Annotated in this window: 51 protein-coding genes (1 of these 51 running past the window's edge); 33 read left to right on the top strand and 18 right to left on the bottom strand. The window is 68.8% G+C overall.

The features are described from left to right. Together ABD255_RS04205 and ABD255_RS04200 are read left to right on the top strand one after the other, a co-directional pair. Positions 1-362, top strand: the final stretch of a protein-coding gene (locus ABD255_RS04205) for a DUF4253 domain-containing protein (RefSeq protein ID WP_344209922.1). 403 nt of this gene lie to the left of the window's left edge; the window shows 362 of its 765 coding nt (coding positions 404-765); its start codon lies off the left edge, out of view; it ends in the stop codon at positions 360-362. 79 nt (positions 363-441) lie between these two features. Next, positions 442-2022 carry an acyl-CoA mutase large subunit family protein gene (locus ABD255_RS04200; RefSeq protein WP_344209920.1) on the top strand — a complete coding sequence of 527 codons (1581 nt, stop codon included), beginning with the start codon at positions 442-444 and terminating at the stop codon, positions 2020-2022. On the opposite strand, the gene ABD255_RS04195 is transcribed toward ABD255_RS04200, so the two are convergent. Next, positions 2019-3206, bottom strand: coding sequence for an amidohydrolase (locus ABD255_RS04195; protein ID WP_344209918.1), 1188 nt, complete (start codon positions 3204-3206; stop codon positions 2019-2021). The genes ABD255_RS04200 and ABD255_RS04195 overlap by 4 nt on opposite strands. A 237-nt stretch (positions 3207-3443) precedes the next feature. Here ABD255_RS04195 and ABD255_RS04190 point away from each other — a divergent pair, with 237 nt between their 5' ends. The 6 genes from ABD255_RS04190 (at position 3444) to ABD255_RS04165 (ending at position 10360) form a co-directional block, all read left to right on the top strand. Then, positions 3444-4520 (top strand): BMP family lipoprotein, encoded by a 1077-nt coding sequence (locus ABD255_RS04190; RefSeq protein WP_344209915.1) that lies wholly within the window; start codon positions 3444-3446, stop codon positions 4518-4520. A 96-nt stretch (positions 4521-4616) separates the two neighbouring features. After that, positions 4617-6167, top strand: coding sequence for an ABC transporter ATP-binding protein (locus ABD255_RS04185; protein WP_344209913.1), 1551 nt, complete (start codon positions 4617-4619; stop codon positions 6165-6167). After that, positions 6168-7391 (top strand): ABC transporter permease, encoded by a 1224-nt coding sequence (locus ABD255_RS04180; protein WP_344209911.1) that lies wholly within the window; start codon positions 6168-6170, stop codon positions 7389-7391. Next, positions 7388-8695 (top strand): ABC transporter permease, encoded by a 1308-nt coding sequence (locus ABD255_RS04175; RefSeq protein WP_344209909.1) that lies wholly within the window; start codon positions 7388-7390, stop codon positions 8693-8695. The genes ABD255_RS04180 and ABD255_RS04175 overlap by 4 nt, the downstream gene beginning before the upstream one ends. Further along, positions 8673-9083 (top strand): cytidine deaminase, encoded by a 411-nt coding sequence (locus ABD255_RS04170; RefSeq protein ID WP_425554378.1) that lies wholly within the window; start codon positions 8673-8675, stop codon positions 9081-9083. Before ABD255_RS04175 ends, ABD255_RS04170 begins: the two co-directional genes overlap by 23 nt. Further along, the gene (locus tag ABD255_RS04165) at positions 9083-10360 is read left to right on the top strand and encodes a thymidine phosphorylase (protein WP_344209904.1); all 1278 of its coding nucleotides are present in this window, start codon (positions 9083-9085) and stop codon (positions 10358-10360) included. Before ABD255_RS04170 ends, ABD255_RS04165 begins: the two co-directional genes overlap by 1 nt. A 180-nt stretch (positions 10361-10540) precedes the next feature. On the opposite strand, the gene ABD255_RS04160 is transcribed toward ABD255_RS04165, so the two are convergent. The 3 genes from ABD255_RS04160 to ABD255_RS04150 are packed head-to-tail and all read right to left on the bottom strand — an operon-like array spanning position 10541 to position 12922. Next, on the bottom strand, positions 10541-11140 hold the full coding sequence (locus ABD255_RS04160; RefSeq protein WP_344209900.1) for a uridine kinase family protein: 600 nt from the start codon (positions 11138-11140) through the stop codon (positions 10541-10543). A 15-nt stretch (positions 11141-11155) separates the two neighbouring features. Then, on the bottom strand, positions 11156-11956 hold the full coding sequence (locus ABD255_RS04155; protein WP_344209898.1) for a phosphotransferase: 801 nt from the start codon (positions 11954-11956) through the stop codon (positions 11156-11158). A gap of 6 nt (positions 11957-11962) precedes the next feature. Beyond that, positions 11963-12922: a sugar-binding transcriptional regulator gene (locus ABD255_RS04150; protein ID WP_344209896.1), complete on the bottom strand. Its 960-nt coding sequence runs from the start codon at positions 12920-12922 to the stop codon at positions 11963-11965. 152 nt (positions 12923-13074) lie between these two features. Between ABD255_RS04150 and ABD255_RS04145 the strand changes: the two genes are divergently transcribed. The 6 genes from ABD255_RS04145 to ABD255_RS04120 all read left to right on the top strand — a co-directional run bounded on the left by ABD255_RS04145 (position 13075) and on the right by ABD255_RS04120 (position 19538). Next, on the top strand, positions 13075-14442 hold the full coding sequence (locus ABD255_RS04145) for an ABC transporter substrate-binding protein (protein WP_344209893.1): 1368 nt from the start codon (positions 13075-13077) through the stop codon (positions 14440-14442). 10 nt (positions 14443-14452) lie between these two features. Then, positions 14453-15409: a carbohydrate ABC transporter permease gene (locus ABD255_RS04140; protein WP_344209891.1), complete on the top strand. Its 957-nt coding sequence runs from the start codon at positions 14453-14455 to the stop codon at positions 15407-15409. Next, a complete protein-coding gene (locus tag ABD255_RS04135; RefSeq protein ID WP_344209889.1) occupies positions 15406-16254 on the top strand; it encodes a carbohydrate ABC transporter permease in 849 nt (282 codons plus the stop codon). The genes ABD255_RS04140 and ABD255_RS04135 overlap by 4 nt, the downstream gene beginning before the upstream one ends. 14 nt (positions 16255-16268) lie before the next feature. Further along, the gene (locus ABD255_RS04130) at positions 16269-17741 is read left to right on the top strand and encodes a mannitol dehydrogenase family protein (RefSeq protein ID WP_344209887.1); all 1473 of its coding nucleotides are present in this window, start codon (positions 16269-16271) and stop codon (positions 17739-17741) included. A 77-nt stretch (positions 17742-17818) separates the two neighbouring features. Further along, on the top strand, positions 17819-19246 hold the full coding sequence (xylB, locus tag ABD255_RS04125; protein ID WP_344209884.1) for a xylulokinase: 1428 nt from the start codon (positions 17819-17821) through the stop codon (positions 19244-19246). A 16-nt stretch (positions 19247-19262) separates the two neighbouring features. Next, complete coding sequence (locus tag ABD255_RS04120) at positions 19263-19538, top strand: DUF3592 domain-containing protein (protein WP_344209881.1); 276 nt, start codon at positions 19263-19265, stop codon at positions 19536-19538. 159 nt (positions 19539-19697) lie between these two features. Here ABD255_RS04120 and ABD255_RS04115 read toward each other — a convergent pair whose 3' ends face one another. The 3 genes from ABD255_RS04115 to ABD255_RS04105 all read right to left on the bottom strand — a co-directional run bounded on the left by ABD255_RS04115 (position 19698) and on the right by ABD255_RS04105 (position 22568). Continuing rightward, a complete protein-coding gene (locus ABD255_RS04115) occupies positions 19698-20459 on the bottom strand; it encodes a class I SAM-dependent methyltransferase (protein ID WP_344209879.1) in 762 nt (253 codons plus the stop codon). Positions 20460-20625: 166 nt separating this feature from the next. Next, complete coding sequence (locus ABD255_RS04110; protein ID WP_344209877.1) at positions 20626-21879, bottom strand: sensor histidine kinase; 1254 nt, start codon at positions 21877-21879, stop codon at positions 20626-20628. After that, positions 21876-22568 (bottom strand): response regulator transcription factor, encoded by a 693-nt coding sequence (locus ABD255_RS04105; protein WP_344209876.1) that lies wholly within the window; start codon positions 22566-22568, stop codon positions 21876-21878. The genes ABD255_RS04110 and ABD255_RS04105 overlap by 4 nt, the downstream gene beginning before the upstream one ends. 143 nt (positions 22569-22711) lie before the next feature. Here ABD255_RS04105 and ABD255_RS04100 point away from each other — a divergent pair, with 143 nt between their 5' ends. The 5 genes from ABD255_RS04100 to ABD255_RS04080 all read left to right on the top strand — a co-directional run bounded on the left by ABD255_RS04100 (position 22712) and on the right by ABD255_RS04080 (position 26962). Further along, a complete protein-coding gene (locus tag ABD255_RS04100; RefSeq protein ID WP_344209873.1) occupies positions 22712-23023 on the top strand; it encodes a hypothetical protein in 312 nt (103 codons plus the stop codon). 115 nt (positions 23024-23138) lie between these two features. Further along, positions 23139-24119 carry an AAA family ATPase gene (locus tag ABD255_RS04095; RefSeq protein ID WP_344209871.1) on the top strand — a complete coding sequence of 327 codons (981 nt, stop codon included), beginning with the start codon at positions 23139-23141 and terminating at the stop codon, positions 24117-24119. Continuing rightward, positions 24116-25063 carry a DUF58 domain-containing protein gene (locus ABD255_RS04090; protein ID WP_344209869.1) on the top strand — a complete coding sequence of 316 codons (948 nt, stop codon included), beginning with the start codon at positions 24116-24118 and terminating at the stop codon, positions 25061-25063. Before ABD255_RS04095 ends, ABD255_RS04090 begins: the two co-directional genes overlap by 4 nt. Continuing rightward, complete coding sequence (locus ABD255_RS04085) at positions 25060-26007, top strand: VWA domain-containing protein (protein ID WP_344209867.1); 948 nt, start codon at positions 25060-25062, stop codon at positions 26005-26007. Before ABD255_RS04090 ends, ABD255_RS04085 begins: the two co-directional genes overlap by 4 nt. A gap of 16 nt (positions 26008-26023) precedes the next feature. Then, a complete protein-coding gene (locus ABD255_RS04080) occupies positions 26024-26962 on the top strand; it encodes a S1C family serine protease (protein ID WP_344209864.1) in 939 nt (312 codons plus the stop codon). Between the two features lie 65 nt (positions 26963-27027). Here the strand turns inward: ABD255_RS04080 and ABD255_RS04075 are convergent, their stop codons facing one another. The 4 genes from ABD255_RS04075 to ABD255_RS04060 all read right to left on the bottom strand — a co-directional run bounded on the left by ABD255_RS04075 (position 27028) and on the right by ABD255_RS04060 (position 30154). Further along, the gene (locus tag ABD255_RS04075; RefSeq protein WP_344209862.1) at positions 27028-27702 is read right to left on the bottom strand and encodes a hypothetical protein; all 675 of its coding nucleotides are present in this window, start codon (positions 27700-27702) and stop codon (positions 27028-27030) included. Positions 27703-27719: 17 nt separating this feature from the next. Continuing rightward, positions 27720-28970 carry a hypothetical protein gene (locus ABD255_RS04070; RefSeq protein WP_344209860.1) on the bottom strand — a complete coding sequence of 417 codons (1251 nt, stop codon included), beginning with the start codon at positions 28968-28970 and terminating at the stop codon, positions 27720-27722. A gap of 114 nt (positions 28971-29084) precedes the next feature. Next, positions 29085-29420, bottom strand: a complete 336-nt coding sequence (locus ABD255_RS04065; RefSeq protein ID WP_344209858.1) for a hypothetical protein — start codon at positions 29418-29420, stop codon at positions 29085-29087. Next, positions 29417-30154: a sulfite exporter TauE/SafE family protein gene (locus ABD255_RS04060; RefSeq protein WP_344209856.1), complete on the bottom strand. Its 738-nt coding sequence runs from the start codon at positions 30152-30154 to the stop codon at positions 29417-29419. Before ABD255_RS04060 ends, ABD255_RS04065 begins: the two co-directional genes overlap by 4 nt. 83 nt (positions 30155-30237) lie before the next feature. Between ABD255_RS04060 and ABD255_RS04055 the strand changes: the two genes are divergently transcribed. From ABD255_RS04055 to ABD255_RS04020, 8 genes are all read left to right on the top strand, one after another. Next, entirely contained in the window at positions 30238-31119 is an 882-nt protein-coding gene (locus ABD255_RS04055) for a LysR family transcriptional regulator (protein ID WP_344209854.1), read from the top strand. A gap of 31 nt (positions 31120-31150) precedes the next feature. Beyond that, positions 31151-31621 carry a YkvA family protein gene (locus ABD255_RS04050; RefSeq protein ID WP_344209852.1) on the top strand — a complete coding sequence of 157 codons (471 nt, stop codon included), beginning with the start codon at positions 31151-31153 and terminating at the stop codon, positions 31619-31621. Between the two features lie 204 nt (positions 31622-31825). After that, positions 31826-38443: an RHS repeat-associated core domain-containing protein gene (locus ABD255_RS04045; protein ID WP_344209850.1), complete on the top strand. Its 6618-nt coding sequence runs from the start codon at positions 31826-31828 to the stop codon at positions 38441-38443. Positions 38444-38446: 3 nt separating this feature from the next. Beyond that, positions 38447-38725 (top strand): hypothetical protein, encoded by a 279-nt coding sequence (locus ABD255_RS04040; RefSeq protein ID WP_344209848.1) that lies wholly within the window; start codon positions 38447-38449, stop codon positions 38723-38725. Positions 38726-38921: 196 nt separating this feature from the next. Beyond that, a complete protein-coding gene (locus ABD255_RS04035; RefSeq protein WP_344209846.1) occupies positions 38922-39164 on the top strand; it encodes a hypothetical protein in 243 nt (80 codons plus the stop codon). A 624-nt stretch (positions 39165-39788) separates the two neighbouring features. Continuing rightward, positions 39789-40751 carry a glycosyltransferase family 2 protein gene (locus tag ABD255_RS04030; protein WP_344209844.1) on the top strand — a complete coding sequence of 321 codons (963 nt, stop codon included), beginning with the start codon at positions 39789-39791 and terminating at the stop codon, positions 40749-40751. Continuing rightward, entirely contained in the window at positions 40748-43216 is a 2469-nt protein-coding gene (locus ABD255_RS04025) for a YfhO family protein (RefSeq protein WP_344209842.1), read from the top strand. The genes ABD255_RS04030 and ABD255_RS04025 overlap by 4 nt, the downstream gene beginning before the upstream one ends. A gap of 135 nt (positions 43217-43351) precedes the next feature. Beyond that, the gene (locus ABD255_RS04020) at positions 43352-44770 is read left to right on the top strand and encodes a S28 family serine protease (protein WP_344209839.1); all 1419 of its coding nucleotides are present in this window, start codon (positions 43352-43354) and stop codon (positions 44768-44770) included. 58 nt (positions 44771-44828) lie between these two features. On the opposite strand, the gene ABD255_RS04015 is transcribed toward ABD255_RS04020, so the two are convergent. Continuing rightward, entirely contained in the window at positions 44829-45368 is a 540-nt protein-coding gene (locus ABD255_RS04015) for an RNA polymerase sigma factor (protein WP_344209837.1), read from the bottom strand. Between the two features lie 80 nt (positions 45369-45448). Between ABD255_RS04015 and ABD255_RS04010 the strand changes: the two genes are divergently transcribed. Both ABD255_RS04010 and ABD255_RS04005 read left to right on the top strand, forming a co-directional pair. Next, positions 45449-46462, top strand: a complete 1014-nt coding sequence (locus ABD255_RS04010; RefSeq protein WP_344209835.1) for a serine/threonine-protein kinase — start codon at positions 45449-45451, stop codon at positions 46460-46462. 55 nt (positions 46463-46517) lie between these two features. After that, a complete protein-coding gene (locus ABD255_RS04005) occupies positions 46518-47174 on the top strand; it encodes a hypothetical protein (protein ID WP_344209833.1) in 657 nt (218 codons plus the stop codon). Between the two features lie 2 nt (positions 47175-47176). Here ABD255_RS04005 and ABD255_RS04000 read toward each other — a convergent pair whose 3' ends face one another. Genes ABD255_RS04000 through deoC form a run of 4 tightly spaced genes read right to left on the bottom strand, consistent with a single transcriptional unit; the run spans position 47177 to position 51530 of the window. Then, complete coding sequence (locus tag ABD255_RS04000) at positions 47177-48205, bottom strand: S66 family peptidase (RefSeq protein WP_344209831.1); 1029 nt, start codon at positions 48203-48205, stop codon at positions 47177-47179. Between the two features lie 48 nt (positions 48206-48253). Further along, positions 48254-49132 (bottom strand): aldehyde dehydrogenase family protein, encoded by an 879-nt coding sequence (locus tag ABD255_RS03995; protein WP_344209829.1) that lies wholly within the window; start codon positions 49130-49132, stop codon positions 48254-48256. Then, positions 49122-50558 (bottom strand): aldehyde dehydrogenase family protein, encoded by a 1437-nt coding sequence (locus ABD255_RS03990; protein WP_344209827.1) that lies wholly within the window; start codon positions 50556-50558, stop codon positions 49122-49124. Before ABD255_RS03990 ends, ABD255_RS03995 begins: the two co-directional genes overlap by 11 nt. 3 nt (positions 50559-50561) lie before the next feature. After that, a complete protein-coding gene (deoC, locus tag ABD255_RS03985; RefSeq protein WP_425554377.1) occupies positions 50562-51530 on the bottom strand; it encodes a deoxyribose-phosphate aldolase in 969 nt (322 codons plus the stop codon). Positions 51531-51658: 128 nt separating this feature from the next. Here deoC and ABD255_RS03980 point away from each other — a divergent pair, with 128 nt between their 5' ends. The 3 genes from ABD255_RS03980 (at position 51659) to ABD255_RS03970 (ending at position 53953) form a co-directional block, all read left to right on the top strand. Further along, on the top strand, positions 51659-52225 hold the full coding sequence (locus tag ABD255_RS03980; RefSeq protein ID WP_344209825.1) for a PH domain-containing protein: 567 nt from the start codon (positions 51659-51661) through the stop codon (positions 52223-52225). Positions 52226-52402: 177 nt separating this feature from the next. After that, entirely contained in the window at positions 52403-53335 is a 933-nt protein-coding gene (locus tag ABD255_RS03975) for a neutral zinc metallopeptidase (protein WP_344209823.1), read from the top strand. 165 nt (positions 53336-53500) lie between these two features. Further along, positions 53501-53953 (top strand): hypothetical protein, encoded by a 453-nt coding sequence (locus ABD255_RS03970; protein ID WP_344209821.1) that lies wholly within the window; start codon positions 53501-53503, stop codon positions 53951-53953. A 66-nt stretch (positions 53954-54019) separates the two neighbouring features. Here the strand turns inward: ABD255_RS03970 and ABD255_RS03965 are convergent, their stop codons facing one another. Continuing rightward, positions 54020-55672 carry a phospho-sugar mutase gene (locus ABD255_RS03965; protein ID WP_344209819.1) on the bottom strand — a complete coding sequence of 551 codons (1653 nt, stop codon included), beginning with the start codon at positions 55670-55672 and terminating at the stop codon, positions 54020-54022. 37 nt (positions 55673-55709) lie between these two features. Next, positions 55710-56171: a gamma-glutamylcyclotransferase family protein gene (locus ABD255_RS03960; RefSeq protein WP_344209817.1), complete on the bottom strand. Its 462-nt coding sequence runs from the start codon at positions 56169-56171 to the stop codon at positions 55710-55712. 31 nt (positions 56172-56202) lie between these two features. On the opposite strand from ABD255_RS03960, the gene ABD255_RS03955 reads away from it, so the two are divergent. Continuing rightward, the gene (locus ABD255_RS03955) at positions 56203-57582 is read left to right on the top strand and encodes an NAD(P)H-quinone dehydrogenase (protein WP_344210532.1); all 1380 of its coding nucleotides are present in this window, start codon (positions 56203-56205) and stop codon (positions 57580-57582) included. The last annotated feature ends 89 nt before the right edge of the window (positions 57583-57671 follow it).

Raw genomic sequence — 57671 nt, 5'->3', positions numbered from 1 at the left:
TCGCCGGTGAGCTCGACCTCGGCCCGGACTCGCGCCTGCTGCTCGCGCCGGCCGACCGTACTGCGGACCTCCCGGCCGTGGTCGGCTGGAGCGGCCAGATGAACCTGTCCAACCAGGTGGCTCCGCTGCTCGCGGTCCTGCGCAGTTGGGAGGAGCGGTTCGGCGTACGGCTGGTGCGGCTCGGGTTCGACACGATGGACCTGAGCGTGGCGGCACCGGCGGTGACGCCGGAGCATGCGCTGCGGGTCGCCGCCGAGCACGCCGCCTTCTGCCCCGACAACGTGGAGCAGGGCGCCGGCACCCTGCAGGCGTACGCCGAGTCTGTCCAAGCAGCGAACACGTGGTCCTTCTGGTGGGACTGAGATCGCGGTCACGTCGCCGTGCGCGATGTCACCCGGTCGGTGCATACCAGTGGAGGCGTGGTCCCTCTACCGTGGAGGGATGAGCCATCAAACCGAGTCCGGCTGGGATTTCGAGCCCGTGTATGGGCCCGAACGGCTCGACGGGTTCGACCCGGCCGAGAAGCTGGGCGTTCCCGGGGAGTACCCGTTCACCCGGGGTGTGTACCCGACGATGTACACCCAGCGGCCCTGGACGATGCGCCAGTACGCCGGGTTCGGCACCGCCGCGGAGTCCAACCAGCGCTACCACCAGCTGATCGACGCCGGCACGATGGGCCTGTCCGTGGCCTTCGACCTGCCGACCCAGATGGGCTACGACTCCGACGCCGAGATCGCCCACGGCGAGGTCGGCAAGGTCGGCGTGGCGATCGACTCGATCGACGACATGCGGCTGCTGTTCGACCGGATCCCGCTGGACCAGGTGTCCACCTCGATGACCATCAACGCGCCCGGCTCGGTGCTGTTGCTGCTCTACCAACTGGTCGCCGAGGAGCAGGGCGTCTCCGGTGACAAGCTCACCGGCACGATCCAGAACGACGTACTCAAGGAGTACATCGCCCGCGGCACCTACATCTATCCGCCGAAGGAGTCGCTGCGGCTGATCAGCGACATCTTCGCGTATTGCCAGACCGAACTGCCGCGCTGGAACACCATCTCGATCTCCGGCTACCACATGGCCGAGGCGGGAGCCACGCCCGCGCAGGAGATCGCCTTCACCCTTGCCGACGGCATCGAATACGTCCGTACGGCGGTCGCGGCCGGCCTGGACGTGGACACCTTCGCGCCGCGGCTCTCGTTCTTCTTCGTCTCCCGGACCACCTTGCTCGAAGAGGTCGCGAAGTTCCGTGCGGCCCGGCGGATCTGGGCGCAGGTGATGCGCGACGAGTTCGGCGCCAAGAACCCGAAGTCGCTGATGCTGCGGTTCCACACCCAGACCGCTGGAGTGCAGTTGACCGCCCAGCAGCCCGAGGTGAACCTCGTCCGGGTCGCGATCCAGGGCCTCGCCGCCGTGCTCGGCGGCACCCAGTCGCTGCACACCAACTCCTACGACGAGGCGATCGCGCTGCCGACCGAGAAGGCGGCCCGGCTGGCGCTGCGGACCCAGCAGGTGCTCGCCTACGAGACCGACATCACCGCGACCGTTGACCCGTTCGCCGGCTCGTACGTGGTCGAGTCGCTCACCGACGAGGTGGAAGCCGCCGCGCGCGAGTTGATGGACCGGGTGGAGGAGTTCGGTGGTGCCGTCGCGGCCATCGAGAAGGGCTTCCAGAAGCAGGAGATCGAGCGGTCGGCGTACCGGATCGCGCAGGAGATCGACTCGGCCGAGCGGGTCGTCGTCGGGCTGAACAAGTACAAGGTCGCCGAGGAGGAGCCGTACGAGCCGCTCCGGGTGGACCCGGCGATCGAGGCGCAGCAGGTCGAGCGCCTCGCCAAGCTCCGCGCCGAGCGCGACCAGGCGGCCGTCGACAAGGCACTCGCCGACCTGCAGAACGCTGCCCGAGGCAACAACAACTGCCTCTACCCGATGAAGGAAGCCCTCAAGGCCCGAGCCACCGTCGGCGAGGTCTGCAACGCCCTCCGCGCGGTCTGGGGCGTCTACGTTCCTGCCGACACCTTCTAGTCCAGCAGGGCGGTAGTAGCCAGGACCGTGATGCCGAGGGCGATGGCGTCCTCGGAGGGTTCGAATTCGGGGGTGTGCAGGTCTGCTGCCTTCTCCTGCCCGACAGGCCGTACTCCGAGGCGTGCCATCGCGCCCGGCACGTGCTCCAGGTACCAGGCGAAGTCTTCGCCGCCCAGGCTCTGGTCCGTCGCTGCGACGGCGTCCCGGCCCAGCGACTGGTCCACGGCCGAGCGGAAGACCTCGATCGCCTTCGCGTCGTTCATCACCGGCGGCACCCCGTGGGTGACCTCGGTGTCCACCTCGACCCCGTACGGCGAGGCGAGTTGTTCCGCGAGCGTCGGGATCAACCCGGCCACCAGCCGCCAGGCGCTCACGTCCAGGCAGCGCAGCGTGCCCTCGGCCTCGCCGCGGGCCGGGATCGCGTTCGCCGCGGATCCTGAGGTGATCCGTCCCCAGACGAGCGACATGCCTGACCGCGGGTCGACCCGGCGGGACAGCGCGGCCGGAAGTTCCGTGACCAGGGTGGCCAGGGCGTAGACCAGGTCTCCGGTCAGGTGCGGCCTCGAGGTGTGTCCACCCGGCCCGGTCAGCCGCACCAGGATCCGGTCGGCCGCGGCCGTGAGCGCGCCGACCCGGAGGCCGACCTGCCCGACCTGCAGCCTGGGATCGCAGTGCAGCCCGTAGATCCGGTGCACGCCTTCGAGCCCGCCGGCGGCGATGACCCCGAGCGCACCACCCGGCATCACCTCCTCGGCCGGCTGGAAGATCAGCCGCACCCGCCGGTCGAGCAACCGGTCGCGCGCCATCCCCGCGAGTACAAGGCCCGCTCCGAGCAGCGCGGCGGTGTGGACGTCGTGGCCGCATGCGTGCGCGACCCCGTCGATCGTGGAGCGCCAGGTGGAGTCCACCGCGTCCGGGACCGGCAGCGCGTCGATGTCCGCGCGCAACGCCACACAGGTGTCACCCGAGCCGATGTCGCAGATCAGACCGGTCCCCGTGGGGAGCACCCGCGGCGACAGCCCGGCAGCGGTCAACCTGCGCTCGAGGAACTCCGTCGTACGGACCTCGTGCCAGCCGAGTTCGGGGTGGGCGTGCAGATCGCGGCGAATCGCGATCGCCTCCTGCCGTAGTTCGTCGACGCGGGCTTTCACGTCGGCGAACAGGAGGCTGTGCGAAGTCGTCATCCCGCGATTCTCTCTTACCGTGCTGATCGAGCCGCGCAGCCCCCGCCGAATGTCACTGTGCGTGATCGGACTGGGGCCGTCAGCAGAGTTTTCGTTGCAATGCTTCTCACGCCGGTCACTTTCCGGTATCGAGGCCCTTGCACCGTTCAAAGAAGGCCGAGTGGCCCCTATAGTCTGCGGATGCGGCGCTGGCAAGGCGTGCCGCGAACAGAACTGGTTCGACAAAGGAGACGTCCGGTGAAGAAGTACGTGCGGGGACTGGCGATCGTGGGCGCACTGACGCTCGCCGTCGCCGCTTGTGGCAGCAAGCCGGCTGACGATGCCGCTGCCGGGGGCGCCAACAAGGACTTCAAGGCCTGTATGGTCTCCGACTCGGGTGGCTTCGACGACAAGTCGTTCAACCAGACGTCGTACGCCGGTCTCCAGGCCGCGGTGAAGGCCAAGGGCCTGCAGGAGGTCAAGGCGGAGTCGAAGTCGGACAACGACTACCCGACCAACATGACCGCCATGGTGACGGCCAAGTGCAACGTGATCATCTCGGTCGGCTTCAAGCTCGAGGACGCCACCGACAAGGCCGCCGCGGCGAACCCGGACATCAAGTTCGCGATCGTCGACTCGGCCCCGGCCAAGCCGATCGCCAACGTCAAGCCGCTCGGCTTCAACACCGCGCAGTCCAGCTTCCAGGCCGGCTACCTCGCCGCCGGGATGTCCACCACGGGCAAGGTCGGCACCTACGGCGGCATCAAGATCCCGCCGGTGACCATCTTCATGGACGGCTTCGCCGAGGGCGTGCGGCACTACAACAAGCAGAAGAGCAAGAACGTCCAGGTGCTCGGCTGGGACGACGCGAAGCAGGCCGGCCTGTTCACCGGTGACTTCGAGGACAAGGCGAAGGGCCAGAACACCGCCCAGAACCTGATCACCCAGGGCGCCGACATCATCTTCCCGGTGGCCGGTCCGGCCGGACTGGGCGGTCTGCAGGCGGCCAAGGCCAGCGCGGGCAAGGTCAACGCGATCTGGGTCGACACCGACGGCTGCGAGAGCGCCGCGGAGTACTGCTCGGTGCTGATCAGCAGCGTGAAGAAGGGCATGGACGTCGCCGTCCAGGACGCGATCGTCTCGGTGGTCGACAACAAGTTCGACAACTCGCAGTTCATCGGCACGCTGGAGAACGGCGGCACCTCGCTGGCGCCGTTCCACGAGTTCGACAGCAAGGTCCCGGCCGAGCTGAAGACCGAACTGGACCAGCTGAAGGCCGACATCATCGCGGGCAAGATCACGATCGCGTCGAAGGCGCAGCCGAAGGCTTCCTGAGCCACGACACAACCGCGTAGTACGGTGCGAGCCAGGAAGGCGCAGACCCCACCGGGTCCGCCTTCCTGGCTCGCCGTCTGAGGGAAGGCTGCCCGCATGCACCTAGAGCTTTCGGGGCTGACCAAGAGCTTCGGCTCGCTGGTCGCCAACGACCACATCGACCTGGTGATCGAGCCGGGGGAGATCCACTGCCTGCTCGGCGAGAACGGCGCCGGCAAGAGCACCCTGATGAACATGCTCTACGGGCTGCTGCAGCCCGACTCCGGCGAGATCGTGATCGACGGCGAGAAGGTCGCGATCACCTCGCCCAGCGACGCGATCAAGCACGGTATCGGCATGGTGCACCAGCACTTCATGCTGGTCCCGGTGTTCACCGTCGCGGAGAACATCATGCTCGGCCGGGAGAACACCCACCCCGGTGGCGTGCTGGACCGCAAGAAGGCGAACGCGCTGGTCACCGAGCTGTCCCAGCGGTACGGCTTCGAGGTCGACCCCGAGGCGCTGGTCGAGGACATCGCCGTCGGCGTGCAGCAGCGGGTGGAGATCATCAAGGCGCTCACCAACGACGCCCGGGTGCTGATCCTGGACGAGCCGACCGCGGTGCTGACCCCGGCCGAGATCGACGAGTTGATCGCGGTGATGCGCCAGCTCAAGGAGAACGGCACCTCGATCGTCTTCATCACCCACAAGCTCAAAGAGGTCAAGGCGATCGCGGACAAGATCACCGTGATCCGCCGCGGCAAGGTGGTCGGCAGCGCCGAGCCGTCCGCGTCCGAGGAGGAGCTCGCCGAGCTGATGGTCGGCCGCGCGGTCGACCTCGTCGTCGACAAGGAACCCGCCCAGCCCGGCGAAGCCGTACTGCGGATCGAAGGCCTCACCGTGATCGACGAGCGCGGGTTCACCGCCGTCGACGGGGTGGACCTGGAGGTCCGTGCGGGCGAGATCCTCGCCGTGGCCGGGGTCCAGGGCAACGGTCAGACCGAGCTCGCCGAAGCCCTGCTCGGGTTGACCCCGATCGCGGCCGGCAAGGTCTCGCTGGACGGCCGGGACCTGACCGGGGTGTCCACCCGGCAGCGGCTGGACGCCGGCATCGGCTACGTGCCGGAGGACCGCGGCCACGACGGCTTCGTCGGCGCGTTCAGCGTCGCCGAGAACCTGGTGCTGGACCTGTTCCGCCGCGAGCCGTTCGGCAACGGCCTGGCGCTGCGGACCGAGGAGATCGAGAAGAACGCCGAGGCCCGGGTGGAGGAGTTCGACATCCGCACCCAGGGCATCGATCTGCCCGTCTCGTCGCTGTCCGGCGGCAACCAGCAGAAGGTCGTGCTGGCCCGCGAGCTGTCCCGGCCGCTGAAGCTGCTGGTCGCCTCGCAGCCGACCCGCGGCGTCGACGTCGGCTCGATCGAGTTCCTGCACACCCGGATCGTCAAGGAGCGCGACAACGGCACCGCGGTGCTGATCGTGTCGACCGAACTCGACGAGATCGCCGCGCTGTCCGACCGGGTCGCGGTGATGTACCGCGGCAAGGTGGTCGGCGTCGTACCGTCCGACACGCCTCGCGACGAGCTCGGCCTGATGATGGCCGGCGCCTCCCGGACCGAGGCGCACGAAGTCGCGATCGAGAACCCGACCACGTTGGGAACCATCTAGATGAGCAACGACACCACCACCGGGCCGGCCGACGGCTCGACCGCACCGGCCGGGCCGGCCGCGCCGGCGAAACAGCCGCGGGGTTCGAGCCTGCCGAACTGGGCGGTCCAGGGTCTGGTCTCGCTGAGCGCGATCGTGCTGGCGCTGGTCGTCGGCGCCGTGCTGATCATCGTCGGCGACGACCAGGTGAAGGCAGCGGTCGGCTATTTCGGGGCCGCGCCGATGGACACCTTCTCGGCGGCGTTCTCCGCGGTCGGCGAGGCCTACAAGGCGCTGGCCGTCGGCGCACTGGGCGGGCTCAGCCCGATCAGCGAGTCCCTGACCCAGGCGACTCCGCTGATCTGTGGCGGTCTGGCCGTCTCGCTGGCGTTCCGGACCGGCCTGTTCAACATCGGCGCCCAGGGCCAACTGATCATCGGCGCGATCCTGGCCGCGTGGGTCGGGTTCGCCTGGCACCTGCCGCCGGGGATCCATCTGATCGTCGCGATCCTGGCCGGCCTGATCGGCGGCGCGATCTGGGGTGGCGTGGTCGGCCTGCTGAAGGCCCGCACCGGCGCGCACGAGGTGATCGTCACGATCATGCTCAACTACGTCGCCATCTACCTGCTGCAGTGGTTGCTGACGACATCGACCTTCAAGCGCCCCGGCCGCGAGGACCCGATCAGCCCGATCGTCGACCCGAACGCGCAGTACCCGCAGTTCGGTGACACCCGGCTGCACCTGGGCTTCCTGCTCGCGCTGCTGGCGGCCGGGTTCGTCTGGTGGTTGCTGAACCGTTCGACCGTCGGCTTCGAACTTCGCGCCGTCGGCGCCAACGCCGACGCCTCCCGTACCGCGGGCATGAGCGTGGGCCGGGCCTACTTCATCGCCATGGTGGTCGCGGGTGCGCTGGCCGGCCTGGCCGGGACCCAGCAGGTGCTCGGCACCGATCTGCCCCTGACTGACGGCGTGGCCGCCTCGGTCGGGTTCGACGCGATCACCGTCGCCCTGCTGGGCCGCGGTACTCCGCTCGGCACCGTGCTGGCGGGCCTGCTCTTCGGCGCGCTGAACGCGGGCGGTCTGCAGATGCAGTTGCAGACCCAGACCCCGAACACCCTGACCACCGTGCTGCAGGCAACGATCGTGTTGTTCGTCGCCGCTCCGGCACTGGTGCGCTCGATCTTCCGGTTCCTGCCGAAGGAACGCGGCGTCGGCGCCATCCTCGCGAAAGGCTGGAACGGATGAGCCAGACGACCAAGACGGCGGGGACGCCCGAGGGCCCGAAGTCGGTGCTCGCCCCGGCCCCGGCCTCGATCGAGGCTCCGGCCGAACGGACTCGGCGGCTGCGGGTCGGCGGCCTGATGGTGGTGTTCGCGCTGATCGGGCTCGCCCTGGCGTTCGCGACGAACAGCGGCAAGGCCACCTTCCAACTGGTGTCCGGCGACCTGGAGAACAACCTGGTCGGCGTACCGGCTCAGCCGGTGGCGATCCTGCTCGGCGCCCTGGGTCTGCTGGCTGCCGTGGCGTACGTGCTGCGCCGGGTGCCGACGAAGTACGCGGGCTGGCTGGCCGCAGTACTGGGGGTTTGCTTCATCGGGGCGTTCCTGTGCTGGGCCGCGGCGGGCAAGACCTTCCCGCTGGCCAACCAGTTCCAGGGCACGCTGAACTTCGCCACCCCGCTGATTCTGGGCGCGCTGGCCGGTGTGCTGTGTGAGCGCGCCGGTGTCATCAACATCGCGATCGAGGGCCAGTTCCTGGTCGGTGCCTTCACCGCCGCCGTCGTCGCCAGTACTACGGGCAGCGCGACCGCGGCCCTGATCGCCGCCGCGCTGACCGGTGTCCTGATGGCCGCGCTGCTGGCCGTGTTCTCGATCAAGTACCTGGTCAATCAGGTGGTCCTCGGCGTGGTCCTGGTGGTCTTCGCCTCCGGCATCACCGGGTATCTGTTCGACCAGTTCCTCCAGGAGGACGCGCAGAACCTGAACACGCCGGACGTGCTCTCGGCGGTGAAGATCCCCGGGCTGGGCGACATCCCGTTCTTCGGGCCGATCCTGTTCAACCAGACGATCCTGGTCTACCTGACCTACATCGCGGTCGCGCTGGTCACGTTCGTGCTGTTCCAGACCCGCTGGGGTCTGCGCGTCCGCGCGGTCGGCGAGCACCCGAAGGCGGCGGACACCGTCGGCATCAAGGTGAAGCGAGTCCGGTACTCCGCCGTGCTGTGGGCAGGCGTGCTCGCCGGTCTCGGCGGCGCGTTCTTCACCGTCGGCTACGCGGGATCGTTCAGCAAGGAGATGACCGCGGGCAACGGGTTCATCGCGCTGGCCGCGTTGATCATGGGCCGCTGGCACCCGATCGGGGCGATGGTGGCCGCGCTGTTCTTCGGCTTCGCCACCCAGTTGCAGTCCCAGTTGCAGATCATCCAGACCCCGATCCCCGGCGAACTGCTGCTGATGGCGCCCTACCTGGCGACCGTGATCGCGGTGGCCGGCCTGGTCGGCCGGGTCAGAGCTCCGAAGGCGGATGGTGAGCCCTACGTCACCGAATGAGCAGGTCGACTGGCCGGCGCTGCGGGCTGCCGCTGTCGCGGCGATGCGTCGTGCCTACGCGCCGTACTCCGGGTTCCCGGTCGGGGCGGCGGCGTTGGTCGACGACGGCCGGATCGTTGCCGGGTGCAACGTCGAGAACGCGTCCTACGGGCTGACCCTGTGCGCCGAGTGCGGTGTCGTTTCCGAGCTGCATGCCGGCGGCGGTGGCCGGTTGGTCGCGTTCACCTGCGTGGACCACAACGAGCAACTGCTCACCCCGTGCGGCCGCTGCCGTCAACTGCTGCACGAACACGGCGGACCGAACCTTCAGGTGGAGTCCACCACCGGCAGCCGGCCCCTGCGTGAGCTGCTGCCTGAGGCCTTCGGGCCAGAAAACCTGGAGGATTGATGAGTTTCGACGCCGTCGACGTGATCCGCACCAAGCGGGACAAGGGTGAGCTGAGCGACGGCCAGATCGACTGGGTGATCGACGCCTACACCAAGGGCGAGGTCGCCGACGAGCAGATGTCGTCGCTGGCGATGGCGATCCTGCTGAACGGGATGAACCGGCGGGAGATCGCCCGCTGGACCGCGGCGATGATCGCCTCCGGTGAGCGGATGGACTTCGCCAAGCTGTCCCGCCCGACCGCCGACAAGCACTCCACCGGTGGCGTCGGCGACAAGATCACCCTGCCGCTGGCTCCGCTGGTGGCGGCCTGCGGCGTCGCGGTACCGCAGCTGTCCGGGCGCGGCCTCGGGCACACCGGCGGCACGCTGGACAAGCTCGAGTCGATCCCCGGCTGGCGGGCGGCGCTGTCCAACGACGAGATGATGCGGCAGCTCGAGGACGTCGGCGCGGTGATCTGCGCGGCCGGCGACGGGCTGGCGCCGGCCGACAAGAAGCTGTACGCGCTGCGCGACGTGACCGGTACGGTCGAGGCGATCCCGCTGATCGCCAGCTCGATCATGAGCAAGAAGATCGCCGAGGGCACCGGCGCGCTGGTGCTGGACGTGAAGGTCGGCACCGGTGCGTTCATGAAGGACCTGGCGGACGCCCGCGAGCTGGCGTCCACGATGGTTGCCCTAGGCACGGATGCGGGTGTGAAGACCGTTGCCCTGCTCACCGACATGTCGACTCCGCTCGGCCTGACCGCCGGAAATGCCTTGGAGGTCAGGGAATCCGTCGAGGTCCTGGCCGGTGGCGGTCCCGCCGACGTCGTCGAACTGACCGTAGCCCTCGCGGTCGAGATGCTCGCCGCGGCCGGCGTCACGGACGTCGACCCAGCCGAGAAGCTCCGCGACGGTACTGCGATGGACGCCTGGCGTCGGATGATCTCCGCCCAGGGCGGGGACCCTGACGCCGAGCTACCGGTGGCCCCGGAGCAGCACGTCGTGAAGGCGACCTCCACCGGAGTACTGTCCGGCCTGGACGCCCTAGCCGTCGGCGTAGCAGCCTGGCGCCTCGGCGCCGGCCGCGCCCGCAAGGAGGACCCGGTCTCCGCCGTCGCAGGCGTGGAACTCCACGCCAAACCAGGCGACCAGGTAACCGAGGGCCAGCCCGTCCTAACCCTCCACGCCGACGACACCACCCGCTTCGACCGCGCCCTGGAGTCCCTGGAGAACGCCGTCCAGATCTCCGACTCCTACACCCCGACGCCGTTGGTCATCGACCGCATCACCGCCTGAGTACGCAGTACGACCTTCGAATAGCCACCCGCGGCCGGTCAGTCCCAGCAGCCCGACGCACGCCACAGCGGCAACACCGAGCGGGACACGCCTCACGATTCCTCCGCAGGCTCAGGGAAGTACGCCGTGAGCCCATCAGACGAAAGTGAACGCCAGGCAAGTCCCGGCCGACAGTTCGGGTCAGGCGGCCTTCGCGGCATCCAGAAGGTGCGCGATCCGGCGCCGGGCGGCCTTCGGGTGCAACGGTTCACATCCGGCGTCCAGACACCGCTTCACCACCCGCGGGTCGTCCTTCAGCAGCAGCAATCCCCGCCGCAGCAGGGTGAACGGCGGCTTCCGGTGCTCGCGAAGATCCCGCTGGAACCGCCGCAGGAAGGTGACCACCCGGTGGTGCCGCACGCAGATCGCCGCCGCCAGCAGCCCGCGGTCCCGCAACGCCCCGACGATCTGGTCCGCGAAGATGCCCTCGGCAATCACCAGCGGTACCCCTCCCGTCACCACCGGCCGATGCCCGACCGTCCCGTCCACGGAGATGTCGTAGATCGGCATGTCCGCCTCACCCGTCGCGCACAAATGCTGCAACGCGGCCACCGCCCGGTCGGCATCCCACGACCCCGGGTGATCCCAGTCCACGATCCCCAACGGCGACCGCGGCATCGCGGCGTCGTCGCCGTCCCGATAGAAGTCATCCAGCCGCACCACCGGAAGTCCGACCAACTCGGCCAGATGGGACTTCCCGGTCCCCGACGGCCCGGCCAGCAAAACCACACGCGCACTCACCGCACGCATTCTCCTCTACCGCAGCAGTGCCTCCTGCAGGGCGGTGCGATGGGTGCTGAACCAGTGGTTGGTGCGGGTGGTCAGCTCGGCTTCGCCGGTGGTCCAGCGCTGGTGGAACCAGGGGTGGCCGGACTCGGCGCCCCGGCGGACGTAGTCCATGCACCAGACGTGGTTCTCGGCGGCGGCGTCGACCAGGCGGAGGCGGTCGGGTTCGGTGAGGTCGTAGGCGTCGGCGAAGCGGCGCAGGCGGGTCAGGGTGCGGCCCCTTCGCGGGTCGCCGATATCGGGGTCGGGGCGCAGCGGTGCCCACAGGCGGATCGCGGTGGCGACGTCCCAGAGCGCGGAGCCCGGGCCGGCCAGGTCGAAGTCGATCAGGGCCACGGCCACGCCGTCGCGGAAGACGATGTTGTCGAGGTTCGGGTCGTTGTGGCTGACCAGACCTTCGGCGTAGGCCGCCGGCACCGGCTCGGCCCACGGTAGGTCGTCGCCGGCGAATCCTCGCACCGCCTCGTGGTACCGCTTGAGGAGGTGGGCCACGCTGTCGAGCGCCTCATCGGTCATCGACCAGGCCGGGTACGGCGCTGTCACGGTCTCGCCCGGCAGGTACGACAGGACCTCGCGCCCCTGCTCGTCGACGCCGAGGAAGTTCGGCGCACCGGAGGATCCGGCGCTGAACCCGACCCGCTCGAGGTGCTGGAGCAACGCGTGGACTGCGGGGCCGCTCGAGCGCAGCGGGCGGCGTACGGTGTCGCCGACCCGCACCACCAGCCCGCGGTTGGCGGTGCCGCCGAGCAGGAGGGATTCGACCTCTGGCATCGCGGTTCAGTCGGTCTCGGCCAGCAGCGCCCTTGCCAGCGGTGCGTGGGTGACGACCCCGTTGACCAGGCCGCTGCGGACCGCGGCGCGAACGGCCTCGACCTTCGCCATCCCGTACGGGATCGCGATCACCTCGTCGATCGCGTCCATCTGCGCGGCGGTGATCGCGATCACCCGGTCGGTGACCCGGGTCTGCACCGGTTCGCCGGCCGCGGTGACGAAGACGCCGGAGATGTCGGCGACCACGCCGCGGCGCCGCAGTTGGTCGCACGCCTCGTCGTCCATCGCGTCGAACAACGTCGACTGGCCGGCCGTCCACGAGCCCAGACCGACCACCGCCTTGGTCACCGAGTCGAAGTGCCCGATCGCGTCGGCGACCTCGGGCTGCTGCCGCAACGCCCGCGCGGTCGCGGCATCGGGCACCACCAACGGCGCGTAGAACAGGTACGCCGGTCCGCCCGACAGCTTCGCCACGGTCCGCACCAGCTCGACCGAGTTCGCTTCCACGTCCGGCCGAGTCAACGCACCGGTCAGCTGTACGACGGGCGCCGGCGCCAGCGAGGTCAGCTGGTCGGTCATCGCGGTGACCGCGCGCGCCCAGGCGAGCCCGAGCACGTCGTCGCTGGTGACGATCTCCGAGAGCAGGTCGGCGGCCGCCTTGCCCAGTTGCACGCGCAGTGCGGCGGGGTCTTCCTCCAGCGTGTCCACCACGATCGCGCGGCGCAGGCCGAAGGCCTCCTGCAGCCTTGCCGACAGGTCGATGTCGATCGATCCCGGATGACTGATCTCGATCCGCACCATGCCGCTGCTGCGGGCCTGGTCGAGCAGCCGGGCCACCTTGAACCGGCTCAGCCGGAACTCGTCGGCGATCTCCACCTTCGACCGGCCGTCGACGTAGTACCGGCGTGCGATCGACGCCGTCAAGACGAGCTGTGACGGCCCGAAGGCATGGCTGCTCGGCTCCATCAGAACCTCCCCGCTCAAATGAGCACGACTGCGCCCTAGTGTTGCACAGACCCTTGACAGGCACATCCGTTCCGGGTTCACTCAGTTGTGAGCAGGGTGCTGCTCATATGAGCGAGTCCGGCGATCAGGCCCACGGAACGAAGGAGTAGCTCGTGCTTGGACAGCGGAAGCGCATCGGAGGTGGAGCCGTCGCGCTCCTCCTGGCCGGCCTGATCAGCGGCTGCGCGGGCTGGGGCGGCGGCGCCGGCGGCGGTGGTGCCGACAGCATCAACGTGCTGATGGTGAACAACCCCCAGATGGTCGACCTGCAGAAACTCACCGCGGACCACTTCACCAAGGAAACCGGCATCACGGTGAACTACACCGTGCTGCCCGAGAACGACGTCCGGGACAAGATCAGCCAGGAGTTCTCCAGCCAGGCCGGTCAGTACGACGTCGCCTCGCTGAGCAACTTCGAGATCCCGATCTACGCGACCAGCAAGTGGATCGCGCCCCTGTCGGACTACATCGCGGCAGACTCGTCGTTCGACCAGGACGACGTGCTCGAGTCGATGACCGAGTCGCTCAGCGGCGAGGACGGCAAGGTGTACGGCGAACCGTTCTACGGCGAGTCGTCGTTCCTGATGTACCGCAAGGACATCCTGGCGGCCAAGGGCGTCACGATGCCGGCCAAGCCGACCTGGCAGCAGGTCGCCGACATCGCGGCGCAGGTGGACAACGCCCAGCCCGGCATGCGCGGCATCTGCCTGCGCGGCCAGCCCGGCTGGGGCCAGTTGTTCGCGCCGCTGACCACGGTGGTGAACACCTTCGGCGGCACCTGGTTCACCGAGGACTGGCAGGCGAAGGTGGACGCGCCGGAGTTCAAGGAGGCGACGAACTTCTACGTGAACCTGGTCCGCGAGCACGGTGAGCTCGGCGCACCGCAGGCAGGCTTCACCGAGTGCCTGAACAACCTCGTCCAGGGCAACGTGGCGATGTGGTACGACGCGACGTCGGCGGCCGGTTCGCTGGAGGCGCCGAACTCCCCGGTGAAGGGAAAGATGGGCTACGCACCGGCGCCGGTGGTCAAGACGGACAGCTCGGGCTGGCTCTACGCCTGGTCCTGGAGCATCCAGGAGGCCAGCAAGAAGAAGGACAACGCCTGGAAGTTCATCTCGTGGGCCTCCAGCAAGGAGTACGAGGAACTGGTCGGGCAGGAGCTCGGCTGGTCCCGGGTCCCGGCCGGCAAGCGGGCCTCGACGTACGAGAACCCGCAGTACCTCCAGGAGGCGAGCGCGTTCGCGGAGCCGACCAAGCAGGCGATCGAGACCGCGGACCCGCGCAACCCCGGCGTGCAGAAGCGGCCGGCGATCGGGATCCAGTTCGTCGACATCCCGGAGTTCCCCGATCTCGGCACCCAGGTCAGCCAGGACGTCAGCTCGGCGATCGCGGGCCGGATGAGTGTCGACGAGGCACTGAAACGCGGGCAGGAGCTCGCCGACGACGTAGCTGAGCGCTATCGCTCACGAGAAGCGAAGTGAGGGAGACGTCATGAGTGTCGAAGCCGAGGCCCGGCCGGGCCGCCGTCATGCCGCTGCGCCGCCTGGTGGCACGCAGGGGACGCTGATGCGCCGCACCGGGGACTGGGCCCGGCGTGCACCGCTGCTGCCCGCGCTGGTGTTCATGATCCTGGTCACCCAGTTGCCGTTCGTGGTCACCATCATCACCTCCTTCATGGACTGGAACGCCTACTACCCCGACGAGCGCGGGTTCGCCGGGTTCGACAACTTCCGTCGGGTGCTCACCGACGCGAACACCCGGCAGGCGATCGTGGTGACGATCCTGCTGACCGCCGCGGTGGTGCTGATCAGCCTGCTGCTCGGGCTGGGGATCGCGCTGCTGCTGGACCGGAAGTTCCGCGGTCGCGGAGTGGTCCGGACGATGATGATCACGCCGTTCCTGGTGGTGCCGGTGGCTGCCGCGCTGCTGTGGAAGCACGCGCTGTACAACCCGGAGTACGGGCTCTTCAACGGCGTACTGACCTGGATCTTCGGGGACAACGCGCCACAGCCGGACTGGATCAGCAATCAGCCGCTGTGGTCGGTGATCTTCGCGCTGGTCTGGCAGTGGACCCCGTTCATGATGCTGATCCTGCTGGCCGGGCTGCAGAGCCGCCCGCTGGACGTGATCGAGGCGGCCGGGATCGACGGCGCCAGCCAGTGGGACATCTTCCGCTACATGACGCTGCCGCACCTGCGGCAGTACCTGGAGCTCAGCGCGCTGCTCGGCTCGATCTACGTGGTGCAGAACTTCGACGCCGTCTTCACCATCACCTCGGGCGGCCTCGGGACGGCGAACCTGCCGTACACGATCTACCAGACCTTCTACACCGCGCACGACTACGGCCGGGCCTCGGCCGCCGGTGTCATCGTCGTGATCGGCACGATCATCATCGCGACGTTCGCCCTGCGGTCGGTCTCCACGCTGTTCAAGGAGGAGGGACGATGAGCGCCCGCGACGTGACGATCGTGACCGGTAAGAAGAAGCGCGGCGGTGGGATCGCGCTGTCCGGGCTGGCCTGGATCGTCGGCACGCTGTTCGTGCTGCCGGTGCTGTGGATGGCGCTGACCTCGTTCCACGCCGAGGAGGACGCGGCGAAGAACCCGCCGGCCATCGGGGCGCCGCTGACGCTCGACGGTTACCGGGCGTTCTTCGACACCGGACCCTGGCCGTCGATCGCGAACTCGCTGACCGCGAGCATCCTGTCCACGGTCCTGGTGATCCTGCTGGCCTTCCCGGCGGCGTACGCGCTGTCGATCAAGCCGGTGAAGAAGTGGACGGACGTGATGTTCTTCTTCCTGTCCACCAAGATGCTGCCGGTGGTCGCGGGCCTGCTGCCGATCTACCTGTTCGCCCAGAGCGTCGGGCTGCTGGACAACATCTGGCTGCTGATCGTGCTCTACACCTCGATGAACCTGCCGATCGCGGTCTGGATGCTGCGCAGCTTCCTGGCCGAGGTGCCGGTGGAGATCCTCGAGGCGGCCTCGGTCGACGGTGCCGGACTGGTCCGTACGCTGCGCTCGGTGGTCGCGCCGGTGGTCACCCCGGGGATCGCGTCGGCGGCGCTGATCTGCTTCATCTTCAGCTGGAACGAACTGCTTTTCGCTCGGGTGCTGACGGGTACGGTGGCGCAGACGGCGCCGGTGTTCCTGACCGGGTTCGTCACCAGCCAGGGCCTGTTCCTGGCCAAGGTGTGCGCGGCGTCGCTGGTGGTGTCGCTGCCGGTGCTGATCGCGGGATTCGCCGCTCAGGACAAGCTGGTCCAGGGCCTGTCGCTCGGGGCCGTCAAGTGACGGAGGACAAAACGGTGGACAAGCTCAGTTCGGCGACTGTGGACAGCCTGGGCGACCAGGTCGGCGTACCGGAGTACGACCGTACTGCGGTCCGCCCGGGCATCGTGCACTTCGGCGTCGGCGGGTTCCATCGCGCGCACCAGGCGATGTACCTGGACCAGTTGATGAACTCCGGCAAGGCCCTCGACTGGGGCATCTCCGGGGTCGGCACGATGCCGCCGGACCAGCGGATGCGGGACGTGCTGCAGGCGCAGGACGGGCTGTACACGCTGGTGATCAAGCACCCGGACGGGACGCTGGAGCCGCGGGTGATCGGCTCGATCGTGGAGTACCTGTACGCGCCGGACGACCCCGAGGCGGTGCTGGCCAGAATGACGGATCCGGCGACCCGGATCGTGTCGCTGACCATCACCGAGGGCGGGTACCACGTCAACCAGACGACGGGTGACTTCGACCCGTCCGATCCCGGCCTGCAGCACGACCTGCAGCCGGGGGCGGTGCCGACCAGCGCGTTCGGGCTGGTGGTCGAGGGGCTCGCCCGGCGGCGGGCGGCCGGCGTACCGGCGTACACGGTGATGTCGTGCGACAACATCCCGGGCAACGGGCACGTCGCGAAGAAGATGCTGACGTCGTACGCACGATTGAAGGACGCCGAGTTGGCGGACTGGATCGAGCGCGAGGTGCGGTTCCCGAACTCGATGGTGGACCGGATCACCCCGGTCACCGCGGACGCCGACAAGGCGGCGCTGGCCGAGCGGTTCGGGATCGAGGACGGCTGGCCGGTGGTGTGCGAGCCGTTCACCCAGTGGGTGCTCGAGGACGACTTCGGCGGGGAACGGCCGCCGTTCGAGGAAGTCGGCGTGCAGTTGGTGGAGGACGTCGAGCCGTACGAGCTGATGAAGCTGCGGCTGCTGAACGCGAGTCACCAAGCGCTGTGCTACCTGGGATATCTGGCCGGCTATCGGTACGCGCACGAGGTGTGCCAGGACAAGTTGTTCATGGACTTCCTGCTCGGCTACATGGACGAGGAGGGTGCGCCGACGCTGCCGCCGGTGCCGGGCGTCGATCTCGACCAGTACAAGCACAAGCTGATCGAGCGGTTCGCCAACCCGGAGGTGCGGGACACGCTCGCGCGGCTGTGTGCGGAGAGCTCGGACCGGATCCCGAAGTGGCTGCTGCCCGTCGTCCGGGAGCAACTCGCCGCCGGCCGTGGCATCGAGCGCTCCGTACTGGTGGTCGCGGCCTGGGCCCGGTACGCCGAAGGCTCGGACGAGCAGGGCCGGCCGATCGAGGTCGTCGACCGGCTCCGCGAGAAGCTGGTCGAGCGGGCGCAGCACAACCGCGAGGATCCGCTCGTCTTCATCTCCGACCCCGACCTGTTCGGCAACCTGGCCGGTGACGAGCGCTTCGTCGCGGCGTACAGGTCGGCCCTGTCCTCGCTGCATGAGCGCGGCGCCCGCGCGACGCTCGAGGCGCGGACCGCGTAGCCCTGTGGACAACGGGGAGCGCGCCTGGGTGAGAGCGGTTACCGTTGGCCCAGCTTGCTGACGAGAGGGGCCCTGAGATGACTGAGCAGAGACTGGTCGCCGGAGTGGACTGTTCCACCCAGGCGACCAAGGTCGTGGTGGTCGACGCGGCGAGCGGGGAGGTGCTGCGGGAAGGCCGCGCGCCGCATCCCGACGCCACCCAGGTGGATCCGGCCGAGTGGTGGAAGGCCTGGGAGATCGCGTCCGACGGCCTGCTCGACGGGGTCGAGGCGATCTCGATCGCGGGTCAGCAGCACGGCATGGTCCTGCTGGACGGCTCTGGTGAGGTCGTCCACCCGGCAGTGTTGTGGAACGACACCAGCTCGGCCGACGCCACCCAGGAGCTGGTCTCCGAGCTCGGCGGTCCGGAGGCCTGGGCGGCGGCGACGGGCTCCGTCCCGGTGCCGTCCTTCACCGTCACCAAGCTCCGCTGGGTTCGCGGCGCCGCTGCCGACGCGGCCGCCCGGGCCGAGGCGGTCGCGCTGCCGCACGACTGGATGACGCATCGCCTAGCCGCCGACCGGTCCGGCATCGACGACCTCACCACCGACCGCGGTGACGCCTCCGGCACCGGCTGGTGGTCGCCGACCTCGAACTCCTACCGCCCCGACCTGGTCGAGCTCGCCTTCGGCCGCTCGCTGAAGCTTCCCCGCGTCGCCGAACCGGCCGAGATCGTCGGCCGGACCGCTTCGGGTGTCGCGCTGGCCGCCGGCACCGGCGACAACATGGCGGCCGCCCTCGGCCTCGACCTGCAGCCGGGCGATGTCGCGGTGTCGCTGGGCACCAGCGGTACTGCGTTCGCTCGCTCGACCGCGCCAACCACAGACCCGAGCGGCTTCGTCGCCGGCTTCGCCGACGCCACCGGTGGCTACCTGCCGTTGGTCTGCACACTGAACGCGGCCCGCGTGATGTCAGCCACCGCCCAACTCCTCGGCCTGGAACTAGCCGAACTCGACGAGGCGGCGCTGAATTCCCCGGGCAGCCAGGGCCTGGTGATGCTCCCGTATCTGGACAGCGAGCGGACCCCTGACCTACCGCACTCGACGGGCCTGGTCTATGGCCTGACCCGCGCCACGGCCCAGCCGGCCACGATGGCCCGGGCCGCCGTGGAAGGCATGCTCTGCGGTCTGGCCGACGCGGTCGACGCCCTTCGAACGCAAGGCCTCCCGGTCGAGCGGGTCCTGCTGCTGGGCGGAGCCGCGCGGTCGCGCGCAGTACAGGCTCTTGCGCCTGCTTTGCTTGGTGCGCCTGTCGTCCTGCCGGAGCCGGGCGAGTATGTCGCGCTGGGTGCCGCCCGCCAGGCCACTTGGGCCCTCACCGGCGAGCTGCCCACTTGGGAGGTCGCCGCAGGCAAGCCCGAGTCCTCGGCGATGTCCGACGCGGACGCCGCTCAGGTCCGCGAACGCTACGCCGCGGTGCTGGCCGGCACCCGCCCATTACTCGCAGCCGGCAAGAACTGGACCTGACCGACGGAACGCGAAGGTGCTCGACGAAAGCCACGGCAGGAACGCCCGCATCGAGGTGCGCTACGCGACCAAGACCGGCGAGACCATCGAGGCCGGCACAGGCAAGTATTTCGACGCCGAGGTCGGGCAGGAGATCCAGATCGTCTACGACCCGCAGGATCCTTACCGGCTGAAGGTCGCCGATTGGGGCTCGGGCTACTGGATGTCAGCCATCTGGTTACTCGGCGGGATCATCGGCCTCGGCGTTGGCACCGCAAAGCTGTTCCCCAAGCCTTCAGAGCCGGAAGACTAGCCCGCCGACTTCCTACGGCTGTCGATCGGGACAGGGCTGCAGGTGCACGACCCCGACACCATTTGCAGGCCGGCCGGCACATCGACGGCCGTCCAACCCTCAGCAACGTTCGGTGCCGGTTGACAGGTTCAATGAGGTAGCCGTCGCGCGGGCGTCGGGTTAGTGGTGGCGGCGGGCGAGGTGGGCATGGACTTCGGCGTTGAGTTCCACCGTTTGGGGGAGGACCTGGAGGATTCGGCGGAAGACCTGCTCCCGGTCGGCGGGCTGGAGCATCACGTACGCCGAGACCGTCGAGAGTTGTCCGATGTACTCGTCGGCGCTGATCGTCAGGCGCCGTTCGATCACCGACTGCCGGACATCGGTGAACCACTCGGACTGCTGGAGCTCCGTGCCGGGCCATTGCATCGGGCGATCCGCGGGTGTGCCGTCGGGCGACGGGACGCCGTCGTCCTCCAGGTACGGCGCACGTGCCGCGCGCACGGCCTCCTTGAGGTCCGGGTCGGCCAGCTGGATCGGTACACCGAACGAGGCGAACACGCCACCCGGTTCGACGAGTGCGGACATCCGGGCCCACCGGCCTTCAGGGTTGGTCCAATGGAGCGCGGCAGCCGAATACACCAGGTCGTACGACGAATCCGGCGGCAAGTCCTCGAATGCGGCTTGCACGGTTGTGACGTTTGCCGGCAGGTGTTTGCGCATCTCCGCGAGCATGGCCGCGTCAGGCTCGGTGGCCGTGACCGCGATCCCTCCCTGCGCGAACAGGCGCGTTGCCTTGCCTGTCCCGGCGCCGAACTCGAGGGCGGTCCGGATCGGCCCACCGGCGTACGCCAGCACCAGATCGAGGAGTTCCACGGGGTAGCCAGGCCGGAACCGTTCGTACGCCTCCGCAACCGCCCCGAAGCTCAACGCGCGCGCAACCATGCCGGCATCCTGGCACCTTCCACGCCCCAGCGCTTGTCATTTACCTCCTGGCATGCCGTGCTCGCCCGGCAGCTGCTCGACCGCCCTGGCTAGTTCGAGCTGAGACCGGACCTCCGAGTCTGGCGACAAGTTGCCCAGGGCCACAGTCTCACCCCGGAATCGCCACCTAGTGCCGAGGACCGAGCGGGTCTTCCGTAGGTGGAGTGGGAGATCGCCGGGTGGTGTTGGTGAGGGAGCGTTCGGGGAGCCAGAGGATGAAGGTGGAGCCGATGCCCACCTCGGAGTGGAGGGCTACCGTGCCGCCGTGGGATTCGACGATCTGGCGGACGATGGCGAGGCCGAGACCTGCGCGGCGTTGGCCGGTGGAGGCGACGGTGGCGGGTGGTTGGCGTTGGCCGGAGCGGAAGAAGCGGTCGAAGACGCGGTCGGTGTCCTCGTGGGCGATCCCCGGACCTTCGTCGCGGACCGCGATCCACGCCCAGCCGCTGCGACTCCCGACGGCCAGGACCAACTCACTCCCACCCCGAGCCAGCCGCACAGCGTTGGAGAGCAAATTGTCCACCGCCCGGCGAAGAGCCTGAGCGTCCCCGGCGGCGATCGGCCCGGGCGCCAAACGGCGTACGAGGCGAAGCTCGCGATCGGAAGCCAGCAACGCGTACTCCTCTGCCGCCTCACCCGCGATCCCCGCCAGATCCACGTCCGCGTCCACGAAGGCCGGCGACGACCGCCGCGCCGACGCGAGCAGATCCTCCACGAGCCGCGTCATCCGCTGGATCGCCCGGCTGACGATCGCGGTCGCCTGGGTGCGGTCCTCCGGCGGAGTGTCGTCATGAGCCAGTACTGCGTCGACGTTGGCCTGGATCACTGCCAGCGGGTTGCGGAGCTCGTGGGACGCGTCGTCGACGAGTTGCCGCTGCGCCACGAACGCCGATTCGAGCCGCTCGAGCATGTCGTCGACGGTGTCGGCGAGGTTCCGCAGCTCGTCCTTCGGGCCGTCGAGCGCGATCCGCCGGGACAGGTCGGTCGCGGAGATGTCCTGCGCCGTCGCGGTGATCTGCCGTACCGGCCGGAGCGCGCGGCCGGACAGCCACCAACCGGTGCCGAGGCTGACCAGGAAGAGCGCGCCGATGCCGGTGGCGGAGTAGTTCCTCAACCTCTGCAGGGTTGCGTAGTTCACCGCGGACTCGAAACTCGCCAGATCGGCGGCCTGGAACGTCTGGTTCGGCTTGATCTGGATCTCGCCGCTGTGGTCCCGGTAGGTCTTGTTGACGGTGACCGGGTTGAGTGGTTTCGGATCCAGGTAGGCCGAGAGCGCGAAGTACAGGCCGCCCAGGACCAGCGCGGACAACGCGATGAGAACGGCGGAGTACGCGAGTGTCAGGCGGAACCTGATCGTCTGCGTCCAGGCGGGCAGTCTCATGTCTCACCTCTGAGCCGGTAGCCGCGTCCGATCACCGTTTCCAGCAAGGGTTCCTCGCCGTCGAGCGTGAGCTTGCGCCGCAGCGTCCCGACCGTTACCCGGACGCTCTGGGTGAAGGGGTCGGCGTTCTCGTCCCACACGTGTTCGAGCAGTTCCTCGGCCGAGACGACGTGCCCCGGCCGCGACATCAGATACCGCAGTACGCCGAACTCCTTCAACGTCAGCGGCAACTCTCGACCAGCCCGGGTGGCGAGGTGTCGCGCGCTGTCCAGGACGAGATCCCCGACGTGCAGTTGGGTGGTCCCGTTCGTCACGTCGCGACGCAGCAGCGCCCGGATCCGGGCCAGCAGCTCCACCAGCGCGAACGGCTTGGTCAGGTAGTCGTCGGCACCCTCGTCGAGCCCGCGGACCCGGTCGGCCAGCGACGCCCGCGCGGTCAGCATCAGCACCCGCAACTCCCGTCCCGACGCCACCTCGATCTCGCCCCGCCGGACCGCGCGGCACAGGTCGAGGCCGCTGGTGTCGGGCAGGGTGATGTCCAGGATCGCCAGGTCGTACGCCGTCGACGCGAGCTTCTCCATCGCCACGGCGCCGTTCTCGGCCGTGTCCACGGCATAGCCGGCCCGGCCCAGTCCCGAGCGCAGCGCGCTGACCAGGCCTTCCTCGTCCTCCACCACCAGTAATCGCACGAGACCAAGGTAGCCGCGCCGGCTGCAGGTGCCAGCCAACGCTTTCGCTGGACTTTCGTTCGGGTTTCCCGTCGTTTTCGGGCCGTCCTGATGATGTGGAGCCCAGCATCCCCCACAGAGCGACACAGCGAAGGAGCAACAGCATGAACCTCCCCGGCAAGCGTCTCCTGCTCGGCACTGCGATCGCGACCGCCGCGCTCGGCGTCGGCGGCGTCGCGTATGCGGCCGGCAACGACGACCCGGCGCCCGAGCAGGGCTACGTCACGATCGAGGACGGCGCGACGACCCCCGGCGCCGACCCGAGCACCGGACCCGGCCAGGGCCAGAACGGCACCGGCGCCCAGCGCGACGGCCGCGACTGCCCCGAAAAGGACGGCTCCGGCACCCAGACCCCCGGCGCCGAGGGCTCCCAGCCCACTCAGCCGGAGCAGAGCAACCCCCAGGAAAACGCATGACCGTATACATGGCCGCGCCTCCGGCACGGCGGGTCATGAGGCTCAACTCCCGGCCTTCCCTCGTCACTCCGGTCGCTGCGCTCGCTGCGCTCCTCAGTCCGGACCGGGAGGCCTCATGACCGCGGTTCTCGAGCGCGCCCTCTTCGAGGTGAAGCGCGTCGTCGTCGGCCAGGACCAACTGGTGGAGCGGATGCTCGTGGGCCTGCTGGCTCGCGGTCACTGCCTGCTGGAAGGTGTGCCGGGCGTCGCCAAGACGCTGGCCGTCCGGACCCTGGCGGAGGTGATCGGCGGCCGGTTCGCCCGGCTGCAGTTCACCCCCGACCTGGTCCCGGGCGACATCGTCGGCACCCGGATCTGGCGTCCCTCGGCCGAGGGCTTCGACACCGAACTCGGCCCGATCTTCGCCAACCTGGTGCTCGCCGACGAGATCAACCGTGCCCCCGCGAAGGTCCAGTCGGCGTTGCTCGAGGCAATGGCCGAGAACCAGGTCAGCATCGGCGGTGTCAGCTACCCGCTGCCGGAGCCGTTCCTGGTGCTCGCCACGCAGAACCCGATCGAGTCCGAGGGCGTCTACGCGCTGCCCGAGGCGCAGCGGGACCGGTTCCTGCTGAAGATCACCGTCGACTACCCGACGCCGATGGAAGAACTGACCATCCTGCAGCGGATGAGCTCACACCGGCCGCACGCGAACGCGGTACTGACGCCGGCGATGGTGAGCGAGTTGCAGGAGGCGACGGAAGACGTCTTCGTGCACAACGCGGTCGCGGAGTACGTCGTCCGGCTGGTCCACGCGACCCGGGCCCCACAGCAGTACGGGATCGACGATCTCGGCGGCGTGCTGGAGTTCGGCGTCAGCCCGCGGGCCACGCTCGGCCTGGTCGCGGCAGGACGGGCCCTCGCGCTGCTGCGCGGCCGGGACTACGTACTGCCGGTCGACGTGTACGACGTGGCTCACGATGTGATGGCGCATCGCCTGGTGCTCACGTTCGACGCCCTCGCCGACGGGGTGGACCCGCGCGCGGTGGTGTCGAGGGTGCTGCACGCCATCGAGCAGCCGCACGTCGTACCGGCCGATCAGCAGGGGTCAGCGGCATGACAGGTCCCGACCTGCTCGCCGGGCGGGAACGGGCGCTCCGCACGCTGGAGTTGTCGGTCAAGCGGAAGCTCGAGGGCTTCCTGCACGGCGACATGACCGGCTTGCGGAGCGGCCCGGGCAGTGAACCGAACGAGGCACGGCCCTACCAGGCGGGCCAGGACGACGTCCGCCGGATGGACTGGAACGTCACTGCCCGCTCGCTCGAACCGCACGTCCGGGCGCCGCTGGCCGAGCGCGAACTGGAGACCTGGGCGCTGGTGGATGCCTCCGCCAGCATGGACTTCGGTACCGCGCTCAGCGAGAAGCGGGACCTGGCCGTCGCGATCGTGGGTGCCGTCGGGCTGCTCGCGGACCGGCCGGGCAACCGGCTCGGCGTACGGGTTGCGTTAGGCAACGAAGTACGGCGGATCCCGGACGTGGGCGGCGCCGCCGCGCTCCGGCGGACGCTGCGGACGCTGTTGTCGTTGCCCAGGACAACGCCGGGTGAACACCCGGACACCGACCTGGCGCGCGCGATCACCCGGCTGAACCGCGAACATCCGCGGCCGGGCCTGCGGGTCGTCGTCTCCGACTTCCACGCCCCGCCCGGCGACGGCTGGGCCGCCGCCCTGCGCCGGCTGTCCGCGCGGCACGAGGTGATCGCCGTCGAGGTGCTCGACCCGCGCGAACTGGAACTGCCCGAGGTCGGGCTGCTCACGCTGGTCGATCCCGAAACGGGCCGGCGGCGCGAAGTACAGACCAGCAAGAAGCGGCTGCGCGACCGGTACGCCGCCGCGATGGCCGAGCACCGTGACCAGACGACCCAGGCGATCCGCGCCGCCGGCGCCGCCCACCTGGTGCTGCGCACCGACAACGACTGGGTCCGCGACGTAGCAGCCTTCGCCACCGCCCGCCGCCGCGCCACCACCCGCCGAACACCTGGAGCAAGGACCGGTATCCGATGAAATTCGAGCAACCGCTGTGGCTCTGGCTGCTGCTGATCGTCGCGGCTCTGGTCGTGGCCTACGTCTTCGCGCAACGCCGCCGCAGCCAGTACGCCGTCCGGTTCGCGACCCTGCCGATGCTGGAGAAGGTCGCGCCGAAGTCGCCCGGGTGGCGCCGGCACGCGCCGGCGTTCGCGTTCCTCGCGGCGCTGACCGTGCTCACGATCGCGATCGCCCGGCCCGTCGCCGACATCCGGGTGCCGCGGGAACGCGCCACCGTGGTGGTCGCGATGGACATCTCGAACTCGATGGCCGCCACCGACGTCGCGCCGAACCGGTTCGAGGTGGCCAAGGCTGCCGCGACCGAGTTCGTCCAGAGCCTGCCGGAGCAGTTCAACGTCGGCCTGGTCTCCTTCGCCCGTACGGCGAACGTCGTCGCGCCGCCGAGCACCGATCACCAGGCGACGGTGGACGCGATCGGAGGGCTGACGCTGACCGACAGCACCGCGATCGGCGAGGCCGTGATGACGAGCCTGCAGGCCGTCCGGTCGCTGGACGCCGATGCCGCCGAGGATCCGCCTCCGACCCGGATCGTGCTGCTGTCCGACGGTGGCAACACCTCGGGCCGGCCGATAGAGGAAGCGGCGACCGCGGCGACCGAGGCCGGCGTACCGGTCTCGACCATCGCCTATGGCACCCCCGAAGGCACTGTCGAGCTCCAAGGCCGGTCGATCCCGGTCCCCGCCGACGCCGAGTCCCTGCGCGGACTGGCCGACGCGACCTCCGGTTCCTTCTACTCCGCGGAGAGCGACGAGGAACTGCGCAACGTCTACTCCGACCTCCAGTCGTCGATCGGCTGGACCACCGAGGAACGCGAGATCACCAACCTGGTGGCGGGAATCGCCCTGGCCGTGGCACTGCTGGCCGGCCTGGCCTCGCTGCTGTGGTTCTCGCGCCTGCCTTGAGCCTTTGGAGCCACTCATGAGCCCACACCTAGGCCATCCCTTCCGCGGGCCGCACTACCAACCCGGTCCACCTCCTGCCGCCCCGCCTGCCGGGCCCCAGGCACCGGTCGGCATCCCCTTCTCCGTCACCCCGGCCTCCGCCCAGCCGGCACCCCCCTCTCCGGCCGCGGCACCTCAGGCCGGGGTGACGGTCAAACCCCCTGTACGCCGTACTGGTCGCATCCTGGCCAGTGGGATCGCCCTGTCGGTCCTGGCGGGTGGTCTCGCCGGGGCGGTGACCGGCAACTGGGGTGATACCCCGGCGGTCAGCGCTCCGGTGGAGATCCCGCAGGCGGAGGCGCCACCCGCGGCCGCGCAGGGGTCGATCGCCGCCGCCGCGGCGAGCGTGCTGCCGGGCGTCGTGTCGGTCCGGGCGGGTCAGGCGACCGGCTCGGGGTTTGCAATCGACACGCAGGGACACGTGGTGACGAACGCGCACGTGGTGGAAGGAGCCCGCAATGTGTCAGTGGTCCTGTCGAACGGGCGCTCCCTGGACGCGCGCATCCTCGGCGTCGACGCCAACAACGACCTGGCGGTTCTCCAGGTCAGCGGGGACCCTTCGGGACTGCGCGCGCTCACGCTCGGCAAGTCGTCGCAGCTCAAGGTGGGCGACCCGGTGCTGGCCGTCGGCTCACCGCTCGGGCTGGAGGGAACAGTGACGGCCGGCATCGTCAGCGCCGTCAACCGCCAGGCCCGGTTCGGCGACGGCGGCACCCGGCAGACCGCGATCCAGACCGACGCCGCCATCAACCCGGGCAACTCCGGCGGTCCGCTGGTCAACGCGGCCGGCCAGGTCGTCGGCGTCAACACGGCCATCGCCACCCTCGGCTCCTCCAGCCGCTCCGGCAACATCGGCATCGGCTTCGCCATCCCCGTCGACCGGATGACCACGATCGTCGAGGGCCTGATCGACTGAGCTGCCGGATATACCGGGCGTCCGAAGGACCTCAGGTCCCAAGGTTCTTCGGACGCCCACTGCGTCTACTTCACCGCGACGGCGACCGCCATCGACAGACCCATGGCGTGCTGCTTGGTGGCCGGCCGGTAGACCCGGACCGACCAGGAACCCGCGCTGGGGAACGCGTAGGCGAACCTCGCGATCCTCGTCGTCGGCACCGCCACACTCTTGACGGTGGTCCACTTGGTGGCACCGGCCTTGCGGACCTGAAGCTGCGCGAGCGCGCCGACGTCGTACGGCACGGCCGCGACCTCGTACGTGACTGCCCTGCCCCGGATCGCGGTGCGCGGCGCGAGCCGCCAGCTGACGACCGCGCTGGACACCGCGCCGATCGCCGGGCTGATCAGCGTCTCCGCCGGCACGCTCGACGCGAGCACCGCCCGGAAAGCGCCGTTGGTGGCGCTGATGAAGGGGATCGAGGCGATGCCCCCGGTGACGGTCTTGGCCGATCCGAGCGTCACCCAGCGCGTCGTACCGACGGTCTGGCGCTGCAGGTAGACGGTGATCCCGGCAGGGCTCGCGGTCCAGACATTGGCCTTGCGAGCGTCCTGGACGACGACCTTCGCCGTACCGCGTCCGCCGTACGGGACGGCCGGCGCGGAGACCGATGCGCGGCGGGCGGCGTAGACGGTGACCGGGCGGCCGTAGGACCGGCCATCGAGGTAGTTGTCCAGGATGTAGAAGGAGAAGGTGTTCACGCCTGCGACGACAGGGGTCACCAATGGCGAGACCCGCAAGGTCGGCGTCTGGGGGCGCACCACGAGCCGACCGCGTAGCTGTAGCCGGGCGCGCTGAGCTGAACGTCGCAGCGGCTGAGCAGGCGGCCGGCGGGCGCGTCGACGCTGAGCGCGACCGGGGACCTGCGGCCGACCACGAGCGTGGGTGCGGTCACCGAGACCTTGAAGTCCGAGACCTCGACTGTCCGCTCAACGGGCTTGCCGATCAGTCGGCCGGTCGTATCGAGCAGTTTCAGGGTCAGCTGGTGCGTGCCGAGAGCGAGTTGGGGACCGTCCATGGTGACGTGGACTGTCTGAGCGAGGCCGGGGGTCTGCCAGTTCCAGGATTGCCAGGTCGGCGTCAGCGAGGTCGTGCGGTTGACGCCGTCGACCGTCAGTTGGACGGTGCTGGGTTTACTGCCGCTGAGCAGTGGGCTCTGGACCTTCACGTTGGTGGTGAACCCGGCCGTACCCACGACCAGCGGCTTGTCGTCGGCGGCATCGAAGACCGCCGGGTCCACGTGGTTGACCCGGACGTAGGCCTCCTGGCCCGAACCGTAGAAGCCGTCCGTACCGCGGTTCCTCGTCTGCAGGCGGTACAAGCCGCTCGGAACAGCCTGGAAGTCCAGGTCGAACAGGGCGTCGTGCGCGACTCCCCGGGTGGCCGTGAACGGCGCGGATGCCGTCAGGTGGGCCACCCCGGCGGAGTCGACCAGCCGGACCTCGGCGACGGCGTCGCCCGGAGGGTTCTGCGTGCTCACCCGGAAGGTGCCGTCAGCGTCGACCACGGCCTCGCCGTACACCTGGCTGTCTCGGATATGCCGGACCTCGGCAACCGCGACCGGGCCACTGAAGTAGACCTGGCCGCCGGCAGAGGTCTCTGCTCCTGAGGAAGTGGTCAGCTTCGCTGAGAGCAGGTGGTAGCCGAAGACCGGCCGGGGGTGCTCCCAGTCGCCGATCTTCACGGTGACGGTGACCTCGCAGCCGCTGTCGCAACTGCCGGCAGGGATGTCGGTCTGGCCGCTGATGTAGTAGCCGAGGGTGACATCCAGCCGGCCGGAGGCGGCACCGCCGAGATCGACTGCCACCTTCACCGGGAGGTCGCCCATCCCGATGGTGCTGTCGATCACCGGCGTGAGCACCGACACGGACGGCTCCGCGGTGGCGTTCGCCACGGCACCGGCCGGCGCCAGGGCCGAGGTCAGTCCGACAGCAGCCAGGGCCACCGGTGCTATGAGTCGCAGACGCAACAGAACTCCCAGGAATGTGCTGATGGCAAGAACCGGTGGTTCTCGCTCCGTCCGCCTATCGGCTCACGAAGCCGAGCGTTACGGCTGTTGGGGGAACCTTTACCGGACTGTGCGTCAGTGCAGGTGGCGGGAGACCGGCGCGGAGTCGAGGTCTTCGCCGTCCTGGTGGCGGATCGCCCAGTCGTCGAGGTCCTGCGCTGCTTCTTCGGGGTGGTGGTGGAGGTTCGTCCGCCACCAACCGTCGTCGTTCGTGCGCGGCTCGGGCTGCCACTTCGTGCCGTGCTGTTGGGCGAGCTCGGCGATGGCTTGAGTGAACCTCTGGGCGGCCTCGAGCACCTCATCGGCCTGCGCGATCGGATCTTCGGCGGACACGATCAACCGCGCCGCCTCGGACAGTTGGCAGGCTTCCCAGGCGACCGCGAGCCGGGCCAGGGCTTCGTCGCTGATCATGTCGCCAGGTAGGCGGCGGTCACGGTGATCGCCGAGGTCAGCACGAGCGCACGGAGTACGCGAGCGGGCAGTTTGCGGGCGACGGCGGCGCCGGTGAGGCCGCCGACCAACGCGCCGGCGATCAGGACGGACAGTTCGTGTGGTCGGTCGAGGACGTCGGAGGCGACCAGGAAAATGGCTGTCGCGGTGAGGTAGGCGGCCGCGAGCTGTGCGATCCGCAGCGGATTGCCCTTCGCCGGGTCGAGGCCTGCGGCGACGCTCCAGAAGGCGACCATCAGCAGCCCGACCGCACCGCCGAAGTACCCGCCGTAGATCGCCAGCACGAACTGCCCCAGCAGAATCGTCCTCGTTCGCGTCGCCCGCACTCGTCGGCCGATCCGCCGGCCGAAGATCAGTACCAGCGTCGCGAACACCAGCAAGCCGGGGACGAGCGTCTCAAAGGATGCCGATGGCAACAGTAGGAGGAGGGCGGCGCCGAGCGCGCCGCCTGCGACTGTCATCCCCGTCAGTACCGCGGTCGAGGTTCGCTGGAGCGGGATGAGGTCGTTTCGATAGATCCACAGGCTCGCGAGCACGCCCGGCAACAGCGCGACTGTGGTCGCCGCGTTCGCCGTCACCGGCGTCAGGCCCGCTGCGACCAGCACAGGGAACGCCAGGAAGCTCCCGCCGCCGCCGACGGAGTTCAGCGCGCCCGCCGCGACACCGGCGAGCAACACGATCAGGAGCTGGGGCATGCTCCGAGCATCAGGTGCGGCCGGGTTGATCCACAATGCGCGATTTGCGTACTCAGCCTAAGGCAGAGGCATAGGCTGCTGATATGCGCTACGACCTGGACGATCTGCGGCTCTTCGTACATGTGGTGACTGAGGGATCGATCACGGCTGGTGCCGCCCAGATGCATTTGAGTCTGCCTTCGGCGAGCGCGCGGGTCAGGGCGCTCGAGTCGCAGGCTGGAGTGCAGTTGCTGATCCGGGAACGCAGGGGAGTGCGCCCAACCCCAGCCGGTACGACGCTGGCCCGCCACGCGCGCGAAGTACTGGCTCAGACTGCTCGTCTCGACAGCGCGGTCGCGAGCTACACCGCGTCTCGCTCCCGCCCGCTGGTCCTGGTGTCGGGCGCTTCTGCCATGCACCGGGTGGTACCTGCTGCCCTCGCCTCCTTCCTGCGCGAGTATCCCGAGCACGACGTCACTGTCTCGGAGCAGCGAACCCCACAGTCGCTTCGCCTGCTCTCCGAGGGAAAGGCCGACCTCGGCATCGTCGTCGACGACGAGTCCGGCTCCACCACCCTCCGCACCGAACCACTCGCCGACGATTCCCTGGTAGTGATCGGCCAGGCCGGCGGCGTACTCAGCGGCCGCCAAGCCATGTCGTACGCCGAAGTCGCCGAACACCCCATGATCGGCCTGGACCTCGACTCCGCCCTCCGCGGCTGGATGGACAAGCGTCTGGGCCCGCACGCCCCAGCCCCGCGCTACCGCACCCTCGTCCCGACCATGCATACCCTCATCGCCCTCGCCACCGCCGGCGTAGGCCTAGCCATAGCCCCCCTCCGCTCCGTAGACCGCAACCCCTCCTTGGACATCCGCCCTCTGACCGACACCTGGTCCACCCGCTCTCACCTCCTCTGCTACTCCACCTCCCGCCCCACCCCACCCACCAAGGCCCTCGCCCAACACATCCGCCTCGCCGCCGAGTAGCCCGTACGGTCGGCGCGACTAGAGTTGATGAATGGTGTTCTTCGGTGGACTGCTGGGCCTGATGGGGCTGGCGACCTTGGCGTTTCGCGATGCCGACGTCATCGGCCTCCCGGCGGCAGGCGTCGGAGCAGGCCTGCTCCTGGTCGGCGCCGGGGTGGTCGGCCTCGGCTTCCTCCGCCGATCCCGCGCGCGGCGCCGCCGGGCCGCCAGGGGCGAGCCGGAGCCCATCGGCGACGTCTTCGAACGAGCCCGCGCCCTACCCCGCCTCCTGCGCGCCGCCCGCCGAGGCGAGTACCCCGGCCTACCAACCAGCCGAATGGCCCTCTGGGGCTTCGCCTTGCTCTACCTCGTCTCCCCGATCGACGTACTCCCCGAACTCCTACCGATCATCGGCGTAGCCGACGACGCCGGAGTAGCGGTCTGGCTCCTCACCAGCGTTTCGACCGCCACCGGCCTCTACCTCCGCCACGAACGCGACCGGTCCCAGCTCCCGCCTCGCTGAGCAGACCCGCCCGCGACGGCTTCTTCAGCAAGGCCTCCGTCGCAAATTGCAGCTTGTTGCAGATTCGGTAACGCCTCCGCGCGACCGCCGATGTAGCGGTCGCTGGCCCGCGCGGCGATCGTCCCGTCGCCGTGCCGCCTCAGGTCAGCGTGAGCGTGGGGGAGTTGCGCAGTGTTTGTTCTGGATCGTTCTCAGCGTGCCCGGGTGCAGAAGTTCCCCCGGGTCGTCGCCGCCGTGATGTCGTTCGCCTTGCTGGCCACGGCCCTGGAAACGCGGCAACCTGCCGCCGCGGCCCCGGCCGAGGACCCGAAGCCGGCAGTGCAGAAGGTGGCCTCGCGTCCCGACGTGATCTCCGCGTCGGTGACGGCTCGGGCCCAAGGCACGCGCGTCGAGGTCGAGTCGATGCGCACCGAGACGTCGACGACCTGGTCGAACCCTGACGGGACCATGACGACCGACGCCCACGCCGCACCGATCCGCTTCAAGACCGCCAACGGCGGCTGGCAGTCGATCGACCTGACGCTCCAGAAGAACCTCGACGGCACCATCGCCCCGCGCAGCCACCAGCACGGCCTTCGCCTGGGCAAGCGCAACGCCGCCACCGGCCAGGTTTTCGCCTCGGCGACCTCGGGACCGGGCCGCCAGGTCGAGTGGATCTCCCCCTGGAAGCTCCCCGAGCCAACCGTGAACGGCACCAAGGCCACGTACGCCGACGTCCAACCGGGCGTCGACCTCGTCCTGGACGCGCGGCGTAACGGCTTCGAGAACGACTTCATCGTCAAGCAACGCCCAGCCACCGCCCCGGTCTTCCGGATCCCGCTGCGCACCAAGGGCCTGACCCCGCGCTCCCTGTCCGACGGCTCCATCGAGTTCGTCGACGCCAGGAACGTCGTGCGATCGACGATCCCCGTCGGCTACATGTGGGACACGGTGACCAAGCCGAACGGCGACCCGGTGAACAAGGCCACCGTGAAGGTGACGGTGGAGCAGGTGTCGCGCGGGAAGGCGACCCTGGTGATCGCGCCGGACGCGAAGTGGTTCATGGATCCGGCCAGGGTGTTCCCGGTGACCGTCGACCCGACGTACGTGACCGGTACGACGAAGGCCGTCTTCGACACCTGGATCCGTTCCGGCGTCACCACGGACCAGTCGAACTCCACGGATCTGCAGGTCGGCTATGACGGGTCGTTCTGGGCCAGATCGTTCCTGAACTTCACCACTGCCCAGTTCGCCGGCAAGGACATCCTGTCCGCGTCGCTCTCGCTGTGGCAGCACTCCTCGCTCTCCTGTACTCCGAGCGCCGTCGTCGCCCGCTCGGCCACCCCCGCCACGACTGCTTCGCGCTGGACCTCCCAGCCGGACATCGGCGGCGTCTACGGCACGGTGTCGTCCGCGAAGGGGTTCTCGGGCTCGTGCCCGGGTGGCCGGATCTCCATCCCGATGACGGGCCTCGCGCAGGCCTGGTCGACCGCGTCGTACCCGACCGGCGGCCTCGCCCTCACCGCGGGGAACGAGCAGGACGCGAACTCGTACAAGAAGTTCTACTCGACCGCCGGCATCGCCGACCCGTACATCACGATGACCTGGAACCGCCCGCCCGCGAAGCCGGCGATCCCGACCTTCGTCTCCGCCGTCGGGTACGCCCCGCCCGGTGGTACCAGCGCGCTCTACTCGCCGTACCTGAAGCCCTGGGTGTCGACCAAGGCGACCGATGCCGACGGCAACACGGTCAAGTACATCTTCGAGTTCCACACCAGCCCGGAAGGCCCGACCAGCCTGAAGGCGACCTGTACGTCGGCCGTGTACCCCTCCGGCACCACAGCAGGCTGTACTCCGAACGTGAACCTGCCGGAGAACACGGCGATCTACGTCAAGGCCAAGTCGAACGACGGCCGCAAGGATTCGGCCTGGTCCGGCTGGAGCCCGGTCCGGGTGGGCTCGCAGCAGCCGGCCGCACCGACGATCTCCTGCCCCGCGCCGTACGGCATCAACTCCTGGCAGGACACCGCCCCGGCAAGCGACATCGTCTGCACGATCACCGCAACCGGCACCGGCTTCTCCGCCCCCGGCTACGTCCGCGCGACCGTCGACGGCCAGCCGTACGTGACGAACTTCCCGGGCGGCGCGGCCGGCCAGATCAAGATCAACCCGTCGAGTGATCCCGCGATCGCCAAGACCACGGTGACCATCAAGAAGACCACCCCCGGCCTGCACCGCATCTCCGTCCAGGCCGAGTCCCCGGCGGGCCGCCTGTCCGCCAGTTCGTCGTACAGCTTCGGCTGGGGCGGCTCCTCCCTGGCCACGCCGACGGCGAACCCACGGATCACCACCACCAGCACGATCAAGATCGACGCCTCCGGCCCACCACGCGGCCAGTCCGCGGTCCCCACGGCCAAGGTCCGCTGGCGCCTGTCCGGCTACGGCCGCGACGGCCAGCACGACACGGTCGGCTGGAACACCGACGAGAGCCCGCTGACCGTCACCGACAACGGCTCCGCCGGCATCCGCGTCACCGGCCTGTGGGACACCGGCAACGCGAAGATCGACGCGAACGTCGACTCGGACCTCGACACCGCCGGCGTGCAGCCCACCACTCTGAACGACCGCGTCCCGGTTCTCCTCGACATCCAGGTCTGCATCACCTACGCCTCATCGAGCCAGTGCACCTGGTCGCAAACCCCCAACACGACGAGCCAGCGGGTACCGCATGCCTTCGGCAACGGTTTCCCCACCGCCGAGGCCGGCCCCGGCCAGGTCGCGTTGTGGACCGGCGAGTTCAACACCGACTCGACCGACATCTCCGTCCCGGGCTACACCGGTGACCTGTCGATCTCCCGCTCCCACGCCACGTACGCCGGCGCCCCGAACACCGTCAGCAGTGTCTTCGGCCCCGGCTGGGTCGGCCAGTTCGACGGCGCCGACGCGGGCGCGGCAGGCATGGAGATCGTCGACTCGACCCGCATCGACGGCACCATCGCCTTGGTCGACGGAGACGGTACCGGGCTGATCTTCGAATCCCCGAACGGCCAGCGCCGCACCACCGCCGCCTTCGCCACCGGCACATGGGTCCCGGCCGACGAGGACACCGACCTGGACGGCTCCAAACTGGCCATCACCGGCGTGGGCGCCGCCACGGTCATCGCTTACACCGAGGACGACGGCACTGTCACCACCTGGACGCCCGCGGCGGTGCCCAGTGCGTCCGCCGCGACGTTGTTCCGCCCGGCTGGTATCGCCGAGCCCGGCGTCGCCTCGAAGACCACCTACTCCTACACCGCCGCGGGTCAGATCTCTCGCATCCTCGCGCCGGCCCCACCCGGCGTCACCTGCCCGGCCACGGGAACCCTCAACCCCGGCTGCCGCGCACTCCGCTTCGTCTACAGCACCATCGGCGGCGGCGCTCGCCTGACCGAGGCATGGCTCGACATCTACAACCCGGACAAGGCCGGCGGTCCCGCGATGGACTCCACCCGGGTCGCGAACTACACCTATGACGGCAACGGCCGACTCACGAAGGTCACCGACCCGCGCTCCAACCTGAGCACGGAGTACGGCTACAACACCTCGAACCACCTGACGTCGGTGAAGCCCGCGGGCCAGATCCCGTTCCAACTGGACTACGTCACCGTCGACCAGCGTGAGAAGCTCGACACCGTCAAGCGCGACCGCCCAACCGGCGACCCGACCGGCGGTACGGCGACCCTCGCGAAGTTCGTGTACGACGTACCGCTGTCAGGTGCGGGCTTGCCCGATCTGTCCGCCACGTCGGTAGCCCGCTGGAACCAGAAAGCCACGCCCACCAACGGATTCGCGGTCTTCGGCCCGGACCGTCCGTTGAGTGGTTCGCCAACCACGGACGACTGGCAGTACGCCGACCTCCAGTACACCGACGCCTCGGGCTACACGATCAACACCGCCAAGTACGGCGCCGGCGACTGGCAGTACACGTCCACCGACTACAACGAGCAGGGCAACACCGTCCGCGAACTCGACGAGCGCGCCCTCCGTGCGGTAATCGACGGCTCCTTGCCGTCGGGCGCATCCGTGGATCAGGTCGCCTCGCTGATGGTCTACAACAGCGAGATCAGGAACGCCGGGGGCGATACCGTGCTGACGCCTGCCGGCACGTTCGTGACCGACACGTACAGCCCGTCGCGCTTCGCGGCGTTGAAGGACGGCACGATCAAGTGGATTCGCGCCCACAGTCGCATGACGTTCGACGAAGGCGCGCCTAACGCAGGCATCAACCCGGCAACGAATCTGCCCTATCGACTGTTGACCAAGACGGCGTCCTACGCCCACGACCCGGGAACAGGGACCGATCTCGAACTGACTTCGCAGTCGCTCACCGACTACGGCCCTTCAGTCCCGGGCGATACTGATGGCTGGGCCCTGGGTCAGGCCGGCAAGACCATCACCGACGTCGACCTCGACGGCACGAACAGCACCGGCGACATCGTGAAGCTCACCCGCTTCGACGCCGAAGGCCGCGCGATCGAGAGCCGTCAGCCGGCTTCGAACGGCGCGGACGCGGGAACGACCAAGACCGTCTACTACGCGGCAGCCGCCAACTCGAGCTTCCCGGAGTGTGGTGCGAAACCGCAGTGGGCCGGCCTGGTCTGCAAGACCTATCCGGCCGCGGCGCCGACGTCCGCCACCGGTGCGATGCCGACGATGCCGATGACGACAACGAGCGACCTCACCTGGCTTCTGACCCCGAAGACAGTGGTCGAGACGTCGGGTTCGGTGACGCGCACCAGCACCACGACCTACCTCCTCGACGGCCGTACTCAAACCACCAAGACCACGGTCAGTGGTCTGGCGGGCTCGACTCCCAACACCGAGAAGACGACCAGCTATGACCCGAACACGGGGGAGCCGACGGTCGTCACTGCGAAGGCAGCGGATGGGTCGACGACGAGCGTGACCACGGGCTATGACGGTTGGGGGCGACAGACGACCTATCAACCGTCCGGCGAGCAGGTCACCACGACCGTCTATGACGCCGGGGGATCGGTTGCGACTGTCAGCGACGCGAACGGCTCCACCCGCTACACCTATGACGGTACTGATGCCGCAGGCAAAGCCGAGCGCCGAGGTGTCGCCACGAAGGTGGAGGTCACGACCGCCGGGTCCACCTGGACATCTACAGGCGCCTACGACGCCGACGGTTCACTGACCACCCAGAAGTTGCCCGGCGGAATCACGCAGTACAACGACTTCGACAACGTCGGCGAACCGGTCGGCCTGCGCTACACCGGCCAGGTCACCAACCTCAACGACGACGGCTCGACAACGGTCGACCCAGACGGACCTTGGCTGTCGTGGTCCCTCGACAACGACGTCACCGGCCGGATCGCCCGCGAGTGGACGCCCGACGGCTCCGCCTTCACCGGCGACGCTGACAACGCCCCGGGCGACGCCATCGGATACGACCGCGCCTACACCTACGACAACGCCGGCCGCCTCACCCAGGTCCGAGACCGCACCGCCGCAACCACCGGCGTAGACGTCACCGACCCGGCGGAAACACCTGGCTGCACCACCCGCACTTACATCTTCGACCGCAACGAGAACAGGCTCGGCAAGACGACGGCCCCGGCGGCTGCCGACGGTACCTGCACCACAGCAGGCGGGACCACGGTCACCCGCGCCTTCGACACCGCTGACCGTCCCACTACGGGCGCCAACGGCACCGGCAACTACGTCTACGACCTGCTGGGCCGCACCACCACCCTGCCTGCCTCGGACGCACCGCACCCCGGGGACGGCGACATCACCCTTGCCTACTACGACAATGATCTGGCGCGCTCCATCACGCAGGCCGGCACCACCACGTCGTTCACCCTGGACGCGGTGGATCGTCGCGCCACCGAGTCCGTCACCGGCATGCAGCAGAGCGTCCGCCACTACACGGACAGTTCGGATAACCCCACCTGGATCGCTCAGGGAGCGACGACACAGCGCTACGCCGAACTCATCGGTGACGATCTCAGCCTGACCGTTGACCAGACCGGCGCAGCCGACCTCACGATCGGCAACCCTCACGGGGACGTCGTCACGACCGTTGAATTGCCGACTGGCGGCGCTGTGGCCACGAGCATCGGCGGTTGGAACTCCTACGACGAATACGGCATCGCCTCCGGTAGCAACACCTCGTTGACTGGGGCTGTCGACTATGGCTGGCTCGGGTCAAAGCAACGCGCCACCCTGGGCACAGGCCTGGTGCTCATGGGCGTCCGTTTGTACAACCGGGTCACCGGGCTGTTCACGAGCGCTGATCCGGTGGCAGGTGGTAACCCGAACGCGTACACGTATCCGACCGACCCCGTCAACAGCTTCGATCTTGACGGTCGCTTCGGCTGGCGGAAGTTCTTGCGACGGGCCGCGACAGTGACCGGCTTCGTCGCGGCGGGTGCTTGTATCGTCGCCACCGCCGGCGCGTGTGGTGTTGCGATCGGGGCGTCACTGATCGCCAGTGGCGCGTGGAACTACTATCAGTACAAGCACGGCGATGACCGCGGGCGACGGGTCACGCGGCGCAAGGCGGCAGGAAACTTCGCGATCGACCTCATCGGGTCGAGGGTTCGACCCGTCCGCGGTTTCAAGTATGTCGGGAGGCATCGTGGTGCGGCCGGAAAGGCAGCCACGACGTTCCGAAGCAGGTTCGCCCGGCACCGCGGAGGATTCAAGCACCGGGTCAAGCCCAGGCGTCATGTGGCGAACTGGAGGTTCCATGCTCGGCGTAAGCCGTACAGGGCCGCGGCGTCGATCTCGGTCAACGTCTATTACGGGTATCGCGCATTCCGCAATGGATGGTGATTGATGGCCGACGAACAGTCGCTGGTTCTCGTTGCGATCGTCGTGGCAGCTCCCGGCTTGTGGTACGTAGGCGCGCGGCGCGACCAGGTCAGTGATTTCTGGTTCGTCGCGGTGGCCGCGAGCTTCATCGCGATGGGTGTCGGGTATACGGAAGAACTCAGCATCCTGTACTGGATCGGCGCACTCGCCCTGATTTTCTCGACGACTGCCGCGACGCTGCAGATCCGGCGGCGGAAGGCAGCTTCGGAGGCCACACCTGAACAGCGCAACGAAGCCGACTAGCCGGGTGGGTGCGATCTTGGGTGCGTGGCCTGTACCTCCGCCATGAGCGCGATCGGCCTGTTTAGACCAGGGGTTGCTAGCGTCCGGGTATGCCTGCTCTCACTGTGAAAGAAGCCCTTACCGGGCCGCTGTTCTTGATGTTCGGTCCTACCGGATCGCCTTCGATCTGACGTTGGGGGAGAAGGTCTTCGGGGCGGTGAGCACAGTTCGGTTCGCGGCGGCCGCGGACCGGACGTTCGTCGACGTGAAGCCGGATGAGCTTGTCTCGGTGTTGCTCAACGGGGTCGGTGTCGAGGTGGGCGGGCTGGATGACGGGCGGTTGTGGCTGGAAGGGCTGCAGGCCGAGAACGAACTCGTCGTTGAGGCGCGGATGAAGTACTCGGCTGACGGTGAGGGGATGGTGCGGTCGGTCGATGCGGCGGATGGGCGGGTGGATTAGTACGGGATGTCCTCGCTGGAGTCCGCGCCGCGGTACTTCGCCTGTTTCGATCAGCCGGATCTGAAGGCGCCGTAGACGATCACGGTGAAGTGCCCCGAGGACTGGATCGTGCTCGGGAACGGCGCGGCGACGCAGACGGCTCCGGGTGACTGACTGGCTCGACGGTAAGGAGGCAGCCTGGTCCCGGATCATGACCGATCCGAGCATCGGCGTGACCGAGTTGTTCGCCACCGCCGGGGGGCTGGCACCCGACCCAGACCGAGCTGACCGCGCCGTACGGCGACCGGTTCTTCGCCGAGATCGCGGGCACCGCGACGATCCGGTCGGGGATGGCGATCGCCATGACCACCAGCCGGATCTTCCCGCGGTTCGCCGTGGACCGGGCGGTGATCGAGCGCGCCGAGAGGCCTTCTGAAGCGCAGCCGCCGGCTGCCTCGAGGCAGTGACACCAGCAGTTTCCATCGAATTGTTCCTCGGCAGGCAACTTATTGCTGATGGCCACCATCTCCCTATAGAACCGGTTCGCCCCTCCGGACACGTGGTAGACGGCGGTACGTGCGATCCGTTCGGATGCACCGCCTCGCGGGAAGTGGATCAGTCCGGTCGGACGAGGCTAGGAGTGCAATGCGGTTGACGCTGGTGGTCCCTTGTTTCAACGAGGTCGACGTCATCGAGCGGTTCCATCAGGCGGTCAGTCGTGAGCTGGCGGCCACTGACGAGCCGTACGAGGTCATCTACGTCGACGACGGCAGCAAGGACGGCACGCTCGAGGCGGTGGCCGCTATCGCCGCGGCTGATCCGTCGGTGCGGTACCTGTCGTTCAGCCGGAACTTCGGCAAGGAAGCCGCGATGTTGGCCGGCCTGCGCCACGCCGGTGGCGACGCGGTGATCTTGATGGATGCCGATCTGCAGCACCCGCCGGAGTTGATCGGGCGGATGCTGGAGTTGCACGGCCGTGGTTTCGATCAGGTGATCGCGCGGCGGACCAGGGCTGGTGATCCGGCGAGCAGGACGTTCTTCGCGCGGTCCTACTACTGGTTGATCAACAAGTGGGCCGATGTCGAGTTGATGGACGGGGTGGGCGACTTCCGGCTGATCTCGCGGCGTGCGGTGGACGGGTTGCTGAAGCTGGAGGAGTACAACCGGTTTTCCAAGGGGTTGTTCGCCTGGATCGGGTTCGAGTCGGCCGTGTTCGAGTACGAGAACGTGAAGCGCGAGGGTGGCCGGAGCAGGTGGTCGTTCCCCAAGTTGTTCGAGTACGGCCTGGACGGTCTGCTGTCGTTCAACAACAAGCCGTTACGGGCGGCGGTCTACATGGGCACGCTGCTCAGCCTGATCGCGGTGGCCTACGCGATCTGGGTCGTCATAGTGACCGCGACCCAGGGCGTGACGATGCCCGGCTACGCCACTTTGATTGCCGCGATCACGGGGCTGGGTGGTCTGCAGATGGTGATGCTGGGCGTGATCGGCGAGTACATCGGCCGCATCTACTATGAGAGCAAACAGCGCCCGCACTACCTCGTCAAAGAAACCAACCTGACGCCGCCAGGCGTCGTACCGGGCGGCCCGGCCGGTCCTGCGCGGTGAGGGCCTGGCGGATCCGGGGCCTGGAGATCTGGCTGGCCGGTGTACTGGCGGCGGTGGCCTTCTCGGTGGCGGGGATGGTGCGGGGGACCTTTCCCTTCGGGGCCGCGTCGCGTAGTACGAACGATCTGGGTACGCAGTACGTGCCCTTCTTCGCGCATCTGTGGGACGTGTTGCACGGCCAGGCCCAAGGTGATCTGTTCTTCAACTGGCAAAGCGGTTTCGGAGTCGGGTTCTGGGCCGACTACGGCGTCGATCTGGGCAGCCCGCTGTCACTGCTGGTCGGGGTGTTCCCCCGCGACCGCATCGACCTGGCTGTGTTCGTCATCACCGTGGCGAAACTGGCGCTGGCTGCGGCGGCAATGGCCGCCTACCTGATCCGGATGCGCCCCGGACCGCGTTGGCTGGCGGCGCTGTTGGGGGCCTCCTACGGACTGTGCGGCTGGGCCATCGACGACGGCGCTTACGTGCCGATGTGGCTCGACGGCCTCATCGCCCTGCCGTTGTTCTGCCTGGTCGCGGAATGGTCGATCAAACGGCAGCACCGCATCCTCGGCGTCACTGTCGTCGCCTTGTTCTGGATGTCGAACTTCTACACCGCCTACATGGCCACCATCGCCGGCGGCCTTGTTCTCCTGGCCCGGATTCTCGCCGGCGACCTGCGCTGGCCGGACCGGTTCCGCGCGGTACTACGCCACGGCGTCACCGTGGTCCTCGGCATCGCTGCCTCGGCCCCGATCCTGCTGCCAGTAGTCAAGGCCAACGGCCTGGCCGCACCCTCCCCCTCGGGGACTTTCATCCCCGTCCCGTTCGAAACCTTCCTCGCCCGCCTCATTCCGTTGACTGAGGGGGTCGGCCGCAGTGCCAGCCTGTACGTCGGAACCGCAGCCTTCCTGCTCGCCTTGTCACTGCCGTTCAACGGCACCGTCGCTGCCCGCACCCGCATCGTCTGGACTCTGCTGGCCGTGGCTCTCGGCGCCTCGTTCCTGTGGGAACCTACGCATGTCGTCTGGCATGGCTTCGACAGCCCCAATGGCAGCCAGTACCGCCAAGCCTTCGTCTTGTGCGCCGTCCTGGTCATCCTCGCCTGGCTCTCGGCCGCCGACCGTCCACCCAGTTGGATCGCACTCACCTCAGCCACCCTCCTCCTGACGGCACTCGGCTTCTACGTCCAAGACCACAAATTCCTGACCCGCCACTCGCTGCACGTGCTGGCGCTGTCCGCTGCTGCGCTGGTGGTCGCGATGCTGGCCCTCAGACACCTTCGCCGCCACCGAGCGACAGCCCTGCTCGCAGGCGTCGGACTCATCGCCGTCGCCGCAGCCGAGCTCACCTACAGCGCAGTGGTCGTCGACGACCGGCGCAGCGATATCCTCGGCGCCTCCGCTCCAGCTTGGGGCGCACGGCAACAGGCACTGCGCGACAGCGTCACCGCCGCCAACGGCTGGCCGAACTACCGCACCGACCCAGGCACCACCACCACCCCCAACGATCCGATGCTGCTCGGCGGCCAGGGCCCCGGCTTCTACAGCAGCCTGCTACCCGAGACCCTCAGTCACACACTGACCGGGCTCGGCTTCGGCTGGTCCGGCTACGGCCGCGCCTCCTACACCATGGACAACCCCGTCACCAACGCCATTTTCTCCATCGGCGCCAGACTCGATCGAGCCGAGGCGACCATCCGCCTGGACACGCCACCCCTGGTCACGGTGCGTCCCGAACCCCTCCCCGAGACACCGGCGAACACCACCGCCTATGCCATCCAAGAGCGACTCCTAGGAGCCAGGGTCTACGAGGTGCCGCAGTACCAGGCGACCAAGGTCAGCCGCGGCACGCAGAACCTGAGTGCCACCTGCCGGCCCGGTTCCACCGTGTACCTGCACCTGCCGAACGCCTGGGGTACGGCACGACTCACCGGAGGGAACTGGTTGCCCCTGACGGCAGCCCGCCGACCGGGGGTCTATACGAGCAGCGCGATGGTTGAGCTCGGCAAGGTTCCGGTATCCGGCCTGGTCGCGGTCGAGGTCAGGGGCAAGCGGATGGCCGCTGACCTGGCGGAGGGTGCGCTGGGCTGCCTCGACGCCGATCGGCTGGCGAAGGCCATCGCGACGCTCGAGGCCAACGGCGCGGTCGCCGTACAGGCCGGTGGGCATTCGATCCGCGCGACCCTCAAATCCGGTAGCACCGGCATCGCGGTGATCGGCACCGGTCGGCTGCCCGGTTGGCGGTGTTCCACCGACGACGGCGAGTGGAAAGAGCCGGCAGATTACGGCGGACTACTCGCGGTCGAACTGCCCGGCCCCACCCGGACGATCAGCTGCGACTACCAGCCCCCGGGACTCGAACTCGGCCTGGCAGTCGGGGGAGGTGCAGTACTGATCACGCTCGCACTCGCGCTCTCGCCGCTGCTCTGGAGACGCCGCCGTAGCTCTGCGTCGCGCAACGAGAATGCAGCGCTCGGTCGCTGACTGCGGGACCCAGGCGGACTCGTCGAAGCGGCCCGCGAAGGTTATCCCCAGGGTCGGACGTAGCGGGTCGCGGTTCACGGTGGTGGCGCCTAGGCTCTTCCCGATGTGACGCCCGACCACTGAGGAGCTTCGCCGATGCGCCGGTTCACCCGTCTACCCCTTGTCGCGTTGGCTGTCGCGCTGGTCGCGGGGTCCGCGATCACCACGGCGGCGGCCGCGCCCGTCGTACAGGCTGCTGATCCGGTCGCGGAGGTGAGCGTGAAACTCGCGACCATCCCGGGCCTGCGGATCCAGAGCAGCAGCGTCGTGGCCGGCAAGCCGTTCTTCGTACTGCAGTACACGCAGCCCGCCGACCACCGGAAGCCGAACGGCGAGAAGTTCGAGCAGCGGGTGACGTTGTGGCACCGCGGCTTCGATCGGCCGACCGTGCTGCACACGACCGGGTACGGCGGCGTCGGCGGCGCGTTCACCTCGGAGCCGACCCGCTTGGTCGACGGCAACCAGGTGAACGTCGAGCAGCGGTTCTTCAACGCCTCGACGCCGGCCAGCAAGGACTGGTCAAAGCTGAACATCTGGCAGGCCGCGAGCGACCACCACCGGATCGTCACAGCCTTCAAGCAGGCCCTGTACTCCGGCAAGTGGGTGTCGACGGGAGCCAGCAAGGGCGGCATGACCTCGGTGTACCACCGCAGGTTCTACCCCAACGACGTCGACGCCACCGTGGCCTACGTGGCGCCGCAGGACGTGATCAACCGCAAGGACAACTACGTCGACTTCATCCAGAATGCCGGGACCGACGCGAGCTGCAACCTGGCCCTGCGGAACATGCAGCGCAACTCCTTGCTCCGCCGGACCGCGATGGTCGCGAAGCTGACCGCGTACGCGGCGCAGAACGGGCTGACCTACGACGCCACCTTCGGCTCGGCGGATCGCGCGTTCGAGGCGGCCGTGCTGGACACGCCGTTCGCCTTCTGGCAGTACGGGTCGCAGGCGGACTGCCCGTCCGTACCGGGGACCGCGGCGGCGACGGACCAGGAGTTGTTCGACTTCATCGACCGGATCTCCGGCTGGTCGTTCTACACCGACGAGGGCACCGCGGGGTTCCTGCCGTACTACTTCCAGGCGACCCAGCAGCTGAACTGGCCGGACGTGGCGAGCAAGACCACCTGGCTGAAGGGACTGCTCCACTACCGCGAGGCGGGGGACGCGCCGGCCGCTGTACCGGACGCGATCGAGCCCCGGCACGAGGAGACCGCGATGCTCGACGTGGACCTGTGGCTGCGGTTCTCCGGACAGCGGATGCTGTTCGTGTACGGCGAGAACGACCCGTGGAGCGCGGAGAAGTTCGAGCCGGGCCCGGGGACGCGTGACTCGCACTGGTACACGGTTCCGAACGGCAACCACGGCTCCAACATCGGCGGCCTGCCGGCCGCCGAGCGCACGGAGGCGACCCAGATCCTGCAGCAGTGGATGGGCGTAGCGGCCAACCCGGCCGTCGCGCAGACCACCGCCAAGACCATCGACCCCGGAGCCCAGCGACAGAACCTCCGCTGACATTCTTCCAACCACACCGCGCCTGAAGGCCTTCGCCTTCAGGCGCGGTGTTTTGCGGTCAGCGGATGGTGAGGTGTTCGGCTACTTCCTTGCGGGCCTGGTGGATGCGGGCCTTGACGGTGCCGAGGGGGACGGCCAGTTCGTCGGCGATCTCGGCGTACGTCATCGCGCCGAGGTCGCGGAGGACGAGCGGCTGGACCAACTGCGGGTGGTTCGCCTCGAGTGCTTCCAGTGCCTCCAGCAGGTCGAGGCGGGAGCCGGCGATCACCGACGTGGTCCGCGGATCCACCGACTCCGGCAGCACCTCTGCGGACTGCTCGACGGAGCGGCGTTTCAGCGAGCGGTAGGTCTGCCGGGCACAGTTCGTCGCGACCACGGTCAGCCAGCCGGCGAAGCTGCCGGTGCCCTTGAAGGTGTGGATCTTGGTCGCCACCGTCAGCAGCGTGTCCTGCGCGGCCTCTTCGGCGTCCTCGCGGAACGGCAGGAACTTCGCCACCCGCCGCAGCACCTGCGGGCGGATTGCCTGGAGCAGTTCGGGCACGACGCTTTCGTCGCCCGCCGCCGCCCTGGCCGCGAGGTCTTCCAGCTCCTCGTTCATGCTCCCCCAGCTCGCCTTTCCGTGTCGCCGGGCGGCGCCGGTGTTAGCCATCACCCGCCCAGTCGTCGACAATAGCCCGGATGGATGTCATCGGACGCTACCGGCTGCAGTCGAAAATCGGCGCAGGCGCCTTCGCGACGGTCTGGCGCGGCTACGACGACGACCTCGACGTGGACGTCGCCGTCAAGGTGCTGGCCGACAACTGGGCCTCGCGCGCGGACGTGCGCGAGCGGTTCCTGTCCGAGGCCCGGCTGATGCGCCGGATCGCCAGCGACCGGGTGGTCCGGGTGTTCGACCTCGGCCAACTGCCCGACGGCCGCCCGTACTTCGTGATGGACTACGTCAGCGGCGGCTCTCTCGCCGAGGTGCTCTCGCACGGCTCGCTCGACCCGGCCGACGCGCTCTGGTGGGGCGCGGACCTGGCCCGGGCCGTCGCCGCCCTGCACGAGGAGGGCGTCGTCCACCGCGACATCACGCCGGCGAACCTCCTGCTCCGGCCGTCCCAGGCGGTCGAGTCCGGCGGCGGTACGCATCGGATCGTGCTCGCCGACCTCGGCCTGGCGAAGCGCGCCGCGGAGGCGTCCGGACTGACCCAGGCCGTGGGCACCCCGTCGTACATGGCTCCGGAGCAGGGTCGCGGAGACGGTGGTTTCGACGAGCGGGCCGACGTCTACGCGGTCGGTGCGGTGACCTACGCCCTGATGACCGGCCGGCCGCCCTTCGTCGCGTCCTCGATCACTGACGTGCTCCAGCGCGACCCGGACAGCAATCCGCCGAGCCTGCGGCCCCTTCTGCACGATTCGATCGGCCAGCTCGACGAAATCCTGGCGCGGACTCTCGCCTATCGCGTCGGCGACCGCTGGAACCGCGCGGACTCGCTCGCCGACCGGCTCGAGGCCGAGGCCTACCGGCTGGAGCAGGAAGCGCCGGTACTGGCAGCGCAACGCACAACCCTCAGCGACCATGACGAAGTCGGTACTACGGTCGCCCAGGCGGCGCGAGCTCGCCGAAGCAGGCGCGGCTGGCTCCTCCTCTCCCTGCCGATCCTGTTCCTGGCAGCCGCCGCCGGCAGTTGGTTCCTCATCGGCCGCTGATCACCAGGCGAGACGTGGGCAGCCAGGGCACCGCCTGACTCCGTACGGTAGTCATATGACTACTCACTGCATCATGATGTGGTTGCGCAAGTCATCAGTTCTCGCGGTCGCGCTGTTCCCGGCGGTCACTGTTCCAGCGGCGGCGAGCCCGCAGCCCGCAGTACCGGGGGTTCCGACGGCCAGTTATGCGTGCCGGGCCGACACGAAGTTCGGGCGGCAGACCTTCTCGTTGCGGCAGGGCGTGGACGCGAAGGCGCCGGCGACCGTGACGCCCGGTGCGCGCTTCACGATCGCGGTCGATCTCAAGCCCGGCTCACTGCCCGGTGAGGTGAAGGGGTTCAAGCTCAAGGAGGTCCGCGACCTGTCGCTGCGGATCCCGATCCCGAACAACACCTCGTACGTCAGCGCCCGGCTGACCGGCGGCTCCGGGCTCGGCTCGACGCCGACCCTCGAACGGAACAACGGCGTGCTCACGGTCCGGGTGAGCGGGCCGATCCCCGGCGGCGCGACCTACCAACTGCCGTCGCTGTCCGTCCGCCTGAAGGCGGGCGCGCGCGGCAAGGTGATCGAGACCAGGCTGCAGGGCACGAGCTTCGACAATCCCGGCCTCAACCTGCAGGCGACGATCAAGTGGAAGTTCGTCACCCTCAAGTCCCCGGTCGCCTGCTACCCCGACCCCAACCCCGCGCTCACCCGCACGACGATCCGCTGAAATCAGTAGGTGACGGTGATCCGGCGAGCGACCGGATCGATGGAGACGCTGCCGCCGTAGGGGAGCACCAACTGCGGATCGGTGTGCCCGATGTCGAGACCGGTGACCAGCAAGGCCGACGGGTCGTACTCCGCCAGCGCACGCTGAGCGGCCGCGTACTGCGCTTCGACATACGCAGCGGACTCTTCAGGGCTCGTGTGGTGCTCGAGCGACCAAGACTTCGGGCGCCCCCAGAGCACGGCCTCGAACCGGGCCAGCAGACCGCGTTCTCCCAGGTTCCGCAGAATCCGGTACACCTGATCCGCGGACGGAAGCTCCTCGCTGGTTTCGAGGAACAGGACACCGGAGTACTCCTCGGCCGGGAGCATCCAGCGATTGGCGGCGAGTTGCCAGTCGAGGATCTCCAGGCAACCGCCCCAGAGCTTGCCGGCCACGGGTGTCGAGGGGCCGTGCCATCCCCAGTCGGTGGGTGGGAAGAGCTCCGGCTCGGTCTTGAGGTTGGTGGCGTCGGCCCAGTCGCGATCGTGGTCGGTCCAGCCGGTCGCCGGGGTCAGCTCGAAGTCGCCGGAGGTGAAGAGGGCGGCCCGCAGGGAGCGCTCGCTGTCGGGGTGCATCGCACCGCCACGACCGAACTGCACCATCACGCTGCCGCCGTGGAAGGCCGGAAGTCCCAGTGAATACAGGAAGTTCAGCAGGTTCGTGTTGTCGCTGTAGCCGAAGAACGGCTTCGGATCGGCCCGGAAGACGGCCGGATCGAGGTGCTTGAGCACACTGATCTGGTCGTCGCCACCGATCGTCGCGATCACCGCCCGGATCGTCGGATCGGCCCAGGCCGCGTGCAGGTCGTGGGCCCGCTCCTCCGGCGTCGCGTGAAGCCTCCGCGTGCTCGGATACTCCACCGGCTCGAGCCCGAGGTCCCGCAACCTGTCGATCCCGAGCTCGTACGGCGCCGGGAACACCTCAGGCAACCCGCCCGAAGGTGACACCACAGCGACCCGGTCGCCGGCAATCGGCTTGGCAGCAAACAACATGCCGCCAAGGTAGTTCCCTTGGCGGCATGGCGTCACCTCAGTTCGGCCCTAGACCCCGATCGGGTGCCAGACGGTCTTCAGTTCCAGGTACTGCGTGAGGCGGGACAGGCCGGGGTTCTCCGTCCAGTCCTCGACCGCAGGGCGGCGGACCCGCTTGAGGTTCTCGGCCGCGGCGGCTTCGAGGGCGGTGGCTTCCTCGTGATCCGAGATGCCGGCCAGGTCGATGGCGTTGACATCGGCGTGCGATGCCAGCCAGGGACCGACCTCCGTCGCCGAACCGGTGAGGATGTTGACGACGCCGCCCGGGACGTCCGAGGTCGCCATCACCTCGCCCAGCGTCACAGCCGGCAGCGGACGCTCGAAGGACGTGACCACGACCGCCGTGTTACCGGACACGATCGCGGGGGCGATGACGCTGGTCAGGCCGAGCAGGCTGGAGTCCTGCGGAGCCAGCAGCGCCACCACACCGGTTGCCTCGGGCAACGAGAAGTCGAAGTACGGGCCGGCCACCGGGTTGCTCGATCCGACCACCTGGGCCAGCTTGTCGGCCCAGCCGGCGTACCAGACCCAGCGGTCGATCGACGCGTCGACGACCGCGCGCGCCTTGCTGATCGACAGGCCCTCGGACGATGCGACCTCGGCGCTGAACTGCTCGTGCCGGCCCTCCATCACCTCGGCGATCCGGTAGAGCACCTGGCCGCGGTTGTACGCGGTCCGGGTGGACCAGCCGCCGAACGCCTTGCGGGCGGCGACGACTGCGTCCCGGGCATCCTTGCGGGACGCCTGCGAGGCGTTGGCCAGGAACTTGCCCTTGGCATCGTTCACCACGTACGACCGGCCGGACTCGCTGCGCGGGAAGGCGCCGCCGACGTACAGCTTGTAGGTCTTGCGCACGTCCAAGCGCTGCGACGACTCCTTAGTGGGCAAGGTAGGCCTCCAGACCATGGCGGCCGCCCTCGCGGCCGTAGCCCGACTCCTTGTAGCCGCCGAACGGCGAGGTCGGGTCGAAGCGGTTGAACGTGTTGGCCCAGACGACGCCGGCGCGCAACTGGTTGGCCATCCACAGGATCCGGGAGCCCTTGTCGGTCCAGACCCCGGCGGACAGCCCGAACGGCGTGTTGTTCGCCTTCTCCACGGCCTCGGCCGGCGTCCGGAAGGTGAGCACGGACAGCACCGGCCCGAAGATCTCCTCACGGGCGATCCGGTGCGCCTGGGAGACGCCGGTGAACACGGTCGGCGGGAACCAGAAGCCCTGGGTCGGCAGCTCGCACTCCGGCGACCAGCGCTCGGAGCCCTCGTCCTCGCCGATCTGGGACAGTTCGCGGATCCGGGTCAACTGCTCGGCCGAGTTGATCGCGCCGATGTCGGTGTTCTTGTCCAGCGGGTCACCGACCCGCAGCGTGGACATCCGGCGCTTCAGCCGGGCCAGCACCTCGTCGTACACGCTCTCCTGGACCAGCAGCCGCGAACCGGCGCAGCAGACGTGGCCCTGGTTGAAGAAAATGCCGTTGACGATGCCTTCGATGGTCTGGTCGATCGGGGCGTCCTCGAAGACGATGTTTGCCGCCTTGCCGCCCAGTTCGAGCGTGACCTTCTTGTCCGTGCCCGCGACCGCCTTGGCGATCGCCCGGCCGACCGCGGTCGACCCGGTGAACGCGACCTTGTCGACGCCGTCGTGCTCGACCAGTGCCTGACCGGTCCGGCCGGCGCCGGTGACGATGTTGACCACGCCCGGCGGCAGGTCCGCCTGCTGGCAGATCTCCGCGAAGGCCAGCGCCGTCAGCGGGGTCGTCTCGGCGGGCTTCAGGATGACGGTGTTGCCCGCCGCGAGGGCCGGCGCGATCTTCCACGCGAGCATCATCAGCGGGAAGTTCCACGGGATCACCTGCGCGGCGACACCCAACGGCCGCGGGTCGGGACCGGCCCCGGCGTACTCGAGCTTGTCCGCCCAGCCCGCGTAGTAGAAGAAGTGCGCGGCCACCAGCGGCAGGTCGACGTCGCGGGACTCGCGGATCGGCTTGCCGTTGTCCAGCGACTCCAGCACCGCCAGCTCACGCGACCGCTCCTGGATCAGCCGGGCGATCCGGTACAGGTACTTCGCCCGGTCCCGGCCCGCCATCGGGCCCCAGACCTTGTCGTAGGCCTTCCGGGCCGCCTTGACCGCGCGGTCGATATCGGCCGGACCGGCCTCGCTGACCTCGGCCAGCACCTCTTCGGAGGCGGGGCTCACGGTCTTGAACGGCTTGCCGTCCGTCGCTTCGGTGAAGGCGCCGTTGATGAACAACCCGTACGACGACTTGATGTCGACGATCGCCCGGGACTCCGGCGCGGGTGCGTACTCGAATCTGCTCATGCCTCAGTCCAGCGTGAAGTAGTCGGGTCCGGGGTAGTGCCCGGTGGCCAGCTTGGTGCGTTGCATCAGCAGGTCGTTCAGCAGACTGGACGCCCCGAAGCGGAACAGCTCCGGGTCCAGCCAATCCGGTCCGGCCGTCTCGTTGACGGTGACCAGGTACTTGATCGCGTCCTTGGCGGTCCGGATCCCGCCGGCCGGCTTCACGCCGATGTGCAGGCCGGTCGCCTCGTGGTAGTCCCGGACGGCCTCCAGCATCACCAGCGTGACCGGCAGGGTCGCGGCCGGGGACACCTTGCCGGTTGAAGTCTTGATGAAGTCGGCGCCGGCCAGCATCGCCAGCCAGGACGCCCGCCGGACGTTGTCGTAGGTGACCAGTTCGCCGGTCTCCAGGATCACCTTCAGGTGCGCGTCGCCGGCCGCCTCACGGATCGCGGCGATCTCGTCGAAGACCAGACCGTACCGACCGGACAGGAAGGCGCCCCGGTCGATCACCATGTCCACCTCGTCGGCCCCGGAGGCGACCGCGTCCTTGGTGTCCTGCACTTTGATCGCGAGGCTGGAACGCCCGCTGGGGAACGCGGTGGCCACGCTCGCCACATTGATCCCGGTACCGCGCAGCTCGAACTTCGCGGTGGCCACCAGGTCGGGGTACACGCAGACCGCGGCCACCTGCGGCGCGGTCGGGTCGGCCGGGTCCGGGCGTTTCGCCTTCGCGCACAGCGCGCGCACCTTGCCCGGGGTGTCCTGGCCCTCCAGCGTGGTCAGGTCGATCATCTGGATGGCCAGGTCGAGCGCGTACGCCTTCGCCGTGGTCTTGATGGACCGGGTGCTCAGGGTGGCGGCCCGGGCCTCGGCGCCGACCTGGTCGACGCCCGGCAGGCCCAGCAGGAACCGGCGCAGCCGGTCCTCGGACGAGGTCACGTCGGCGAGACTGTCCGCGCCAGTCGCAAGGCCGCTGTCGGTAGTGGTCACCCTCAGCAGTCTAATGCCGTTCCAGGCCGCTCGTTCCCGCGCTGGAGGAGATACCAGCTAGGCAACAGGTGCGGCCTCCGGCCCCCGCGAATCTAGGCTGCTGAGGGGTGTCCGGCTACCTTGTCCGGGTGAAAGCGAAGCCCAGCGAGAACGAGCAGTACCTGTCGGCGTCGAACCGGATCACCGGCGTCGTGGTGATGGCGATCGGCGTACTCGGTCTGATCGACATCCTGCTGGAGTGGCGCACCCTGGGCGGCCTGGAGGTCGCGGCCCTGATCGGGATCCTGATGGTCATCGCGTACGTCGGCCTGGTCCGCCCGTCCGTCACGCTGAGCCCTCAGAACCTACGGATCCGTAACCACCTGCGCGATCACGTGGTGCCGTGGAACAAGATCACCGGGGTCGACGTCACCGACATCCTGCGGGTCCACCTCGGCGACCGGAAGCTGCGCTGCCCCGGCGTCCAACTGGTGATGCGCGACCTGCGCAAACAGCGCGTCGCCAGCCGCAAGGCCGGCGCGGACAGCTCGGTCTCCCGCGCGGACTTCGTCGTCGACCGAATCGACAACCACCTCAGCCGGTACGCCGCTTCGGCCGCCCCCGACGCCGAGGTGACCACCGCCTGGGCCCGCCCCGAACTGGCCATCGCGGCAGTCCTCGCACTCATCGCCCTGCTGGCCGAAATCCTGCGCTGACGTGGCCTGAAGGTTCTCCACAAGCCTTGTGTGGTTGGCGTTCCTCGGGAGAGAGCCGGCGGTTGAGGGGAACCTCACCGCGATCGGTGGCGTCGGACTCTCCGTGTCCGGCCCTGGGTGAACCCCTGCGTCACCAGGATGTACCCCGTTAGTCCCCGACCCCCGAGAGTGGAGCTCATGGTCAACCTCTCCAGCAAGAAGCTGCGTTTCCTGGCCGGCACCGTTGCCGTCGCCGGGTTCGCGGCTCTGGCGATGCCCGCCCAGGCCGTTCAGTCCCGCGCCACGGCAGGTGAGCCGACGCCGGTGCAGAGCAAATCCGCCGAGACCCCGCAGTCGGTCCAGGCAGAGAGCACTCAGCGGTCCGTCGCCGCGAGCTCGACGACGAACATCGTCCGCTACAACCGGTTGTACAAGACCCCCGCGATCCCGCCGTCGAAGTGCAAAGAGGTCAACGTCTCGCTGCGCACGGCCGCCGGGGTCTCGGCGTACGACAAGCAGTTGCTGACCTGCATGTGGGCGGCCTGGGCGCCGGTGCTGAAGGCGGCCGGAGCGAACTACAGCCTCAAGCCGACGCTGATCATCCACAACTACAGCAAGGTCAACACGCACTGCGGTGTCGTCAGCGGCCCGACGTCGTACTACTGCGGCTACAAGAACGGCCAGATCTACATCCCGTGGGGCTACATCGCCTCGCTGTGGAAGCAGAGCCCGACCTACGCCCGCGCGTACGCGACCAACACGCTGGCCCACGAGTACGGCCACCACGTGCAGTTCGTGACCGGCATCCTGAACGCCTCCTGGACCCGCCAGCGCGCGTTCAGCACCAGCGCCGCCAAGCTCGAGGAGAACCGTCGCCGTGAGCTGCAGGCATCCTGCCTCGGCTCGGCCTACATCGGCGCCAACAAGCGGTACTACCCGATGAGCGGCGGCCTCTACACCCAGTGGCAGTACCTCGTCACTCACTCCGGCGACATGGCCGGCCACCCGCGCGACCACGGCTCGTTCGCCAACCACGGCTGGTGGTCGAACACCGGCTTCTACGCGGCCAGTTCGAAGACGTATGCCGGTCGCTGCAACACTTGGAACGCAGCGTCCAGCCGGGTCTCCTGACCTGACTGGCTCCAGCCCGTAACAAAGCCGCCTGGAACGCGTTGCCGTTCCAGGCGGCTCGCGTTTTGCCGACACGTTCACGATCTGCGATCGTGTGGTTACCGTGTTTCGGGTCCGCACGCCTTACAGTCTTGGTCGACCCACGAACGGCAGGAGTCAAGGATCGTGAACTACGACGAGTTCAACACCGAGTACACCAAGGTGCTGGACAAGATCAAGAGCGGCAAGTGCAGCTGGTCCGAGCTGTCCGGGCACGTCACCCGGCTGCGCCAGGGGACCGCGGGGATCACCTCGTCGGTGGACCGCGCCCAGATCGACAAGGATCTGGCCGCGCTCGGCCAGATGGTCGACCTGTCCCGCCGCACGAACGACCGCGAGGACGTCTGGACGGTCACCTCCGACGCGGTCCGCCGGGCCAGCAGCCTCGAGGGCACGGTCGCCGACCGGCTCGCGCGGATCGCGGCCGGCATCGACGAGATCACCTCGCTGGCGAACCGCAACCCGGACGAGCGCGAGGCACTGATGCAGTCCACCAGCACCCTGAAGATCCTGCACTCCTCCCTGCAGAGCTCCCTGCGCGCCGAACAAGCCGAAGAAGAAGCCGCCACCGTCCGCTGACGGCCCACACAAACTTCAGCCGAAGGGCCCCTGCGAACCAGGGGCCCTTCCGCTGTGCTCGGTCGCTCAGATCCCCGCGGCGGTCGCCAGATCCAGCTTGATCGCGGTCAATTCCTTGGCAGCCTGGACTCTCGCGGCGGCAACGTCGTCACCCTCGACCGGAATGACGACCTCCAGGTAGCACTTGATCTTCGGCTCAGTGCCGGACGGCCGCACGATCACCCGAGCGCCCTCCGACAGGTGATACCGCAGCCCATCAGTCGCCGGCAGCTGCTCGCTGCCCTCGCTCAGATCATCAACCCGCTCGACCCCGTGCCCACCCAGCACCGTCGGCGGCGTACTCCGCAGCCGCTCCATCGCGGCCGCGATCAGACTGAGATCCTCCACCCGCGCGGCCAGCTGATCCGTCGCGTGCAACCCGTACTTCTTGGCGAGATCGTCCAGCAGATCCAGCAACGTCCGCCCCGAGGCCTTCGCCTGAGCACCGAGCTGCAGTACCCGGACCAGCGTCGACACCCCGTCCTTGTCCTTCACCGCCTCCGGATCAACGCAGTACCCGAGCGCCTCCTCGTACCCGAAGACCAGCCCCGGCACCCGCCCGATCCACTTGAACCCGGTCAGCGTGTCGACATACCCCACCCCGTACTCCGCCGCGATCTTCCCCAGCAGCGACGACGACACGATCGAGCATGCCGCGACACCCTCGGGCCGCGAGGACAGCAGGAACTCACCCAGCAGCGAACCGAGCTCGTCCCCGCGCAGCATCCGCCAGCCTCCGTCCGCGGCGGCGTCCGGTACTGCGACCGCGCACCGGTCGGCGTCAGGATCATTGGCGACGGCCAGATCCGCACCCTCGGAGCGCGCCAGCTCCAGCGCCGCGTCGATCGCGCCCGGCTCCTCAGGGTTCGGGAAGGACACCGTCGGGAAGTCCGGATCCGGGTCGGCCTGCGACGCCACCACCGCCGGTACCGCGAACCCGGCCCGCTGGACAGCCGCCTCGACGAGGACCCGCCCGACGCCGTGCAGCGGCGTGTACGCCACCTTCAGCTCCCGCGGAGCGTCCTCCGGCACCAGAGTGGCGATCCGGTCGAGGTAGGCGTTCAGCAGGTCGTCTCCGGCGGTCTGCCAGTCGTCACCTCGGGCCACCGTGTCCAGCGCACCGACAGCGTCGATGGCGGCCGCGATCTCGGCGTCCGCCGGCGGCACGATCTGGGAGCCGTCGCCGAGGTACACCTTGTAGCCGTTGTCCTGCGGGGGATTGTGGGAGGCCGTGACCACCACTCCGGCAACCGCTTTCAGATGCCGGATCCCGAAGGCGATGACCGGGGTCGGCGTCGGCCGGTCCAGCAGTACCGCGTCCAGCCCGGCGCCGCGGATCACCGCCGCCGTGTCCTCCGCGAACACGTCGGACTTGTGGCGGGCGTCGTACCCGATCAGTACGGGGCCGTCGGTGAGCCCGTTCGCCGTCAGGTAGGCGGCCAGCCCGGCGGCGGCCCGGATCACGACCAGCCGGTTCATCCGGTTCGGCCCGGCTCCCACGGCGCCGCGCAGGCCCGCGGTACCGAATTCGAGCTTTCCGGAGAAGCGGTCGGCCAGTTCGGCGTCGGCTCCGGTCTCCAGCAGCTCCTGGAGCTCGGCGCGCGTGTCGGGATCGGGGTCCTCGGCGAGCCAGGCCTGGGCGGCGGTACGGATCAGAGCGGCATCGTTGACGGTCACCACCGCACGATACCGCCCGGTACTGCGCGAGCCTGGCGCCTTAGTGACCCGAGCTCTGGCAGGGGCGGGCGCGCAGGTCCGCCACGTAGTCGTCCGGCGCTCCGGCGGCTTCGGCCGCCTCGGCGAGGATGCCCAGGTACCGCGCCGAGGGCAGGCCGCCCTCGTAGGCGTTCAGCACGTACATCCAGGCCAGTTGCTCGCCGTCCAGGGTCTGCACCCGGACCTGGATCTTGCGGTAGACGCCCTGGTCGATCCACTCCCACTCGTCCAGGCGCTTGATGTCCTTCGGGCTGACGTCGTACAGGGCGACGAAAACCTGGTTCGTCGGGTCGGACGGGTCCTCGACGACGGTCGCCATCGAGCCCTCCCAGCCGAGTTCCTCGCCTCCGAAGGTGAGGCGCCAGCCGACGATCCACCCGGTCCCGCGCAGGGGCGAGTACGGGCAACGCTCGGCCATCAGGTTCGGGTCCAGATTCGACGCAAACGCGGCGTACAGGGTCACGATGTCAGAGGATACGGAACAATGGCGTCTCGTGGCGCGAGTTGTGATCATCGGTGGCGGTCCTGGCGGGTACGAAGCGGCGAGTGCGGCCGCCCAATTAGGGGCGGAGGTGACAATCGTCGACTCCGACGGGATCGGCGGTTCGTGCGTGCTCACGGACTGCGTCCCGAGCAAGACGCTGATCGCCACCGCGGAGGTGATGACGGAAGTCGAGGAGGCCGGCCAGCTCGGCCTCCGGGTCGAGGACGGCGACGACGATCCGGCGAACTCCGTGCGGGTCGAGCTTGCCGTGGTCAACCAACGGGTCAAGGCGCTGGCGGCGGCTCAGTCGGAGGGCATCAGCCGGCGCCTGGCCGACGACAAGGTCCGGGTGATCAACGGCCGCGGCCGGCTGGACGGGCCGGAGGCCGTGGTCGTCGGCGACGAGCGGCTGGACGCCGACGTGGTGCTGATCGCCACCGGAGCAAGGCCTCGCATCCTCAAGGGCTCCGAGCCGGACGGCGAGCGGATCCTCACCTGGGAGCAGGTCTACGAGCTCGAGGAACTGCCCGAGCGGCTGATCGTGGTCGGGTCCGGTGTCACCGGTGCGGAGTTCGCCAGCGCGTACGACGCGCTCGGCAGCGACGTGGTGCTGGTGTCCTCGCGGGACCGGGTGCTGCCGGGGGAGGACCAGGACGCGGCCGGCGTACTGGAGGACGTCTTCAAGCGGCGCGGGATGACCGTGCTCGGCAAGTCCCGGGCGGAGTCGGTGAAGCGGCAGGGCGACGGTGTCGTGGTGACGCTGACAGACGGCACCAAGGTCGAGGGCTCGCACGCGCTGCTGGCCGTCGGTTCGCTGCCGAACACCGAGGACATGGGACTCGTCGAGTCGGGCGTGTCGCTGGGTGACGGCGGCTTCATCACGGTCGACAAGGTGTCCCGGACCAGCGCGCGCGGGGTGTACGCCGCCGGCGACTGCACCGGAGTACTGATGCTCGCGTCGGTCGCCGCGATGCAGGGCCGGATCGCGATGTCGCACGCGCTCGGCGACGCGGTGGCGCCGCTGAACCTGTCGACCGTCTCCTCGAACGTCTTCACCGCGCCCGAGATCGCCACGGTCGGTCTGACCCAGGCGACGCTGGACGCGGGCGACAGCACGGCGATGGTGGTCAAGGTGCCGCTGCGGGACAACGCCCGGGCGAAGATGCAGGGCAACCGCGACGGTTTCGTCAAGCTCTTCTGCCTGCCGAACACCGGCATCATCGTCGGCGGCGTGGTCGTCGCCCCGCGGGCGAGCGAGCTGATCCACCCGATCGCTCTGGCGGTAGGAGCCAAGCTCACCGTCGACCAGATGGCGCAGTCCTTCACCGTCTACCCCTCGGTCTCCGGCTCCATAGCCGAAGCCGCCCGCCGCCTCCACCTCCGCTCCTAGACCGCTCACGCCGCACCCAAGCCCTTGCCTCAGCCACTCGCAGGCTCGTGCTGGGCTTGGCAGCTTCCGCCTTTGATCTTGAACCCCGT

The sequence above is a fragment of the Kribbella sancticallisti genome, from assembly GCF_039530625.1.
Taxonomy (GTDB): Bacteria; Actinomycetota; Actinomycetes; order Propionibacteriales; family Kribbellaceae; genus Kribbella; species Kribbella sancticallisti.
The sequence above is the reverse complement of the archived record's forward strand: the minus strand, read 5'-3'. Positions and strand labels throughout refer to the sequence as shown.

Excerpts from the sequence above, each read along its gene's own strand:
- ABD255_RS04100 (WP_344209873.1), top strand. The coding sequence starts at position 22,712 with ATGAACCTCCCCGGCAAGCGTCTCCTGCTCGGCACTGCGATCGCGACC.
- ABD255_RS04150 (WP_344209896.1), bottom strand. The coding sequence starts at position 12,922 with ATGGAGCCGAGCAGCCATGCCTTCGGGCCGTCACAGCTCGTCTTGACG.
- xylB (WP_344209884.1), top strand. The coding sequence starts at position 17,819 with ATGACTGAGCAGAGACTGGTCGCCGGAGTGGACTGTTCCACCCAGGCG.
- ABD255_RS03990 (WP_344209827.1), bottom strand. The coding sequence starts at position 50,558 with ATGAGCAGATTCGAGTACGCACCCGCGCCGGAGTCCCGGGCGATCGTC.
- ABD255_RS04185 (WP_344209913.1), top strand. The coding sequence starts at position 4,617 with ATGCACCTAGAGCTTTCGGGGCTGACCAAGAGCTTCGGCTCGCTGGTC.
- ABD255_RS04165 (WP_344209904.1), top strand. The coding sequence starts at position 9,083 with ATGAGTTTCGACGCCGTCGACGTGATCCGCACCAAGCGGGACAAGGGT.
- ABD255_RS04030 (WP_344209844.1), top strand. The coding sequence starts at position 39,789 with ATGCGGTTGACGCTGGTGGTCCCTTGTTTCAACGAGGTCGACGTCATC.
- ABD255_RS04065 (WP_344209858.1), bottom strand. The coding sequence starts at position 29,420 with ATGATCAGCGACGAAGCCCTGGCCCGGCTCGCGGTCGCCTGGGAAGCC.
- ABD255_RS04180 (WP_344209911.1), top strand. The coding sequence starts at position 6,168 with ATGAGCAACGACACCACCACCGGGCCGGCCGACGGCTCGACCGCACCG.
- ABD255_RS04000 (WP_344209831.1), bottom strand. The coding sequence starts at position 48,205 with ATGTTGTTTGCTGCCAAGCCGATTGCCGGCGACCGGGTCGCTGTGGTG.
- ABD255_RS04090 (WP_344209869.1), top strand. The coding sequence starts at position 24,116 with ATGACAGGTCCCGACCTGCTCGCCGGGCGGGAACGGGCGCTCCGCACG.
- ABD255_RS04040 (WP_344209848.1), top strand. The coding sequence starts at position 38,447 with ATGGCCGACGAACAGTCGCTGGTTCTCGTTGCGATCGTCGTGGCAGCT.
- ABD255_RS04015 (WP_344209837.1), bottom strand. The coding sequence starts at position 45,368 with ATGAACGAGGAGCTGGAAGACCTCGCGGCCAGGGCGGCGGCGGGCGAC.
- ABD255_RS04155 (WP_344209898.1), bottom strand. The coding sequence starts at position 11,956 with ATGCCAGAGGTCGAATCCCTCCTGCTCGGCGGCACCGCCAACCGCGGG.
- ABD255_RS04175 (WP_344209909.1), top strand. The coding sequence starts at position 7,388 with ATGAGCCAGACGACCAAGACGGCGGGGACGCCCGAGGGCCCGAAGTCG.
- ABD255_RS03975 (WP_344209823.1), top strand. The coding sequence starts at position 52,403 with ATGGTCAACCTCTCCAGCAAGAAGCTGCGTTTCCTGGCCGGCACCGTT.
- ABD255_RS04195 (WP_344209918.1), bottom strand. The coding sequence starts at position 3,206 with ATGACGACTTCGCACAGCCTCCTGTTCGCCGACGTGAAAGCCCGCGTC.
- ABD255_RS04085 (WP_344209867.1), top strand. The coding sequence starts at position 25,060 with ATGAAATTCGAGCAACCGCTGTGGCTCTGGCTGCTGCTGATCGTCGCG.
- ABD255_RS04020 (WP_344209839.1), top strand. The coding sequence starts at position 43,352 with ATGCGCCGGTTCACCCGTCTACCCCTTGTCGCGTTGGCTGTCGCGCTG.
- ABD255_RS04055 (WP_344209854.1), top strand. The coding sequence starts at position 30,238 with ATGCGCTACGACCTGGACGATCTGCGGCTCTTCGTACATGTGGTGACT.
- ABD255_RS04060 (WP_344209856.1), bottom strand. The coding sequence starts at position 30,154 with ATGCCCCAGCTCCTGATCGTGTTGCTCGCCGGTGTCGCGGCGGGCGCG.
- ABD255_RS04095 (WP_344209871.1), top strand. The coding sequence starts at position 23,139 with ATGACCGCGGTTCTCGAGCGCGCCCTCTTCGAGGTGAAGCGCGTCGTC.
- ABD255_RS04135 (WP_344209889.1), top strand. The coding sequence starts at position 15,406 with ATGAGCGCCCGCGACGTGACGATCGTGACCGGTAAGAAGAAGCGCGGC.
- ABD255_RS04140 (WP_344209891.1), top strand. The coding sequence starts at position 14,453 with ATGAGTGTCGAAGCCGAGGCCCGGCCGGGCCGCCGTCATGCCGCTGCG.
- ABD255_RS04050 (WP_344209852.1), top strand. The coding sequence starts at position 31,151 with ATGGTGTTCTTCGGTGGACTGCTGGGCCTGATGGGGCTGGCGACCTTG.
- ABD255_RS04110 (WP_344209877.1), bottom strand. The coding sequence starts at position 21,879 with ATGAGACTGCCCGCCTGGACGCAGACGATCAGGTTCCGCCTGACACTC.
- ABD255_RS04115 (WP_344209879.1), bottom strand. The coding sequence starts at position 20,459 with ATGGTTGCGCGCGCGTTGAGCTTCGGGGCGGTTGCGGAGGCGTACGAA.
- ABD255_RS04010 (WP_344209835.1), top strand. The coding sequence starts at position 45,449 with ATGGATGTCATCGGACGCTACCGGCTGCAGTCGAAAATCGGCGCAGGC.
- ABD255_RS04200 (WP_344209920.1), top strand. The coding sequence starts at position 442 with ATGAGCCATCAAACCGAGTCCGGCTGGGATTTCGAGCCCGTGTATGGG.
- ABD255_RS04005 (WP_344209833.1), top strand. The coding sequence starts at position 46,518 with ATGACTACTCACTGCATCATGATGTGGTTGCGCAAGTCATCAGTTCTC.
- ABD255_RS04080 (WP_344209864.1), top strand. The coding sequence starts at position 26,024 with ATGAGCCCACACCTAGGCCATCCCTTCCGCGGGCCGCACTACCAACCC.